General features: G+C 72.7%; 31 protein-coding genes. 18 read left to right on the top strand and 13 right to left on the bottom strand.

Going from position 1 to position 43,232, the window contains the following annotated elements; genetic code table 11:
• From ABZ570_RS22200 to ABZ570_RS22170, 7 genes are all read left to right on the top strand, one after another.
• On the top strand, positions 1-354 hold a 354-nt coding region (locus ABZ570_RS22200; protein ID WP_358066659.1), incomplete at its 5' end, for a DUF2397 family protein.
• Between the two features lie 76 nt (positions 355-430).
• Positions 431-1,789, top strand: a complete 1,359-nt coding sequence (locus ABZ570_RS22195) for a DUF2398 family protein (protein ID WP_358066656.1) — start codon at positions 431-433, stop codon at positions 1,787-1,789.
• A gap of 15 nt (positions 1,790-1,804) precedes the next feature.
• Complete coding sequence (locus ABZ570_RS22190; protein WP_358066653.1) at positions 1,805-5,947, top strand: TIGR02680 family protein; 4,143 nt, start codon at positions 1,805-1,807, stop codon at positions 5,945-5,947.
• The gene (locus tag ABZ570_RS22185) at positions 5,944-7,245 is read left to right on the top strand and encodes a TIGR02679 domain-containing protein (protein WP_358066650.1); all 1,302 of its coding nucleotides are present in this window, start codon (positions 5,944-5,946) and stop codon (positions 7,243-7,245) included. The genes ABZ570_RS22190 and ABZ570_RS22185 overlap by 4 nt, the downstream gene beginning before the upstream one ends.
• Positions 7,246-7,450: 205 nt before the next feature.
• Positions 7,451-8,566 (top strand): exo-alpha-sialidase, encoded by a 1,116-nt coding sequence (locus ABZ570_RS22180; protein ID WP_358066647.1) that lies wholly within the window; start codon positions 7,451-7,453, stop codon positions 8,564-8,566.
• Complete coding sequence (locus ABZ570_RS22175; protein WP_358066644.1) at positions 8,563-8,871, top strand: MoaD/ThiS family protein; 309 nt, start codon at positions 8,563-8,565, stop codon at positions 8,869-8,871. Before ABZ570_RS22180 ends, ABZ570_RS22175 begins: the two co-directional genes overlap by 4 nt.
• A 134-nt stretch (positions 8,872-9,005) precedes the next feature.
• Positions 9,006-9,401 carry a hypothetical protein gene (locus ABZ570_RS22170; RefSeq protein WP_358066641.1) on the top strand — a complete coding sequence of 132 codons (396 nt, stop codon included), beginning with the start codon at positions 9,006-9,008 and terminating at the stop codon, positions 9,399-9,401.
• 46 nt (positions 9,402-9,447) lie between these two features.
• Here the strand turns inward: ABZ570_RS22170 and ABZ570_RS22165 are convergent, their stop codons facing one another.
• Genes ABZ570_RS22165 through ABZ570_RS22155 form a run of 3 tightly spaced genes read right to left on the bottom strand, consistent with a single transcriptional unit; the run spans position 9,448 to position 12,832 of the window.
• Entirely contained in the window at positions 9,448-10,233 is a 786-nt protein-coding gene (locus ABZ570_RS22165; RefSeq protein WP_358066638.1) for a hypothetical protein, read from the bottom strand.
• A 23-nt stretch (positions 10,234-10,256) separates the two neighbouring features.
• Positions 10,257-11,573: an HEXXH motif domain-containing protein gene (locus ABZ570_RS22160; protein WP_358066635.1), complete on the bottom strand. Its 1,317-nt coding sequence runs from the start codon at positions 11,571-11,573 to the stop codon at positions 10,257-10,259.
• The gene (locus tag ABZ570_RS22155; protein ID WP_358066632.1) at positions 11,570-12,832 is read right to left on the bottom strand and encodes an FxsB family cyclophane-forming radical SAM/SPASM peptide maturase; all 1,263 of its coding nucleotides are present in this window, start codon (positions 12,830-12,832) and stop codon (positions 11,570-11,572) included. The genes ABZ570_RS22160 and ABZ570_RS22155 overlap by 4 nt, the downstream gene beginning before the upstream one ends.
• Before the next feature lie 231 nt (positions 12,833-13,063).
• On the opposite strand from ABZ570_RS22155, the gene fxsA reads away from it, so the two are divergent.
• The 4 genes from fxsA to ABZ570_RS22135 are packed head-to-tail and all read left to right on the top strand — an operon-like array spanning position 13,064 to position 19,323.
• Entirely contained in the window at positions 13,064-13,246 is a 183-nt protein-coding gene (fxsA, locus tag ABZ570_RS22150; protein ID WP_358066630.1) for an FxSxx-COOH cyclophane-containing RiPP peptide, read from the top strand.
• A gap of 31 nt (positions 13,247-13,277) precedes the next feature.
• Entirely contained in the window at positions 13,278-17,138 is a 3,861-nt protein-coding gene (fxsT, locus tag ABZ570_RS22145) for an FxSxx-COOH system tetratricopeptide repeat protein (protein WP_358066627.1), read from the top strand.
• Between the two features lie 11 nt (positions 17,139-17,149).
• Positions 17,150-18,157, top strand: a complete 1,008-nt coding sequence (locus tag ABZ570_RS22140; protein ID WP_358066624.1) for a hypothetical protein — start codon at positions 17,150-17,152, stop codon at positions 18,155-18,157.
• Positions 18,158-18,159: 2 nt separating this feature from the next.
• The gene (locus ABZ570_RS22135) at positions 18,160-19,323 is read left to right on the top strand and encodes a hypothetical protein (RefSeq protein ID WP_358066621.1); all 1,164 of its coding nucleotides are present in this window, start codon (positions 18,160-18,162) and stop codon (positions 19,321-19,323) included.
• A 43-nt stretch (positions 19,324-19,366) separates the two neighbouring features.
• Here ABZ570_RS22135 and ABZ570_RS22130 read toward each other — a convergent pair whose 3' ends face one another.
• Entirely contained in the window at positions 19,367-21,583 is a 2,217-nt protein-coding gene (locus tag ABZ570_RS22130; RefSeq protein WP_358066618.1) for an AAA family ATPase, read from the bottom strand.
• Between the two features lie 314 nt (positions 21,584-21,897).
• Here ABZ570_RS22130 and ABZ570_RS22125 point away from each other — a divergent pair, with 314 nt between their 5' ends.
• Positions 21,898-23,706, top strand: coding sequence for a RyR domain-containing protein (locus ABZ570_RS22125; RefSeq protein WP_358066615.1), 1,809 nt, complete (start codon positions 21,898-21,900; stop codon positions 23,704-23,706).
• Positions 23,696-24,208, top strand: coding sequence for a hypothetical protein (locus tag ABZ570_RS22120; RefSeq protein WP_358066612.1), 513 nt, complete (start codon positions 23,696-23,698; stop codon positions 24,206-24,208). Before ABZ570_RS22125 ends, ABZ570_RS22120 begins: the two co-directional genes overlap by 11 nt.
• 69 nt (positions 24,209-24,277) lie before the next feature.
• Here the strand turns inward: ABZ570_RS22120 and ABZ570_RS22115 are convergent, their stop codons facing one another.
• Both ABZ570_RS22115 and ABZ570_RS22110 read right to left on the bottom strand, forming a co-directional pair.
• A complete protein-coding gene (locus tag ABZ570_RS22115) occupies positions 24,278-25,111 on the bottom strand; it encodes an alpha/beta fold hydrolase (RefSeq protein WP_358066609.1) in 834 nt (277 codons plus the stop codon).
• Between the two features lie 229 nt (positions 25,112-25,340).
• On the bottom strand, positions 25,341-25,898 hold the full coding sequence (locus ABZ570_RS22110) for a winged helix-turn-helix domain-containing protein (RefSeq protein WP_358066606.1): 558 nt from the start codon (positions 25,896-25,898) through the stop codon (positions 25,341-25,343).
• Positions 25,899-26,234: 336 nt separating this feature from the next.
• On the opposite strand from ABZ570_RS22110, the gene ABZ570_RS22105 reads away from it, so the two are divergent.
• Positions 26,235-30,596, top strand: coding sequence for a S8 family serine peptidase (locus tag ABZ570_RS22105; protein ID WP_358066603.1), 4,362 nt, complete (start codon positions 26,235-26,237; stop codon positions 30,594-30,596).
• Between the two features lie 100 nt (positions 30,597-30,696).
• Here ABZ570_RS22105 and ABZ570_RS22100 read toward each other — a convergent pair whose 3' ends face one another.
• Positions 30,697-31,215: a winged helix-turn-helix domain-containing protein gene (locus ABZ570_RS22100; protein WP_358066600.1), complete on the bottom strand. Its 519-nt coding sequence runs from the start codon at positions 31,213-31,215 to the stop codon at positions 30,697-30,699.
• 373 nt (positions 31,216-31,588) lie between these two features.
• Here ABZ570_RS22100 and ABZ570_RS22095 point away from each other — a divergent pair, with 373 nt between their 5' ends.
• On the top strand, positions 31,589-32,335 hold the full coding sequence (locus ABZ570_RS22095) for a hypothetical protein (protein ID WP_358066597.1): 747 nt from the start codon (positions 31,589-31,591) through the stop codon (positions 32,333-32,335).
• A gap of 36 nt (positions 32,336-32,371) precedes the next feature.
• On the opposite strand, the gene ABZ570_RS22090 is transcribed toward ABZ570_RS22095, so the two are convergent.
• From ABZ570_RS22090 to ABZ570_RS22065, 6 genes are all read right to left on the bottom strand, one after another.
• Positions 32,372-34,126 carry a xylan 1,4-beta-xylosidase gene (locus ABZ570_RS22090; protein WP_358066594.1) on the bottom strand — a complete coding sequence of 585 codons (1,755 nt, stop codon included), beginning with the start codon at positions 34,124-34,126 and terminating at the stop codon, positions 32,372-32,374.
• 243 nt (positions 34,127-34,369) lie between these two features.
• Complete coding sequence (locus tag ABZ570_RS22085) at positions 34,370-35,923, bottom strand: glucoamylase family protein (RefSeq protein WP_358066591.1); 1,554 nt, start codon at positions 35,921-35,923, stop codon at positions 34,370-34,372.
• Between the two features lie 11 nt (positions 35,924-35,934).
• Positions 35,935-36,822, bottom strand: a complete 888-nt coding sequence (locus ABZ570_RS22080) for a carbohydrate ABC transporter permease (RefSeq protein WP_358066588.1) — start codon at positions 36,820-36,822, stop codon at positions 35,935-35,937.
• A gap of 10 nt (positions 36,823-36,832) precedes the next feature.
• The gene (locus ABZ570_RS22075; RefSeq protein WP_358066585.1) at positions 36,833-37,765 is read right to left on the bottom strand and encodes a sugar ABC transporter permease; all 933 of its coding nucleotides are present in this window, start codon (positions 37,763-37,765) and stop codon (positions 36,833-36,835) included.
• A 2-nt stretch (positions 37,766-37,767) separates the two neighbouring features.
• Complete coding sequence (locus ABZ570_RS22070; RefSeq protein ID WP_358066582.1) at positions 37,768-39,042, bottom strand: sugar ABC transporter substrate-binding protein; 1,275 nt, start codon at positions 39,040-39,042, stop codon at positions 37,768-37,770.
• Positions 39,043-39,054: 12 nt separating this feature from the next.
• Entirely contained in the window at positions 39,055-40,140 is a 1,086-nt protein-coding gene (locus tag ABZ570_RS22065; RefSeq protein WP_358066579.1) for a LacI family DNA-binding transcriptional regulator, read from the bottom strand.
• Between the two features lie 330 nt (positions 40,141-40,470).
• Here ABZ570_RS22065 and ABZ570_RS22060 point away from each other — a divergent pair, with 330 nt between their 5' ends.
• The 3 genes from ABZ570_RS22060 to ABZ570_RS22050 all read left to right on the top strand — a co-directional run bounded on the left by ABZ570_RS22060 (position 40,471) and on the right by ABZ570_RS22050 (position 43,095).
• Positions 40,471-41,469, top strand: a complete 999-nt coding sequence (locus tag ABZ570_RS22060; RefSeq protein ID WP_358066576.1) for an ABC transporter substrate-binding protein — start codon at positions 40,471-40,473, stop codon at positions 41,467-41,469.
• Positions 41,470-41,530: 61 nt separating this feature from the next.
• On the top strand, positions 41,531-42,298 hold the full coding sequence (locus ABZ570_RS22055; protein WP_358066573.1) for an ABC transporter ATP-binding protein: 768 nt from the start codon (positions 41,531-41,533) through the stop codon (positions 42,296-42,298).
• On the top strand, positions 42,295-43,095 hold the full coding sequence (locus ABZ570_RS22050) for an ABC transporter permease (RefSeq protein ID WP_358066570.1): 801 nt from the start codon (positions 42,295-42,297) through the stop codon (positions 43,093-43,095). The genes ABZ570_RS22055 and ABZ570_RS22050 overlap by 4 nt, the downstream gene beginning before the upstream one ends.
• Positions 43,096-43,232 lie beyond the last annotated feature (137 nt).

Here is a 43,232-nt window from a genome sequence, read left to right as displayed (position 1 = left end):
CCCTCGGAGGCGCCGAAGCCCGAAGAATCGGCTTCAGATGCGTCCGACGCGGACCCGCCACCATCTCCCGCGCCCAACTGCGCGGCGGCGAGAAGGGCCGCCCGGCTGGACGAGGCGCAGACCGGCGTGTTGCTGCGGCTGCTCGACATCGCCCTCGCCGCCCGGGTCGGCGGCGTCGCGCGGACGCCGCTGGCCGCGGCCGCGCACGGCGTCCGGCTCACCCTCACCCCGGCGCCGGGCCGGTTCACCACCGTGCTCACCGCCGCTGGCCGGCTCCACATCGACGGGTACGCGCTGACCGTGACCGCCGCGACCCACACCGCAATCCGCCGCCCGGAGCTGGTCCCGGCATGAGCGAGCGTCAGCGAGCGAATCATCAGCACAGGGCCGGTGAGTCTCATGGCGGCACGGAGCGAAGGGGAGTGCCGGCATGAGCGATCCCATCCGGCATCGCTTCGCCGCCGACGTCAACGACCTGGAACTGGCCGACTACCAACGGGCCGTCCGGCTGGTGCTGCGCCACCCGCTGATCACGACGACCTGGCCCGACGAGCGGGCGCTGCCGCGGGTACGGCGGTTCGCCGCGACCCTGCGGCGGGACCTGTCCGAAGCGTTCGGCTACCGGCTGGAGCTGCACGGCGGCACGGCCCGGCTGATCCGGGCGAAGGACGAGCTGGACCCGACCCAGCCGGCCGTGTCGCGCACCGGCCGCCCGTTCGACCGCCAGCGGTACGCGTACCTGTCCCTGTGCCTGGCCGCGCTGGGCCGCGCCGGCATCCAGACCACCCTTACCGAGTTGGCCGACTCGGTGGCCGCCGACGCGAACCGCATCACCGGCCTGGGGCTTGATCCGGATCAGGGCGCGGATCGGCGGGCGTTCGTGGACGCCGTCGGCTGGCTGGAGGAGCGGGGCGCGCTGCGGGTGGCCGATGGGTCCAGCGCCGCCTGGGCCAGCGATCCCGGCGCGGGTGAGGCGCTGTACGACGTCGCCCGCGATGTGGTGTTCGCGCTGTTCCGGCCGACGCGGGTGTTGCAGCACGTCGAGTCGGTGGTGGCGTTGCTGGACCGGTCTGCGGCCCGCAGCGGCAACGCCGAGCGGCGGCACGCCGCTCAGCTCGCCCGGCGGGCGGTGGTGGAGTCACCGGTGGTCTACCTCGCCGACGTCGACCCGGCGGTCGCCAACCACCTGCGCGGCGCGCCGCTCGCCGCCGACCTGGCCCGGCTGACCGGGCTGCGGCTGGAACGGCGCGCCGAGGGGGTGCTGCTGGTGGACACCGCCGGTTTCACCACCGAGCGGTTCCCGGGCACCGGCTCGGTGGCGCAGGCGGCGGTGCTGCTCGCCGTGGAGATGGCCGACCGGGCTCTCGACCCGGACGGCCGCCGGGTCCGCCGGCTCGCCTCGCCCGGCCCGCGGGTCGGGCACCGCGCGCTGGTCGACCAGCTCGATTCCGGCCTGCCCACCGCCACGCTGGTGCTGCTCGACGACCCCGGGTCACCGCCGCCCGGTGACGAGCCGGACGGTGCGGCCGGCGAGGGTCGGCTGCCGTTCATCACCGACAGCTTCCTGCGGGACGCGGTCGGGGAGATCCTGCGCCGGTACGGGTCCGCGTTCGGCGCCCAGTGGCACGCCGACCCGGAGCGGCTGCGCAGCGAGGCGGTGGCGTTGCTGGACCGGTTCGGCGCGGTCACCCGGGTGCCGGGCGGCGTCCTGGTCCGGCCGCTGGTGGGCCGCTACCGCCACACCGTCGCCACCGTGCGGCCGCGGCCCTCCGCCGACACCCTCTTCTGACCTGGGAAAGCTGCTGTGATCGAACAACGAGCCGTCCGCCGATTCGCGCCCACCCGGGCCGGGATCATCAACCTGTGGGACTACCGCGACGAGGAGTTCCTCTTCGTCGACGGGTGGCTGGTGCTGCGCGGGCCGAACGGTTCCGGCAAGACCAAGGCGCTGGAGGTCCTCTTCCCGTTCGTGCTCGACGGGCGGATCGAGCCGCGCCGGCTCAATCCGTTCGCCAGCGAGGACCGGACCATGAAGTCGAACCTGCTCTACCGCGGGCAGGAGGTGGCCCACGCGTACGTGTGGATGGAGTTCGGCGACGGCGACTCGTACGTGACGGTCGGCATCGGGCTGCGCGCGCACCGGCACGTCGATCGGGTGATCCGCTGGCACTTTGTCACCGACGGTCGGGTCGGCGTGGACTTCTCTTTGCTGGACGCCGACGACCGGCCGCTGACCCGGCGTGACCTGATCGACCGGCTCGGCGCCGACGCGGTACGCGACTCCCCGGAGGACTACCGCCAGCTCGTCGATGCCCGGCTGTTCGGCCTCGGCCCGGCCCGCTACGAGCAGCTGCTCGACCTGGTGCTGACGCTGCGCAAGCCGCAGCTGGCCAAGGACCTCAACCCGGTCGAGCTGTCCCGCACCCTGCAGCGCGGCCTGCGCCCGATCGAGGACCACCTGCTCGTGGAGGCGGCCCGCTCGTTCGACGACATGGAGGCCGTCGCCCGTACCCTCGAAGGACTGGCCGCCGCGGACGCCGCCACCGCCGCCTTCCTCACGGTCTACTCCACCTACCTGCGCACCCACGCCCGCGCGGCGGCTGACCTGCTGACCGAGCGCCGTACGGCCGTCGCCGACCGGTCCGCGGCGCTCGCCGAGGCGCGCCGGGAGGCCGCGGCGGCGGCCGAGGCGGAGAGCCAATCCACCGGGCGGTTGCAGGCGGTGGAGGGCGAGCCGGGCCGGTTGCGCGCACACCTGGACAGCCTGAAGAGCTCGGCCGCGTATCAGTCCCACGAGCAGCTCGCCGACCTGGAACGGCACGTGCACGACCTGGCCGAGGCGGCCGAGCGGGCCCACCGGTCCGTCACCGTCGAGCAGGACGCCGCCGGGCGGCGGCGCGGCGAGTGGGAACGGGCCGTCCTGGCGACCCGGGACGCACGGGCCGGCGCGGAGCGTCTCGCCACCGAGCTGCTGCTCGACGCCGAGACCGCCGGGATCGTCTGGGCCGCCGCCGACGGTGCCCCGGAGGGACTGTCCGCGCGGCTCGCCGCCCGGGCCGGAGCCCGCCGCGACGACGTGCGCGCCGTGCGCGAGCAGGCGGCCCGGCACGCCCAGGCCGAACGCGACCACGCCCGGGCGGCCGCCGACGCGGCCGGCGCGGCCGACGCCCTGACCGAGGCCGAGCAGGCCGCGCAACGCGCCGAGCGTGCCCTGGCGGACGCTCGCGGGCAGGTGCGCACCGCCGTCGACCGGTGGGCGCAGGACTACGCCGGACTGCTGCCCGACCTCGACCGCCCGGACCTGCCGGCCCTGCTGGCCGCCGCCGTGGACGTGGCCGGCGAGCCCGGCGCGCCGACCCCGCGCGAGGTGTACGCGGACGCCACCGCCCCAGCCGTCGCACGGCACCGCGACCGCCTCGCGGAGCTGACGGCGCACCGCGCGGCACTGGCCGACCGCGTTGCCGAGCTGGCGGCGGAACGGGACCGGATCGCCGCCGAGCACGACGACGCGCCGCCGGCCCCGGTGACCCGTCCCGCCCCGCGCGCCGGCCGGCCCGGCGCACCCCTGTGGCGGCTGGTCCGCTTCGCCGACGCGGTGCCCGAGGCGACCGCCGCGGCCATCGAGGCGGCCCTGCACGCGGCCGGCCTGCTGGACGCCTGGCTGCACCCCGACCCCGACCTCGCGGCAGACGCGGTGGCCGGCGAGGACCTGGACGGCTACCTGCTGCCCCTGCCGCCGCAGCGGCGCCCCGCCGGCGCGACCCTCGCCGACGTGCTGGTCGCCGAGGAACAGGACGAGGTGCCCGCCGAGCGGATCCGCGACCTGCTGTCCTCGGTGGCGTTGGCGGAGGTGGTTGACCCACAGGACACAGCGGCGGTCACCGTCGGCGCCGACGGCCGATACGCCCAGGCCGTCGGCGTCGGCCGGTTCACCAAGGCCCGCTGCGAGTACATCGGCGCGACCGCCCGAGCGGCGCGGCGTGCCGCCCGGCTCGCCGACTGCGACCGGCAACGCGCCGTGCTCGACGCCGAGCTGCGCACCGTCGACGAACAGCGGTCGGCGATCGAGCGGCGGCTGGCTGCCGTGGCGGCGGCCGCCGGGCAGCTGCCGCCGCTCACCGCGATCCACACCGCGCTGCGCGAGGTGGAGCGGGCGGCGGTCACGCTGCGCAACCGGCAGGAGTCCGCAGCCGCGGCGAACGCGCGCCTGGACCAAGCCCTGGCCGAACGGGCCGCGGTCACCACCGCGCTGCAGCGGGTCATCGCGGAGCGGTCCCTCCCGCTGGACCGCCTGGACGCCACCGCCGACGCCGTCGACCGGTTCGAGAAGCGGGGGGTGCGCCTGGAAGGCGCGCAGCCGGCCGCCACCCGCGCCGCCGAGCAGGAGGCGCAGGCGCAGCAGCGCCACGAGGAGGCCATCGACCGGCTCGCCGTCGCCGAGGACGCGGCACGCGTGGCAGCCGAGCGACACCGGGAGAAGGCCGAGGCGTATCGGACGCTGCGGGCCACCGTCGGCGCCGAGGCGGAACGGGTGCTGGCCGACGTGGCGCGCACCGCCGACGAGATCATCGAAGCGGAGGCGGCCGTCGAGCGGGCCCGCGCCGACCTGAGCGCCGCCCAGCAGCGGCGGGCCGCTGCCGTCACGCGGGTGGAGTTGAGCGAGCAGGCCGTCGCTGCCGCGGTGGCCGAGGCGCACCACGACGCGCTGCGGCTGCGCCCGTACGCTCGACCGGACCTGCTGGGGCTGCTGCGCTGCCCGGCGGACCTGCGCTGGCCGGCCCGGGCGACGGACGACGGCCCCGGCGCCGACCTTGATCCGCAGGTGGCTGCCCTGCACGAGGCGATCCTCGCCGCCACCAGGGAGCTCAGCCCGACCGAGACCTCGCTCAAGCAGAGCGCCACCCGGCTCACCACCGCGCTGACCGAACTGCAGGCGCAGCTGCCGGCGGCCGGGCTGGACCAGCGGCCCGAGTGGGACACCGACGATGGAGTCATCATCGTCCGGGTCGCCGACGAGCAGGGACTCACGCCGGTGGCGCACTTCGCCGACCGGATCGCCCGTGAGCGACGCGACCAGGAACAGCTGCTCACCGACGCCGAGCAGCGGGTGCTGGAGGACGCACTGCTCGGCCAGCTCGCCCGGCAGATCCATCACCGCACCATCGAGGCCCGCGACCTGGTCGAGGCGATGGACACCCAGATGCGGGCCCGCCGGATGTCCTCCGGACTGACCGTCGGCGTCGGCTGGCGGCTCGCCGACGACCTCGACCCCGAGCAGCGGGAGGTGTGCAAGCTGCTGGAACGCGACCCGGCCCGGCTGGGGCCGGCGCAGCTCACCACCATGCGGCGGCACTTCGCCGCGCGGATCAAGGCGGCTCGCGCGATGCACCCCGAGCGGCCGTACCGGGAACTGCTGGGTGAGGTGCTCGACTACCGGCAGTGGCGGACGTTCGCCTTCACCCTGCACCGACCCGGTGGCGGCACCGAGGCTCTGACCCGTGCCCGGCACAGCCAGCTCTCCGGTGGCGAGCAGTCCGTGTCGCTGCACCTGCCGCTGTTCGCCGCCGCGAACGCCCTGTTCGGCTCGGCCCGGCCGGACGCGCCCCGGCTTCTTGGCTTGGACGAGGCGTTCGCGGGGGTGGACGACACCGGCCGGGGCGAGCTGATGGCGCTGGCGAAACAGTTCGACCTGGACCTGTTCATGACCGGATACGACCTGTGGGCCACCCATCCGGCGGTCCGCGGCGCGGCCCACTACGACCTGTCACACTCCACTGTCGAGCACACGGTCTCCACCCTGCTGCTGGTGTGGGACGGCTCGGTCAACGTCGCCGACTTCGACGGGACGCTGGCCCGTGCGCTCGGCTCGCCAGAGACCCGCCGCGCGCCGGGCACCGCTGATCCGATCGACCCGTCCGAACTCGTCCTCGACCTCGCCGACGAATGAGCGCGCGCCCACGGCCGCCGGCCGGCCACGCCGATCCGGCTGGCCAGCCGGCCACCCAGGCCGGCCTCGCTTCCGGCCCACCCGGGCAGACCGACTCCGGCTGGCGGCGGCTACCCGACGACCCGGGTTGGCGGCGGCTGCTGACCGCCGCCCGGCGCAGCCTCGAGCGGACCGGCGGACGGCTCGATGTCGCCGTGACCCTGACATCCCCCACCGACGACGAACGACTGGTGATCATCGGGATCAGCGGTGCCCACCGGTCCGCCGGGTCGGCGAGGCTCAGCGTGCGCCTCAGCGACGTGGACGACCACCTCCGCGCGGTCCACGGGGTAGGCCTGCGCGACTTGCTCTCCGCGGCCGACCCCCTGCGCAACCGGCCCGCCGAGGCGGAGCACGAGGCCAGGGCTCGGGCTGCCCTGCTCACCGTCGCCCGGGCCAGCCGGCACGCCACCGCCGGCTGGTACGGCGACTGGCTCGACGCCCTGCGCCGCGACGGCACTCTCACCCGCGCCGTCCGAGCCGGCCTGCCGTTCGGTGACGTGCTGCGCGTGCTCGACGCCTTGCCCGCACCGGACGAGCCCATTCCGGTCTTTGCCGACCGGGTGCTCGACGACACGAAGGCCCTGGCCGACGGCCCGCTACGGGGGCTCGTGCTGCGGGCCCTCGCCGCCTGGCAGCAGATGCCGGTGCCCACCGGCGGGGAGCCGGAGCGGGCCCTGTGGGAATCCGTCGGGCTGGTCCCCGACGACCTCGCCAGCCAGGTGCTGGTGCTCAACGTACCTGCCACCGGCGGCCTGCTCGGACGGTGGCTGACCGAGGCCGCAGATGCGGGCGTGCCGGTGCGGGTCACCCTGCACCAGCTTCGCCTCGCCCCGCTCACGCTGACCTGCGACGAGATCTTCGTCTGCGAGAACCCGGCGGTGCTCCGGGCCGCCACCGCCGCGCTCGCTGCGCAGGCGCCGCCGCTGGTCTGCACCGAGGGCGTGCCCGCGGTGGCGGTGCACACCCTGCTGCAGGCAGCGCGGGGCGCCGTGATCCGGTGGCGCAACGACCTGGACTGGACCGGCGTACGACTGACCGCCGGGGCCCTCGCGCGTTACCCGATGGCGGTTCCCTGGCGGATGAGCACGACCGAGTACGAGACCGCCGCCGTGTCAGGGCCAGCCCTGATCGGCGCCCCCGCCCCGACGCCCTGGGAGCCGACGCTGGCCGAGGCGATGCGCCGTGCCGGGCGCGCGGTGATGGAGGAGCGGCTGATCGACCTCCTGCTGAACGATCTGCGCGAAGCAGGGTGTTGACTGCTTCGCGCCGGCCACGCCCCTGCGCTCGCCGTCCGCGCCGGTGGCTGATCCGTGCGCGAGCGAGACTGTCGGCGTGTCGCCCGTTCCGAAGTGGCCGTTTCGTCGTACCCGCAGAGTACGACTGACTCCAGACCGATGAGTTTCGGCGCGGCGGCGGGTCCTCACTCGAGAGCACTGCCGGACGGAGCGGAAGGACGAGGGTATGAGTGGCGTACGGGTGCTGGCGGGCACGCGCAAGGGCGCGTTCGTGCTGACCTCAGACGGCAGGCGGAGCGACTGGACCGTCCAGGGGCCGCTCTTCGGCGGCTGGGAGATCTACCATTTCACCGGGTCGCCGGCCGACCCGGACCGGCTCTACGCCTCGCAGTCCGGCGGCTGGTTCGGGCAGCTGATCCAGCGCTCGGACGACGGCGGCAAGACCTGGAACACGGTCGGCAACGACTTCGCGTACGCGGGCGAGGTCGGTGAGCACCTCTGGTACGACGGCACCCCGCGGCCGTGGGAGTTCAAGCGCATCTGGCACCTCGAGCCGTCCCGCGACGACCCCGACACCGTGTACGCGGGCGCCGAGGACGCCGCCCTCTACCTCACCACCGACGGCGGGCAGAAGTGGACCGAGCTCACCGCCCTGCGTACGCACCCGACCGGGCCGTCGTGGCAGCCCGGGGCCGGCGGCCTGTGCCTGCACACGATCATCCTGGACCCGGCGCACCAGGGCCGGATCTACGCGGCCATCTCGGCGGCGGGCGCGTTCCGCAGCGACGACGGCGGCGCCAGCTGGCTGCCGATCAACAAGGGCCTCCGCTCGGGGGAGATCCCCGATCAGGACGCCGAGGTCGGCCACTGCGTGCACCACATCACCCAGCACCCGTCCCGGCCGGACACCCTGTTCATGCAGAAGCACTGGGACGTCATGCGCAGCGACGACGCGGGTGCGAACTGGCGCGAGGTCAGCGGCAATCTGCCGTCCGACTTCGGCTTTCCGATCGCGGTGCACGCGCACGAGCCGGAGACCATCTACGTCGTGCCGATCAAGAGCGACTCGGAGCACTACCCGCCGGAGGGCAGGCTGCGCGTCTACCGCAGCCGCACCGGGGGTGATGAGTGGGAGCCCCTGACCAAGGGGCTGCCGCAGTCCGACTGCTACGTCAACGTGCTGCGCGACGCGATGGCGGTCGACACCCTCGACCCGTGCGGGATCTACTTCGGCACCACCGGTGGCCAGGTGTACCACTCGGCCGACGGCGGCGACAGCTGGGCGCCGATCGTCCGGGACCTGCCGCCCGTGCTCTCCGTGGAAGTCCAGGTGCTGCCGTGATCCGGGTCGTCCTCCCGGCCCACCTGAAGAACCTGGCTCACGTCACCGGCGAGGTCCGCCTCGAGGTGACCGGCCCGCACGCCGGGCCGGTCACCCCGCGCCAGGTGCTGGACACCCTCGAGGCGCGCTACCCGATGCTGCTCGGCACCATCCGCGACCGCCACAGCGGCAAGCGCCGCGCCTTCGTCCGCTTCTACGCCTGCGAGGAGGACCTGTCCAACGAGTCGCCCGACACCCCCCTGCCCGAGCGGGTCGTCACCGGCGAGGAGCCGTTCATCATCCTCGGAGCCATGGCCGGCGGGTAACTCACCGTAGTCCAGCAGGCATATTCAGCCGCCGATGCGGGTAGAAGGACGTCACTGCATCGCAGCGGATCCGGGGCGGCACCGTCCGGCGTCGCGGTGCCCCCGGTCACCGCGCCCGAAGGAGGGTGATCGACATGTCCCCCGCGCCCGCGCCACGGCCGGCACTCGCCGTCCCGTCGGTGCCTCGCAGCTACGTGCGGTACCTGCAGGCCAAGCTGCTGGAGGCCGAGGCCGGCCTGACCGCGATGAACGAGAAGTACGACCGGACCAAGGCCCGCTTCGACCGCTGCTACGCCCGCCGGGGCATCAGCCCGGAGACCGACATCGTCAACTACATCAACGCGAAGTCGATCAACCCGGAGCTCAAGTTCTGGTACGGCAAGGTCGAGCACTTCCAGCGGGAGGTGGCCGCCTACGGGGCGGCGCTGACCGGGCTCGACGCCGCGCGCCGGCTGCTCGGCGACGACGGCTACCGGGTCCAGGAGCACGGACGGCCGCGCAACCGGCGCGCCCTGAACCGTGCAGGGTGACGCCGTGGCCCGACGACCCGCGCCCGTCCCGATAGGAGTTCTACGGTCACGCCGCCCGGTGGTTGTTGGAGCGCCCCACCCGCTGGATGAGGTGCTCCACCCACCGCTGGAACTTGTTGCTGGTCCCGCCGAGCAGCCCGGCCAGGTCGTCCTCGGTCAGGCCGCCCCGGGCGGCCAGCGACTCGACCAGCGTCCGCAGCTTCCGGTGGTCGTCGTCGTCCGAGCCGGCGTCCGGGGCGCTGGTGCCCAGATGGCGTTGCAGGTCCTGGAGGATGTCCATCATCTGCGGCAGCGTCTCGATGACCTGTGACAGGCCGGCCTCGTGCGGGCTGGACGACCCGCGCAGGTCCTGCAGGGTGAGCGCGACCGACATCGGGGTGACGATGTCGGCGTCCCCGCTGATCGCGTCGATGGCCCGGCCGAGTTGCTCCTTGGCGGCGTGCACACTGTCGAGGTCGGTGTGATCGACCATGATCGTCCGCATCCCCTGCACGTCGAAGGGGAGCTGCTGCCCCTTCGCCATCAACTGCACGAAGGGCTTCCGGAGCGCGTGCCGGACCGCCAGCTCGTAGAAGACGTTGGCGTTCTGGTCGGTCAGGTCGGCGATGACGAGGTCGTTGCGGATGATGCGGTCGAGCACGTGCGAGGTGATGAGGCCGCCGCGTTCGATTTCGTCACCGCGTACGGCGACGAAGCCCCGCTCCTCCACCACCGGCCGGATGACGTGCTTGAGGACCTGGTCGCTGCGTTTGCGGATCTCCGACCCCTCCGGGCCGATCGGTGCGATGACGAAACACTCACGACGGGTGGTCTGGTCGTTACCGTCCCCCATGGACCCAGCGTAGTGGAGAGCCGTCACCTCACGCGTGCCGGTGCGCGCTCCCAGCGGGCCCGGTGCGCGTCCAGCAGCCGGGTGGCCTCGGCCGCGGCCTCCGGCGTGACCGGCTCCCCGGCCCAGCCGTCGAGGACGCCGACCATGCCGTCGACCAGGCGCCGCCCCACCGGGGTCAGCCGCCGCCGCTCGGCCAGCACCCGCGCGGTGTCCCCGGCCGCCCTGGTCCACCGGACGAACTCGACCTCGGCGCGGTGCCGCTCCGCCCGGCTCCGCGTCACCTGTCGCTGCCGCCGCCAGAACCCCGCCACCCCGAGGTGGGCGTACACGCCGTGCAGCAGGCCCTCCAGCGGGCGCGGGTCCGGGCGCCACGGCGCGTAGCGGAATTCCGGTGGCCCCGGCTCCACCAGGGCGAACAGGTCCGCCAGCGCGGCCAGCTTGAGGTGCTGGATCTCGTGCGCGAGGGTGACGGCGGCGGACCGGCCGTCCGGCGGCAGCGACATGGCCACCGACCCGAAGGCGTGGTGGAAGGTGCCGCTGCGGGTGCCGGCCGGGGGAGGGGCGATCGGCAGCAGTGCGCGCAGCGCCCCGGAGACCTCCTCGGCGACCGGCCGGTGATCGTCGACCAGGATCCGCCACGCCGCGTCGAGGCGGTGCCGCCAGCGCCGCGGGTCGGTCACGCCGCCGGCCCGGTGGCCGTCGCCGACGCCGGGGACGTGCCGCCAGGTCCGGGTGTCCAGCAGCAGGGACAGCGGCAGCCCGTCGCGCGCGAGCCGCAGCCGGGGTACGGGCAGCCACCGCCGGTCACCCGGCGGGCCGTCGCCGATCTCGATCCGCTCGCCGGCGCACCGCACCTGCGCGCGCCCGCCGGCGCACCGCACCCGGGCCCGGGTCGCCCGCGCCGGGATCAGCACCGTGCCCAGGCCGGGCAGGTCGAGGTGGCCGGGCGCGCCGGGCGCGAGCGGGACGTCGAGGTCGGCGTCGATGCCGGACCGGACGGCCGCGGCCACCGCCACGGCCGCCAGCAACCCGGGGTACGCCGAGCGGTCCCCCCGGTGCAGCAGCGACGCGGTGCCGAACGCCCACGCGGCGACCGGCGGATGCCCGAGCGCCGCCGCCCGCTCGTCGGGGCGCAGGCTCGCCAGGACGTCGTACGCCGCCTCGACCGCCGCCCGGTCCGGATGCCCGCTCTCGCGTGCCAGCAGCACCAGGGCCCGTACCAGCAGCAGGGTCTTGCTGCGCTGCGCGGACCGCAACCGGTCGACGGCGTCCGGCCCGCCGCGGCCGGCGGCGAGTTCGTCGAGGACCGCCCGCGGCAGCCGGTGCACGGGCGGGTTCACCGCACCGCCGCCCGCAGCGCCGCCACGTCCCGGCGCACGGTGTGCCGGATGTGGCCGATGAGCGGGTACAGGTCGGGGCAGTAGACCGACGGGTTGTCGAAGCCGCTGCCGGTGCGGTAGCGGTGGGTGCGCAGCCCGCCGCCGCACACCCGGGCCACGTCGCAGGCGCGGCAGGTCGCGCAGAGCGCGTCCAGGCCGGCCTGCTGCGCCCGCACCGCCGGCAGGTCGAGGGCGGCGTCGAACGGGTCCCGGGCCACGTGCAGGCCGGTACGGGCCGCGTCGGGGTGCGCGGCGCCGAGCGTGTCGTCCAGCTCGACGGCGCCGTCGGTCTGCACCACCGCCACCGCCACCGGGCTGGTGCCCACCCCGGCCAGCCGGGAGGCGCCGCCGAGCAGCACCTGGATGATCTCGTCGAAGAGGCGCACCCGGATCTGCTGGCCGGGTGTGTGGTACCACTCGTCGAAGACCGCGGTCAGCCACGCCGCGTACGGCGCCTGCCGGGAATCGGGTGCCCGTCCGGGCGGGGGAGCGCTCCAGCTGCCGTGCGGCAGCAGGAAGTCGACCGCCGGTGGCCGGTGTGCCAGGAGGCTGCGGTAGGTGGTGACCGGGTCGTTGCGCAGGTCGACCGTGCACAGCAGACCATTGAACAGGTGCGGGTACCCGTCGGTCAGCCGGCGCAGCCTGGCCGTGACCCGGTCGTGGCTGCCCCGCCCGTCGGGTCCGCGCCGGTGCCGGTCGTGGGCGGCCCGGTCGCCGTCGAGGCTGACGCTGACCCCGACGTCGAGCCGGTCGAACAGGCGCAGGAACGCCTCGTCCAGCCGGGTGCCGTTGGTCTGCACCGTCATCCGTACCGGCACCGGCGCGGCGAACTGTCGGATTTCCGTCACCGCCCGTTCGATCCGGGCGGACCCGGCGAGTAGCGGCTCGCCGCCATGCAGGATGACGGCCACCCGGTCGAGCCGGTGCGCCCGAGCGTGCTCGCCGATCCGCCGGGCCGTCCAGTCGAGCACCCGATCCGGCATGGACCGGGGCCGGGACCGCCAGCGCTGGTCGGCCATCGTGTAGACGTAGCAGTGATCGCAGGCCAGGTCGCACCGGCTGTGCAGCTTGACCACGAACTGTCGGAACGCGACGGCCGGCGCGCGGCGGGCCGCCGTGCCGCCGGCCGGCCGGTGGCCGTCGTCGGATCCGGGCATCGGCCGCTCCGCGGTCAGGTCGGCGGCCGGGGTCGAGCCGCCGGGGAAACGCCCACAGTACATCGACGAGCACCGCTCGGCTGGCCGTCGTCGGCCCGGGTGACCCGCCCACGCCGGCGTCCGGTGTCGACGGTGCCGGCCGGCTCGCCCCGGCGGCGCGTTCGTCGGCGCAGGCCACCGCGGATGCCGCACGCCGTTATCATGAGCACACGCAGCGGATCTGGCCACCGGTCGATGTCCGGCTTCGTGGCAGGGCGACCGTGGTGTGGGACGCAGACAGGCGGTGATCGGGGGATGGACACCGGGGAGGACGTGTTGCGCTCCGATCTGATCGATCTCACCGATCTGGATCCCGCCGCGCTCGACGCGTTGCCGAGCGCGGTCCTCGTGGCGGCCCTGCGCCGGCTGGAACGCCGCAGCGCCGCCCCCGGCGGCCAGTACGCGGGCTTCGAGAGCGCCCTCGATGGCGAGGACTGAACCGGTGGGCGGCCCGTCGACCCTGGCCGGCGTGCCACACCGGCGAACCGCCCCCGCCGCCCGGGCCAGCACCGACGACACCCCCGGCACCGGCACCATCGTCTCCTTCGTGTCGCCGACCAACGGCACCGGGCGCAGCAGCGCGGTCGCCAACGTCGCCTGGATCCTCGCCGGCAACGGCAGACGGGTCCTCGCCGTCGACTGGTGTGCCCGCACCCCGAGGGTCTACGACTACCTCCGCTCCTTCCAGGTCGACGCCGAACCGGCAGCCAATGTGCTCGGCCTCGAGCTCGCCAACCTGATCTGCCCGCACCCGGACGGGCCGTCGCACCGGGCGCCCGCGGTGATCGCCCCGGCCGCGCCGGACCAGGGCACCCTCTACCGGTACGCGGTGCCGGGATCGAGCTTCGTGTTCGACATGGTCGGGGTCGGCGCCGACGCCGAGGCCCGGCCCGACGGGGACGCGGCGCGGATCCGGCAGCTGCTGCAGCACGCGCCCTACGACTACATCCTGATCGACACCCCGGTCGACCTCACCCTGCCGGGCATCACCCACACCGCGGTGCTCAGCGACGTCGCGGTGGTCTGCATGCCGCCCCGCCGGCAGGCGATGCAGCAGGCGGCCGAGCTGACCGGGCAGCTCCGGCGACAGGCCACCGGCGGCATCCGGGTGCTGGCCGCGCCGACGCTCCGGGACGTCAGCCAACCCTGGTACGGCGAGGACCGCGACTCCGCCCGGCGGGCCTTCGCCAAGCTGCTCGACGGGTCCGCCCGCGACGCGGCGTCCGACGTGGAGATCGTCGAGGTGCCCGAGCAGTCGTACGACACGTACGACGACGTGCTGGCCGCGCTGGCCGACCCGCCCGGCGACCCGAGCAGCCTGCTGGCGGCGTACGAGCGGATGGCGTCGTGGATCAGCGGCGGCGCGGTCGACCGTGCGGTCGTCGTGCCCGAGCGGATCCGCCGCCGCTACCGGCGCGGCGTGCTGCTGGAGCGGGCGGAGAGCATCGACGACATCGTCGTGCTCTACGACCCCGTCGACCGGCCGTGGGCCGACTGGATCGGCGGGCAGCTGCAACGGGCCGACGTCCACGTGCAGCGGCGCGCCGTGCGACCCGGCGTCCCGGTGGTGACCGAGGCGGACACCACCGTCCTGGCCGTGCTCTCCCCGAGCGTGCTCAGCGCGGTCGGCGCCCGCCTCGCCGCCCCGCCGACCGGCGCCGACGCCGACGACGCCGAGGTGCTCGGCGTGCTGACGGCCGGCCGCGAGGCACCGCGGGCCGACCCGAGCCGGGTCGTGGACCTGCGGACCGCCGACGGGGCCCGGGCGCAGTCGCTGCTACTGAGCCGGCTCGGTCTCATCGCCCCGGCCCAGCCCGGCGGCGACCCGCGCGTGGCCTCGCGCTATCCCGGCGAGGCGGACCGTCGGCTGCGGACCAACCTGCCGCCCCGCAACGAGTCCTTCGTCGGCCGTGGCGAATACCTGGAACGGCTGCGCGACCGGCTGACCGGCAACGGCGGCCCGGTGACCCTGACCGGCGGCGCCGGCGTCGGCAAGAGCGAGCTCGCCCGCGAGTTCGCCCACCGCTTCGCCTACGACTACGACCTGGTCTGGTGGATCCCCGCACAGGACCGGGAGACCGTGCAGACGAGCCTCGGCGAGCTGGCCGACGAGATCAACGCCGTGGACGGCGCCGGAGCCGCCGAGTCGGCGCTGGCGGCGCTGTCGACCCCCCGCGGCACCGTCACCCGATGGCTGCTGGTCTACGACAACGCCGACGACGGCACCGTGCTCTCCGCCGACCTGATGCCCCGCCCCGGCACCGGCCACGTGCTGATCACCTCGCGCGACGACGGCTCCTCCAACCTGCCCGCGCCACTGGAGGTCGCGGCGTTCACCAGCGACGAGAGCGTCGCCATGCTGCGGCGCGTGCTGGGCATCAGCACCGACGACGCCCGGGCCATCGCCGCCGCGCTGGAGCACCTGCCGCTGGCCCTGCGCCTCGCCACCGCCTGGATCCGGCAGAGCGCCCGAGCCCTGGAGCGCGACGGCGTACCCGGCCTCGAAGCGGTGGGCCGGTGCGTCGCCGAGTTGCTGGCCCGGCTGCGCCTGCGCCCCGACGCGGACCCGGCCGAGCGGATCCCCGGATCGCACACCTCCACCGTCGCCCGCGTCCTGGACATCACGCTCGCCACGCTCCGGCATGCCGAGTTCGGCCCCCTGGCGATCCACCTGGCCGAACTCGGCGCGTTCCTCTCGCCCGAGGGCATCGGGCTGCCGCTGCTGCGGTCGACGTCGATGCTGACCCAGCTCGCCGCCGCCGCCGACGTCGACGCGCAGGACCTGCTGCTCCGCGCCGGAGAGATCGACCTCGTGCTGACCGTCGGGGCGCGCTTCGCGCTGTACGACGTCGACTGGGGGCACGGCGCGGCGCTGCGGATGCACCGGGCCGTGCAGGTCCTGCTGCGCGAGGCGATCCCCGAGCCGCGCCGGCGCGAACGGCACCGCCAGGTCCTGCACGGCCTCGCCGGGTACGCGCCGACCGACCCGGAGGCCGACGACCCCCGCTACGGCGACATCTTCGAGGAACTGCAACGGCACCTCGTGCCCTCCGGCGCGCTGGAGTCCGACGACCCGCAGGTCCGGCACTGGGTCGTCAAGCAACTGCGCTACCTCTACCTGCTCAACGACAGCGACGCCTGGCAGTCGGCGTTGCAGCTGGCCGGCCCGGCGTGTGAGCGATGGCGGGCCGCCGGCGAGGTCGACCAGCTGACCATGCGGCTGTTCGTGCAGGCCGCCAACCTGCACCGGGCACTGGGCCACTACCAGGAGGCGTTGCGCCTCGACGAGGAGGTGCTCAGCGAGCAGCGCCGCCGCCACGGGCTGCGGCACTTCCGTACCCTGATCGCCGGCCGGGGTCGCGGCGGTGATCTGCGCGGCCTGGGCCGCTTCGAGGACGCCCTGGTCGAGGACCAGGCCACCTTCGCCGGCTTCCAGGCGGTGGTCGGCGACGACCACCCCAACACCCGGATGGCGGTCAACAATCTCGCCATCTCCTTCCTGCTCACCGGCGACGCGCGGGAGGCGCTGCGGCTCGCCCGCCAGGAACGCGACCGTCGGATGGCACTGTTCGGGCCGGAGGACCCGCGCACCTGGCGGGCGTCGTGTCAGGTGGGCACCTTCGAGCGGGAGGTCGGCGAGTACGACCAGTCGCTGGCCACCCTGCGCGAGGCGCTGGAACGCGTCCACGAGCTGCAGGCCGCCGGCCACCTCGACGAGCTGCGGGTCAACCGCAGCCTCGCGGTCACCGAGCGCCGCCTCGGCCTCACCATCGCGGCCAAGAAGCGCAGCGCCGAGACGTTCCGCGGCTACCGGGACCACCTCGGCGAGGACCATCCGCTCACCCGGGCCAGCCTGCTCAGCCTGGCCGTCGACTACCACCGGACCGGCGACGCCGCCATCGCCGTCCAGCACGCCATCCGCTGCCTGCGCGGCTACGAGCGGCAGCTGGAGGCCGGCCACCCGTTCACCGCGGTCTGCTCGGTCAACCTCGGGGTGTTCCAGCGCGGCGCCGGCGAGTACGACCAGGCCGTCCGCGACGGCGAACGAGGGCTGCGAGCGCTGCGGGCCCGACTCGGTGACGCCCACCCGTGGGCTCTGACGGCGGCGACCGCCCAGGCGGGCCACCTGGCCGCCCGCGGTGACCTGGACGAAGCCCTTCGGGTGCAGGAGGAGGCACACCTGACCGGCGTGCACTACCTCGGCCGGCGCCACCCGTGCAGCCTCGACGCCGCGGCCAACCTCGACGCCATCCGGGCGCTGCGCGACGGCACCGACGACGGGGTTCCCACCGCGCTGACCGACCCCGACATCGACGTGCCGCAGAGCTGAGGAGTGACGAGGTGACCGATCCGCAGCTGCTCGACGCCCTGGTGGAGGAGTCGGCCGAGCAGGACGTCCCGGGCTTCCGCAAGAAGCGGGACCTGTGCCGCGGGCTGCTGCTGCGCGACTGCGGCGTCTACCACGTCGCGCACTACACGGCCGGCGTACTCGACTTCGCGCTGGACCTGCTCGAGCACGACTCGGCCCCACCGGCGGTGGACGACGCCGACCTGCGGCAGCGCCGCGACGTCCACCGGCGGGTCGGCGCCCAACTGGTGTACCGGGCGACCGAACTCGACCGGCGGCTGTGGGAACTGCAGAGCGGCGCGTTGATCCGCACGGTCGCCCAGACCCGGGCCGGTCTGGTCTTCTGCAACTCGGTGGTCGGCAGCGAGCACGTGGTGGGCTTCGGCTCGGCCCCGCAGACCGCCAGCCCGGTGGCCGACCCGGCCCGGGTCGGCGAGATCGACCGGGCCGCCGCCGAACTCGCCACCGACCTGCGCCGGCTGGTCCGGCAACGGTCGCAGAATCCGGGCGGCTGGCTGACCGCCCGCGACGGGCAGCCGCTGCCGGACCCGCGCGTACCGTCCGCCGACACCGTCCCGCCGCACGTGAGCGGCTCGACCGGTCCCGACGGGATCCTCGCCGGGGCGCTGCGGCCCGCCGGGCTGCACTACCTCAGCCACCACCGGGCGGGGGAGCAGGTGGCGGCGGTCGACATCCTGGAGCACCCGGAGCTGGAGCCGTTCTTCAACCGGGGCGTCACCGTGCCCGACCGCCGCACCCGCTACCGGCGCCTCGCCGGTGATCTCTCGCTGCTGGCGCTGCAGGTCGGCCGGGACCTGCGCCGGGCCGTGGTCGGCGACGTCAGGCGGCTGGTGCTCGACGTGGAGATGGGTGCCGTCTACTACTACCGGCTCGCCCCGGACGACTACCTCTTCGGGGTGACCCTCGACCAGGAGGCGGTCAGCCAGGCGGACAACGCCATGTGGACGGTGGCCCGGCAGCTCACGAACGTCGCCGGCTGAGGATGGCCCTGACCCCCCTGGCCCGATCGGCGGCCGTGGTCGGCGCCGGGCTGGCCGGCCTGCTGCTGGCCTGGGCCGGTGACGTCCACGGGCTGGAGCGCTCTCCGGCCTACCTCCTGCTCGCCTCGACCCTGCTGGCGGTGGGGTTGGTCGGCAGCACCCGGGACATCAGCCTCGCCGACGTCCGGGCCCACCTGCCCACGGTGCTGCTCGCCGTGACGGTCGGGGTGATCGCCAAGGCGGCGCTCGTCGCCGGGATCATGTTCCTGGCCTTCCGCGACCCGGCGGTGCTGGTCCTCGGCGTCGCCGTCGCGCAGATCGACCCGCTGGCGGTGGCCGCGATGAGCCGCCCGGACCGGATGTCGCCGCGGGCCCGTTCGATCCTGTCGATCTGGGCCTCGTTCGACGACCCGGTTACCGTGCTGGTGACCGTCTACCTGGCCGCGGTCGCGCTGGACCTGCGCGGCGACGCCGGCACCCCGCCCGGCGTGCTCGGCGACCGCCCGGTCGACCTCCTGCTCGGCTTCGGCGCCAACCTCGCCTTCGCCGCGGTCGCCGGGTTGCTGTGGTGGCTGCTGCGGGCCGCCGGGCTCCGGGACGCCGGCCGGGCCGGGCACCGCACCCGGGCCACCCTGCGCTGGGTGGCCGTCGCCCTGCTGATCGGGCTCGTCCTCTTCGCCGCCTGGCAGTTCCTCATGCTCGGCCTGGCGATCGCCGGGCTCTTCTTCCGACCCCGCCTCGGCCCCGTCGTCGGCCGCGCCACCCAGGCCGCCTACCTCGTCGCCACGTTCCTGCTCGGCCTGCTGCTCGTGCAGGGCGTCACGGTGGTCGAAGGGCTAGTGCTCGGCCTGGCCGCCGTGGCCGCCCAGCTGCTGGTGTCCCTGCCCATCTCGCGGGGACTGCCGGCGACCGACCGACGCTACCTCGCCTGGGGGCAGCAGAACGGGCTGACCGCGGTGATCCTCGCCCTCGTGCTGGAGCGCACCTTCCCCGGCACGGTCGGCGTGGTCGCCCCCGCGATCATCGTGATCAACTCCATTCACGCGCTGGCCGCTGTGCTGCTCGACCGGCGCCGACGCGCCGAGACGGCACCGCCGGACAGCGACGCGGGGCTGCCCCGCATGCGCGAGACCCCGCCGACCAGGGCGCTCGAACCGGACCGGTGATCCCGGCCGCCGGTGCGGCCGCCGCGGCCAGCGGCCGGCCGGATCAGCCCGCCACCATCAGCTGGCGCACGTGACCGCTCAACCCGTCGAAGACCGACCGCGCACCCGACCAGCTGCGGGACCGGTCCGGCGGCTCGACCACGTCGTCGCCGCCCGCACCGGGCGCGGCCAGGTCACCCAACGCGTCCAGCTGGAACAACGGCAGGTACTCGGCGATCCCGTCGTAGGTCTCGCACAGCCGGTCCAGCTGCTCCAGGTCCGCCGGTTGCGGGTCGCGGGTGTGGCGCTCGTACCACTGCTCGACGCCGTACCGGAACGCCTCGATCAGCCGGCGCAGCACCATCGACGTCCCCAACGCCCGCTGCACGTCCCGCGAGCGCAGCCGGGACCGCAGCGGCGCCCCGCCCTCCTCGGCCGGCCGCCCGGCCCCGGGCCGGGGCGGCGTGAACGCGTCGTGCAGGTGCCGGTCGAAGCCGCTGAGCTGGTCGAGCGCCTGTATGGCGTCGACGAAGACGCGGGCCACCCGGCCCGGCAGCGGCGACGCGACGGCCGGTGCCGGCCCCCGCCCGGCCGCCGGGCTGCCGTCGAGTCGCGGGCCGTTGAGGTCCTGGTGCAGCTCGCCCCGCATCTCGTCGAGCTGGTACGACAACCGTTCGATCGACCGCTGCGTGTTGGTCTGCTGGCGCTGGATGCGCTCGACCCGCTGCCGCACCGAGGTCAACGCGTCCGCGCCGACGACCTGCTCCAGCCGGCGCATCGACGCCTTGACGCTGCCCGACAGGTCCTCGGCGAACGTCTGCGGGTCGTAGACGATCGGCTCCACACTGAACGTCGTGGCGAGGTCCGCGGCGAAGTCCGCCGGCAGGTGCCCGACGACGACCAGGATCACCTCGCTGTCCGGCACCGCCGCCCGGATCGCCACCACCCGGCGGTTGAGCTCGTCGACCTCCTCGGACTTGAGCACCGACTCGGACAGCAGCACGCAGCAGCCGGCGTCGTGCTCGTCCAGTGGCACCCAGAAGTCGACCGGCAGGTCCCGCATCGACCCGATCAGATGATCCCGCTGGTACGACCAGCCGTCCTGGGTGAGCACCCGCCGCACGTCCGCGCCCACGTCCTGCCGGCTGGCCAGGTCGAACTGGACCCGGACCGCCTCCCGCACCAGGACGTGGGTGACCGGCGTGCCGGCCGCCACCGCCCGCTGGTAGAGGTGGTAGCAGAGCCGGATCACCCGGCGCGGCACCCCGTCGGTCAGGTTCGTCAGGTATTCGGTGGTCTCCTCGGTGAACGGCGCCAGCCGGGCCTGACCGGACGCCCGCAACTGGCTCCGCCGGATGAAGTCCCGCACGTCCGCCACGCTCAGCGCCGACATCCGCACGATCGGCGCGATCCGCTGCCGCACGTCAGGGCTGAGCAGGTGAAGCAGGTCGGGCAGCCCGGCGATCACCAGGAAGGCCCCGGCCGAGGCGAAGACCCCGATCATCCGCGCGAACCGGGCCATCGTCTCGTCCCCGGGCCGGCCCGCCGCGGACAGGATCTTGTCAAGCTCGTCGAGCACCAGGACGAAGCGTTCGTGCCGGCGCCCGTGCAGCAGGGCGAGCACGCCCATCGTCTCCACCGCGCCGGCCTCCACGTCCGCCCGGGCGGTGACACCGGCGGCCGTCAGCGCCGGCCCGGGCGGATAGCCCATCAACCAGTCCCAGGCCATCGCCTCCGTGCCGGGATCGAGCAGCATCGCGAGGACGGTGCCGTACGACGGGTCGGGTGTGACCTCGGCCAGCTCCTCGCGTAACCGCCCGGCGAGCAGCCGGACCGCCTCCGCCGGGTCACCGCCACCGGGCGCCGCCTCCGCCGGGTCACCGTCGCGGCCGGCCGGCGGCACGGGCCCCGCCGCCCCCCACTGCGCGACGAGGGCGCGTACCGCCTCGCGGGACAGCCGGCCGAGGAACCGCCGATTCAGCGACAGGAACGTGTCGGCCGGCGCGTCGAGGTAGATCGCCTTCCCGGCCGGCCCGACGGCCCGGCGAGCGTGGGCCAGCAACTCGACCGCGAGATGGGTCTTCCCGGTGCCGTAGTCGCCTACCACGGCGACGGTCCCACCGTCGCCCGTACGCAGGTAGTTGTCCAGGTGGGCGAGCGCGTCGCGGATGGCCACCGTGACCACCGTGGTGGTGTCCGTGCCGTCCTCACTCACGCGGGCGACGGCCGTCGCGGAGAACGGGTTGACCGGACCGACCGCCGGTGGTCCGAGTGCGTCCATCTTCCTGATCCTTCGGTAGCTCCGGTCTGGGCACCAGGCGTTCCCGTACCGAGGCCGGCTCCGCCCGTACGCCGGCTCCGGGCCGTCTTCAAATCGTAGCGGTCCGTAGCCAACCCGGCGGACCCTCGCCAGCCACCAGCTCGGGCTCACCTGCGAAAAGAGCCGATCGGTCAGGTGCGCCCAACCCCATCGCGATCGACTACGTCCAATACCATAAGGCTCATGGTCGCAACCTGGTGGCCGCGACGCCGATGCCGGCGCCCCGGGGTGGTCCGCGCGTGCCGCCACGGGCCGGTCGAGGCGAGAGCCGTTCGATGACGGATCCCGTCGCCGGCTTCTCCCGGCCGGCCGCCCGATGGCTGCGGGTGGTGTTCGGAGTCATCGGCCTGGTCTCCCTGGTGTTGGGCTACCTCGGCTTCGAGCGCCTCCACCAGGACCAGCCGGACGCCATCCACGACCTGTACGACGTGCTCTACTACGACATCCAGCTGTTCGTCCTCGGCGCCGAGCCCTTCCAGGAACCGGGCCCCTACCCGTGGCAGCTGCAGGTGGCCCGGTTCACCGCCCCGCTGTTCACCCTGCTCGCCGTGTTCGAGGCCAGCCGGCTGCTGCTGGCCGCCGAGATCCGCCGCCTGCGCGCCCGGCGTGCCCGCGGCCACGCCCTGGTCTGCGGCGACTCCCAGTTCGCCCACATGCTCGCCGACCGGCTCTTCGCCGACGGGGAACGCGTGGTCGTGGTCCGCTCCGAACCGTTCGGGCCGCTGGAGTACCGCCGGCGCCGCTACCTCGGCGTCATCGGCGACCCGACCAGCGCCGAGGTGCTGCGCGGCGCCGGCCTGCCCCGGGCCCGGACCATCTACGCCTGCACCGGCAACGACGACCGCAACCACGCCATCGCCAACACCGCCAGCCGACTGATCCAGGACCGACGGCAGCCACCCCGGGTCTACGTGCAGGTCCACGACCCCGAGATGTGCCTGTCCCTGCAGGCCCGGCGGCTCGGTGCGGCCGGATCCAGCCGACTCCGGCTGGACTACTTCCACGTCGACGACATCGCCGCCCGCGCGCTGCACCGGCACCACCCGCTGCGTCCCGCACCCGGCCGGCCGGCGAAGGTCCTCATCGCCGGCAACGGGACCTTCCGCAGGGCCCTGCTGGTGGAGACCGCCCGACACTGGCGAGCGTGCCGCGCCGACCCGCGTACCGGCGTGCCCGTGCCGCCCCTGCAGGTGGACCTGGTGGCCCCCGACGCGGCCACCGAACTCGCCCTGGCGACCTCCCGTTACCCGTTCCTGAGCACCGTCTGCCAGCTGACCGCGTACGACCGGGACCTCGACGGCCTCACCGAGCTGCCGCAACTGTCCACCGGCGGCTACGACCGCATCTACCTGTGTGCGCCGGACGAGCGCACGGGGCTGCAGTTCGTGCTGGACACACCGGCGCTCTGGCGGGGAGCGGAGAGCTCCGTCTTCGTACCGGTCTACCGGCAGGCGGCGCTCGCCGCCGCCTTCCACGGCGACTCCCGCCACGACCTGCTCGACGAGGTGCACGGCAAGCTGCGCCTCTATCCGGTGCTGACCCACGCCTGCGAGGCCCCGCTGATCGCCGAGGATCTCACGGAACGGCTCGCCCAGCAGATCCACGACCGTTACCTGCACGCCCAGCGGCGGGCCGGGGTACGCCCCGGCGACGCGCCCGCGATGGTCAACTGGCCGCAGCTGCCCGAGTCGCTGCGGCGGGCCAACCGCGCCCACGTCCAGGACATCGCCGCCAAACTGCTGAACCTCGGCTGCGTCGTGGCACCCCGGCACGGCAGCACCGGTGACGCCTCGGCCGCCGGGCAGGCCATCGACGACCGGATCGACGAGCTGGCCCGGCTCGAGCACGAGCGCTGGTGCCGGGAACGGCAGGCGGAGGGCTGGACGTACGGCGCGCCGCGCGACGACACCCGGCGGCGGCATCCCGCACTGCGTCCCTGGGACGAGCTGACCCCCGAGGTCCAGGAGCAGAACCGTGAGGAGATCCGGGCGTTGCCCGACGTGCTGTCCGACAGCGGCTTCGAACTGATCCGGCTGAGCGCCGCCGTGCCGGCGCAGCGGGGAGGATCGACCGATGCCGCCTGACCCCGCAGCGCTGCGCGTCGGTATCACCGGGCACATCAACCTGACGCCCGCCACCGAGCGGCTCGTCGCCGAGGCGCTCCGCGTCGAGCTGCACCGCATCAGCGACCGGCCGGTGCACGGCGTCACCTGCCTGGCTGCCGGCGCCGACCAGATCTTCGCCCGCGCGGTCCTGGCCGCCGGCGGCACGTACGAGGTGATCCTGCCGGCCCGCGACTACCGGTCCGCGGCGATCGGACCGGACCACCGGGCCGCCTTCGACGAACTGCTGGAGAACGCGACCGAGGTCGTCCACACCGGCCACGACCGCTCCAGCACCGCCGCCTACGTGGCTGCCAACCGGGAACTGCTCCGGCGGGTGCAGCGACTCGTGGCGGTGTGGGACGGGGAACCGGGCTGCCACGCCGCGTCGACCGACCGTACCGTCGAGTGGGCGCGGCAGCGGGGCATCCCGACCACGGTGCTGTGGCCCACCGGCGCCCAGCGAACGCCCAGCGTTGACTGACCGCCGGTCGGGGGCCGGTCGGCGCCACCCCTGCTGGACGCCGGCCCGGTCCACCCTCCGGGTTGCTCGTCAGTTCGCCGGATCGTCCAAGAAGGCGAGGGCGGTGGTGGCGAAGAGCGGCGAGCTGAAGATGCTGTAATGGGTCAGGCCGGGCAGGATCGCGAGCGCGTGACCGCCCTTCGGCCGGCCCTCGTTCATCCAGCCACCGTCGCGCAGACCTCCGTCGAGCAGCTTGAAGACCTCGACGTAGTGGCTGGGCGGCGCCATGTCGGCGTCGGCGGCGACGATCATCGTCGGCACCTGCAGACCACGCATCTCCTCGGTGAGGTCGAAGTCCTGCGCCATGAGCGCACCGATCTTGTCCAGCAGCCGCGGGAAGTCCTCGGGGCGCGGCGCCACCCGCTGGTAGAGCTGGTACATCGGCGTGTCCTTCATGAACTCGGCGGCGGCCGCGCCCACCTGACCCTGCTGTGCGCGCATCTCCGCGTAGATCGCGTCGGACCGGATGTGCGCCGAGGCCGCGACGACCCGCCCGATCCTGGTGGGGTGGCTGACCGCCGCGCGCAGCGCCACCCCGCCGCCGAGCGAGTAGCCCACCAGATGCGGCCGGTCCAACGCGAGGTGGTCGATGAGCGCCGTGACGTCGTCGGCCATGAACTGCAGGTCGAGCGGTCGGTCGATGTCGGCGGTGCGGCCGTGCCCCTGCAGGTCCACGGCGATGACCTGGTGGCGCGCGGCCAGCGCGGGCAGCACCGGCCCGAACATCTCGCCCGAGCCGAGTCCGCCGTGCAGCAGGATCAGCGGCTGCCCGCTCCCGTGCGTCTCGTAGTAGAGGTTGATGCCGTTGACCTCGGCATACCGGCCGGCGCCTTCGACGTCGGTGGTCCAATCGGTGGCCGTCACGGTGGTGCTCCTTCCGTCCATGTCTGTCCGATGTGCGCTGCTGACGTGCCGAATCCGCGGTCGCCGGAGACGACCCACCGTGCAAACTACGTCGTCCGGCCGTGGGCGTCTGCCCGTTCGCGAGCGTGTCGGGCAAGGCCGCCGCGGCCGGCCGCCGACCCGGGCGTCCGCCGATCCGGCCGGCCGCCGGCCCGCCGGTGGTGGCACGGCGGAACCCGCCGGCCGGGCGTCAGGCGCCGCTGACCCTGGGCGGCTGACGCTCGGTCAGCCGGAACCCGACCCCGCGTACGGCGTCGATGGTGACGCCGGTCCCGAGGTCGGCGAGCTTGCGCCGCAGCCGCTTGACCAGGGACTGCACGTCCGCCTTGCGGTCCAGTCGCTCGTCCCGCCAGACCGACCGGTGCAGTTCGGCGTAGCTCCAGACCCGGACCGGCTCGCTGGTCAGGCAGCTCAGCAGGTCGTGCTCGAGCCGGGTGAGATCGACCTGCCGGTCGCCGCAGCGGGCGGTGGAGCGGGTCGAATCGATCTGCAGGGTGTCGTCGGCGACCGCGGGTGCGGCGACGGCAGCCCGCGCGGGCGGCGCCACCGAGGACTGCTGCGGGACCGCGATCAGCTTGCGCAGCTCATCGAGGTCGGCCACCAGCAGCAGCGGCGCGACACCGTCGAGGAGTTCCGCGAGCCGGATCCGTTCGGCCGGGGACGGTGTCACCGCGATCAACAGTGGAAACAGGTGCTCCGCCGGAGCGGCACCACCGCCCGGCACAGTGCTCTCGTCGCTCTCGGCCACAGCCCCCACCCCGAAACGACGGGCAATTTCCGCCCAACTTCGTCTTGGCCGTGACGATAATTGTCAAGGCTGCCAGCAACCAGGCAAACCGTTAGTGACAAGTTGCTCACGTCGCGTGCTTGATCGTCCTTTTGCCTCGATCATAGTGTCCAACCGGGCAGCCGGCGTGACCCGCACGGCGGCCCCGGGGTACGGGGGTCTGCTCGTTCCGGCGCGTTCCTCACTGGAGAGGATCTCCTGCACCCTTCGCATTGGCTCGATCAACCGCGGGTCGTACCGGAGGAGGCAGCAGCGATGCTGAAACGTCCACACCCGAGGCGCATAGCCAGATCCCTGGTGAGCGCAGGCGCGGCCCTGGCCCTCGCCACGACAGCCCTGGTCGCGGTCAGCACGGGCGCACAGGCCGCAACGGGGACCGGAGCTGGGTCCCCGTCGGACAAGATCCGCCCGGATCTCGCGAAGCAGTTGGAGGGCAAGAGCGAGGGCGACTTCTGGATCCACTTCAAGGACAAGGCGGACCTGAGCAAGGCCAGCCAGATCAAGGACTGGGCCGAGCGGGGCACCGCGGTCGCCGAGGCGCTGCAGAAGACCGCCGCCGACAGCCAGGCCAAGATCCGGGCTGAGCTCAACAGCTCGGGCGTGAAGTACGAGACGTTCTGGGCGACCAACGCCATCAAGGTCACCGGCGGCTCGTCGACGATGGCCCAGAACTTCGCCGCCCACGCCGAGGTCGACGGCCTGTACGCCCCGATCGAGTACAAGGTGCCCGAGGTCACCGAGGGCACCAACGAGAAGACGGTGAACGCCCTCGAGTGGGGCATCGCGAACATCAAGGCCGACAGGGTCTGGTCCCAGTACGGCGTCAAGGGCGCCGGCATCACGGTGGCGAACATCGACACCGGGGTCCAGTTCGACCACCCGGCGCTGGTGAACACCTACCGCGGCAACAACGGCGACGGCACGTTCAACCACAACTACAACTGGTACAACGCCGCCGGGAACTGCGCCGCCGCCCCCTGTGACAACAACGGCCACGGCACCCACACCATGGGCACGATGGCCGGCTCCGACGGGGCCAACCAGATCGGCGTCGCCCCCGAGGTCAAGTGGATCGCGGCGAACGGCTGCTGCCCCAGCGACGCCGCGCTGATCAACTCCGGCCAGTGGATGCTCCAGCCCCGGGACCTCAACGGTCAGAACCCGGACGCGAGCAAGCGGCCGAACATCATCAACAACTCGTGGGGTACCACGCTGCCCTCCAACGACCCGTTCATGGAGGACGTGACCGACGCGTGGACCGCCTCGGGCATCTTCGGGGCCTGGTCCAACGGCAACAACGGTCCGGGCTGCCAGACCAGCGGCTCCCCGGGCAGCCGGATCAACAACTACTCCGCCGGCGCGTACGACATCAACAACAACATCGCCAGCTTCTCCTCGCGTGGCGCCGGGCAGAGCGGCACGATCAAGCCGAACATCTCGGCGCCGGGGGTGAACGTCCGGTCGAGCGTGCCGGGCAACAGCTACGCCAGCTTCAACGGCACCTCGATGGCCGCCCCGCACCTCGCGGGCGCGGTCGCGCTGCTGTGGTCGGCGGCGCCGGCGCTGGTCGGTGACGTCACCGCGACCCGCGCGTTGCTGAACACCACGGCCATCGACAAGGCCGACAGCCAGTGCGGCGGCACCGCGGCGAACAACAACGTCTACGGCGAGGGTCGGCTCGACACCCTCGCGCTGCTCGACGCCGCCCCGATCGGTGACACCGGCACCCTGACCGGCACGGTCACCGACGCGGGCACCGGCACCCCGATCGCGGGTGCTGCCGTGGCCCTGACCGGCCCGGCCAGCCGCCAGCTGACCACTGGCAGCGACGGCAAGTACTCGTCCCTCCTGCCGGCCGGTGACTACCAGGTCGCGGTGTCGGCATTCGGCTACGAGACCAAGACGGTGTCGGCCACGATCACCAAGGACACGACCACGACGACCAACATCGCCCTGGCGGCGATGCCGAACGTCACGGTCAGCGGTACGGTCACCGACGGCTCCGGCCACGGCTGGCCGCTCTACGCGAAGGTGAGCGTCGAGGGCCCGTCCGGGGTGTCCGACTACACCACGCCCACCAACGGCCAGTACAGCTTCAAGCTCCCGGCCGGGGCGACCTACAGCATCAAGGTCGAGCCGCAGTACCCGGGCTACCAGACGGTGACCAAGGACGTCGTCGTCGGCTCGAGCAACGTCACCCACGACGTCGCCGTGCCAGTGGCCGCCAACTCCTGCACCAGCGCGCCCGGATACCGCAACGGCTCCGACGGGGTGTACGAGACCTTCGACGGCACCACCGCGCCGTCCGGCTGGTCCCTGGTGGACAACCAGGGCAACGGCCAGGTCTGGCAGTTCAACGACCCCGGCAACCGCGGCAACCTGACCGGCGGCACCGGCAACCACGCGGTCCTCGACAGTGACAAGTACGGCAGCGGCAACCGGCAGGACGCCGCGCTCGTCAGCCCGGTCGTCGACCTCACCGACGTCGCCGCTCCGGTGATCCGGTTCAACCAGGACTTCCGGCAGCTGGGCACCAACAAGGCGGATGTCGACCTCAGCCTCGACGGCGGCACCACCTGGACCAACGTGCTCCGGCAGTCGACCAGCGCCCGTGGGCCCCTGGTGACCGAGGTCAAGATTCCGCAGGCTGCCGGCAACGCGCAGACCCGGGTCCGGTTCCGCTACTACGACGCCTCCTGGGCGTGGTGGTGGCAGGTCGACAACGTGCTGATCGGCAGCCGGGTCGTCTGCCAGCCGATCGACGGCGGCCTGGTGCTCGGCCACGTGCAGGACAAGAACGACAACAGCTACCTCAACGGCGCCACCGTCACCAGCGACGACCGGCCGGCGGAGAAGGCCACCACCGCGGCCACGCCGGACGACACCAAGCTGGCCGACGGCTTCTTCTGGATGTTCTCGTCGCTGACCGGCTCGCACAAGTTCACCGCGAAGGCCGGCAAGTACGTCAGCCAGACCAAGCAGGTCGACGTGCACGCCCACCGGGTGAACGACGCGACCTTCCAGCTCGGGGCTGGCCGGCTGTCGATCGAGCCGGCCGAGGTCACCGGCACGGCCCAGATGCCCACCGGCAAGGTCAACAAGACCTTCACGGTGACCAACACCGGCGCCGCGCCCGTTGACGTCGAGTTCAGTGAGCGGGACGGCGACTTCGTGCTCCTGGGAGCCGACGGATCCAAGATGAGCAAGCAGGAGGTGCTCGCCGCCAGCGGCGCACCCGAGCAGCGGCTCAACGTCCCGACGTCGTTCGCCGCGCAGGCCTCCGGCAAGGCGGCCACGGCGAGTGCCACCGCGGACGGCCCGTCCGCCGCGCCGTGGACGAACATCGCCAACTACCCGGCGAACGTGATGGACAACCGGGTGGTGAACCTTGACGGCAAGGTCTACTCGATCGCCGGCGGCAACGGGACGGCCTCCAGCGCGAAGAACTACGTGTACGACCCGATCGCGCAGAACTGGGCGCCGATCGCCGACCTTCCCGGCGCGCGTAACGCCGTGACGGCTGGTGTCGTGGACGGGAAGATCATCGTGACCGGCGGCTGGGCGGCGGCCGGGCCCGACGGCACCACCTGGTCGTACGACCCGGCGGCCAACACCTGGACGAAGAAGGCCAACAACCCCGCGCCGCGCGCCGCGGCAGGGCAGGCGGTCGTCGACGGCAAGCTGTACGCCATCGGCGGTTGCACGACCGCGTCCTGTACGCCGATGTCCAACTCGGCCGTCCGGTACGACCCGGGCAGCGACAGCTGGGAGACGCTGCCCAACTACCCGAAGTCGGTGGCGTTCGCCTCCTGCGGCGGGATCGACGGCATCGTCTACTGCACCGGTGGCAACGACGGATCCGTGGCGCAGAAGGCCAGCTACGCCTTCGACGCGGCCGCCAACGACTGGACCGCCATTCCTGACGCGCCGGTCGACAGCTGGGCCAGCTCGTTCGCCGTCGCGAACGGCAAGCTCCTGGTCGTCGGCGGTGTGCAGGGCGGCGTCATCACCAACGCCGGCTTCGCCTACGACCCGGCCGGCAACTCGTGGTCCGACCTGCCGAACGCCAACACCGCGCGGTACCGCGGTGGCGCGGCGTGCGGCTTCTACAAGGTCGGCGGTTCGTCGGGCAGCTTCAACGCCGCGGCGGAGAGCGAGGCACTGCCCGGGTTCGAGGAGTGCGCCGAGCGTCCGGCGGACGTCAGCTGGATGACGATCGACAAGACGGCGGTCACGCTGGCGCCGGGTCAGAAGGTCACGGTCACCGTCGGGATGACGGCGAACGTCGACCAGCCCGGTAGCTACACCGCCTCGGTCGGGATCAAGCAGAACACGCCGTACACGGTGCAGCCGGTGCCGGTGACGATGAACGTGACGCCGCCGGGCACCTGGGGCAAGCTGATGGGCACGGTCACCGGGACCAGCTGCCAGGGCGCCAGCTCCCCGCTGGCCGGGGTGACCGTCCAGGTCGACGGGAAGGCCGCGTCGTGGACCTTCACCACCGATGCCCAGGGCAAGTACGCCTACTGGCTGGACCGCAAGCACAACCCGCTGAAGATGGTCGTTGCCAAGGACGGCTGGAAGCCCCAGACCCGTCAGACGACGATCAACAGCACCCCGCGGGTGGAGGACTTCGCACTGTCCCCGACCCGTTGCTGACAACTGAACGGTGACTGACCCGGCCCGCCTGGTTGCGACCAGGCGGGCCGGATCAGGTCTGGAGGTTGCCAGCCGTGACGCCCTCAGGGGCACGCGACGGTCAGGCCAGGGCGAGGCGGAAGCCGACCCCGCGGACCGCGTGGATCGCGGCCCTCGCGCCCAGCCGGGCGAGCTTGCGCCGTACCCGCCGCACCACAGAGTGCATGTCGGACCCGCGGCCGAGGTGCTTGTTGCCCCAGACCTCCAGGTGGAGCCGCTCGTAGGTCCACACCTGCTCGGGCGTGCCGACCAGGCACAGCAGGAGATCGTGCTCCAACGGGGTCAGCTCGATCTCGCGGTCCAGCCAGCGCAGCACCCGCCGGTCGGAGTCGACGCACAGATCGGGCGGTGGTGGCGTGCCGAAGTCTCCCACGGCCTCGGTCATCGCGGCCTGGCCGGGCGGCGGCGCTGTCGCCGCCGCGGCGCGAGGCGCCCCGGCCGTGAGAAACGCCCGCGCCTGATCGACGCTGGAGACGATCAGGAAGGCATCGGTCCCGCCGAGCAATTGGGCGAGCCGGCTGCGTTCGGCCGGTGAGGACGCGATGCCGATTACCAAGGACGCGGTCGGGAACCCCCTCATCCTCCGCCCCTTCCGATTCCACCCGATCCAGGATCATTCCTCCGTGACGCCAAGCAATTGGCCGTATGGCCCCGGTCGTGGCGAACCTGTGAGAAATAGCTGCAGATGGTCAGGGAGCAGCCGATCCGGTCGGAACCGGACCGCGAATGGGCTCTCCATCTCTATCGATTGTTCGAATCTGCGTTATTTGGTCGAGTCGCCGGGTGAGGTGGTTTGTGAGGCATTTCTTCCGGCGACCTGCGGCTGCTTCCTGATTGATATAGTATTGTACGTCAATGTAACGAGCAAGTATCAGTTCGCCCGTTACCGTCCGGTAGGAAATACCAGGTCGTGCCCCACGTTGCGCACCAGTCGTATCGGGTACGCGGGGCGAATGGCCGAACTGCTCGAGGACGGCGACATCTACTTCTTCTACCGGCCCCGGGTCGAGGAGGAGCACGTCGACTCCCTGGCGGAGGTCCAGCGCCTGCTGGTGGTGCTGCACCCGTGGCACGGGCGGCACCTGCGCCTGCTGATCGTCGGGCGGAAGCGCCTGCCCGACATCGACGTGCACGACCGCTTCTGGGCGTTCGTCGACGAGGTGGTGGACCGACCCCAGCAGCTGCACGAGGCCCTGCGGGCGCGCAGCTACCGCACGCGGACCCGCGACAGCCGGCAGCAGCCGCCGGCCCGGCCCGCCGCCGAGGGGGCGTACGTGATCGCGCGGCACGACGACCACACCCATCTCGCGTACGAACTCGAGCTGCCGCCGCGTCTCGGCGAGGCGCAGCACGAACTCAGCATCGAGTCGGAGGCGAGCTACATCGTCACGGTGAAGAACCCGCAGGCACCCTCCCCACCCGGCGTCGGCCTCCGCGGATCCCGGAAGGTCCGGCTACCAGCCGCGCTGCAGGCTGCGTTCCACGGTCGCCGCTTCGCCCCGCTCGACCCACCCGCGTTCCTCGATCACCCCGGCACCGAGATCGTCCTCATCGGCGCGGCCCACGACGCCTCCGAGGAGCTGCGGATCGACCTGGACACGGAGGTAGAGCGAGCGGAGCGGAGCACCGTCTTCGGCGACCTGCGGATCGGGCGCCGGGAACGCCCGGTCGCCCCGCTCTTCACCGGCGAGTGGGCCTGACGTTGACGCCGGGCTCCAGTTGCCGGCGGGGCGCGGTCACCGCTCCGGTCCCACCTCCACCAGCACCGCGCCCGGCTGCGGCAGCTCCAGCTCCACCAGCGTGCCCCCGTCCCGGTCGACGGCGTCCACCGGCTCGGCGGGCAGGATGTCGGCCGTGCGCAGCGCCGCCCACTGCTCCTCGTCGGGCCACTCGCCGACCCCGAGCCGGGCGGCGACGGTGGTGACGTCCCCGTGCTCGCGGTCGAGCCGGGTGATCCGCACCGGCCGCCCGGCCACGCCGTCGAGGGTCAGCACGACCCGCCGCGCCAGCGCCGGGTCGCCGTCCCGCTTCGACTGGTCCAGCGTGGACGCCCACACCAGCACCGCGAGGGAGCCGTCGTCGCGCCGGCTGGCCCAGGTCTGCACCAGCCCGTCGGCACCGTCGCCGCTGGCCCGCACCGGCAGCTCCGTGTCGCCGAGGCGGGAGAGCAGCCACAGCGCGTGGTAGCGGGGCTTCGCGATGCCCCCGACGGTGATCAGCCCGAACCCTCCGTGCAGCAGCCGCGGCGGACGGCCGAGCTCCTCGAAGTGGTCGCTGGCCACCCAGTACGACAGGGCATCCACCCGGCCCGCCGCCGAGCGCATCCCGGTGAGCAGGAACGTTGCGGCGAAGGTGCCGTCGTTGACCGGATGGAAGTGGGTGGGGGTGACGCCCCACTCGGTCCACAGGATGCGCGCGTCCGGGCGGCCGAACCGCCGCAGTGTGGGGCGCAGGTCCAGCGGCGGGCTGCCGTACGTGTGGGTGGAGACGAAGTCGACCGGCGCGCCGCTGACGGCGGCGTGCTCGAGCAGGGCGTCCACCCAGCCGGCGGCGGCCGACGAGGGACCGCCCACCGGGATACGCGGGTCGACGTCCTTGACCGCCTGGGCGGTGACGTCGTACAGCCGCATCCATTCCGCGCGGGTGCCGGACCAGAACACCTCCAGGTTGGCCTCGTTCCACACCTCGAAGTCCCAGCCCAGCACCTCGTCGCCGTACCGGTCGAGCAGGTGGCGCACCAGCGCGCGGACCAGGTCGCCCCACCGCTCCCAGTCCTTGGGCGGGGAGATGATGCCGCGGTACTCGAAGACCGTCCGCTCGGGGTCGCGGGCCAGGTCGCGCGGCATGAAGCCGATCTCCACCACCGGCCGCAGCCCGGTGGAGAGCAGCAGGTCGTACGTCTCGTCGACCCGGCTGAAGTCGTGCACCGGTTCCCCGTCGACCTCGCGGTAGACGCCGAGGTCGTCGTGCAGGATCGAGTGCGCCCGTACCGTCGCCACGCCGATCTCGTCGCGGACCCGGCGCAGCGCCGCGAGCAGTTCCGTGCCGATCTCCCGGCCGCCGGAGCGGTCCCGGCAGAGCAGCTGGGACAGCCGCTCGCTGCCGATCATCGGCTGCCACGGGCGGTGCAGCGGTACGCCCGCGGCGGCCGCGTCCACCCGAAGGTGCACCGTCGGTGGCTCGCCGGCCGCGGGGAGCGCGGTGGCGGTGACCGGCGCGGAGAGCGGACCGGTGACCGTCACCTCCGGCACGGCGGCGACCGCGTAGGCGTAGGCGCGCCCCGGGTCGCCGGTGGTGTCCACGTACCACGGATCGGGCACGGCGAGCACGTCACCGCCCAGGTGGTCCACGGGCGCGAACCCGGAACCGCCCGCGGCCGGCGCGCGGTGGACCAGGTAGCCGACCGCGCCGTCGACCGGCGACCAGGACAGCCGCACGTGGCCGACCCCGGGTTCGGCGCGCAGGCCGGCGGGCGGTGGAAGGTCCGGCACCCCGGGGCGCCTGCTCTCGTCGCTACGCCGGGAGATGCGAGTTTCCCAGTCGGAGCGGGCGTCGTTCCCAGGGGACGTGCCGGTTGCGCGGGTCAACGAGGTTACCTCCGGATGTCTCTGCGGATCCGTGTCGCGACTGTAACCGGTTACCTGATCCGTTCGCCGGACCAGGACCGGGTGGGGGAGTGCGTGGGCCCGATCCTGCGGCGCAGGCCGGTGGCCTGCGCCGCAGGATGGCCGGGATCAGCCGTTCCTGGCGCCGGGCAGGGAGAACCGCTCCATCCGCATCAGCGGGGCGAGGCGCTGCTTCATGGCGCCCTCGCTGAACGGCTGGCGGAGCATGTCGTGCGCGAGCGCGTTGCCCAGCGCCGCCATGACCATGCCCTGGTCCAGCGCCAGGTAGCGCTTCGACACCTGCCCACTGGTCACGTTGACGGCGTCGTAGAAGCCGCCCGGGCCGTACGCGTCGAAGTCCCGCCGCAGGTTGGTCAGGTTCCGCAGCGCCTCGTCGGGCGCGTAGCGCAGCGCGAGGAACGACGCGTGCGGGGTCACCACGCCCTGCCCGTACGCCGTCGGCGGCGGCTGCGCCGGCCGGCACTCGCCGTATCCGTCGTCGACGGTGGTGCGCTCCTGGTCGGAGGTGTAGCCGGCGGCGTCCATGCCGATCGGGTCCACGCCGTACTCCCGGTACCCGCCGGCCGGGTTGTTCGACGGCGAGAAGCCCCAGTAGCCGTAGCCGGCCTCGCGTAGCCCGTGCTCGATCTGCGCCCGGACGTACGTCGGGTGGTTGATCGCCCAGCTGTCCCTGCCCCACTGCTCCTCGGGCACGAACAGCGGCACCATCAGCGCCTCGAACATCGAGCCGCCCCAGGTGGGCACCAGTTGCATCCCCCGGTAGCGGTAGGCGCCCTCGAACACCCGCACCCCGAGGTAGGTGCGCCACTCGCCGACCGCCCGCTGCTCCGACCACGACCAGTCGCAGCCCTCGGCCGGGAAGGTGCGGAACATGCCGAAGTAGTGCTCGGGCGGGATCTGGCCGGCGGCGATGCCCAGGTAGCTCGCGATGCGCGGCTCGGTGTTGAACGCGCCGTAGTGGTGGCAGGTGTACCAGACGTCGGGGCCGCCGCGGTAGTTGCCGGGCACCGAGCAGCCCGGCGGTGACTCCACCCAGAACCCGCCGCGGATCTGCCGCTCGGCCGGGTTGTAGTAGTAGCCGAAGTCCATCCGGCGCAGCAGCGCGTCGGCCGGCGCCGCCAGCTCGGGCACCTGGTCCTTGACGATCGTCAGCGCGGTGGCGAGCCAGCCGTTGTCGACGCTGGACAGGAACGGGTGCACGGTGCTGCCGTCGGCCGGCCAGGTGGTGAGCTTCGCCCCGGTCGACGGGTCGTACCAGTTGTAGTACATGCCCGACGGCTCGTGGATCTCCAGCTTCGCGAGCGCGGCCAGGGTCTGGGCGATGCGGGCCCGGGCCTCGCCGGCCTGGATCAGCCGGGTGTCCCGGGCGACGACCGTGCTCCACAGGTAGGCGCCGATGTTGGTCGGCGAGGTGTACGCCGACCGGTCGCCCGGGTCGAGGTCGCCGCCGATGTTGTCGGCGACCAGCCCGGTGGCCGGATCGACCATCGCGGCGAACGAGCGCCAGGTGTCGGCGACGTACTGCTGCAGCACGCCGTTGCGGGCCGCGGTGGAGGACGGGGCGGGGGAGGGGGCGGCCGTGGCCGCCGGGGCGGCGGCGACGACCAGTCCGACGGACATGATCACCCCCGCGGCGACGGTGAGACGGGATCTGGATCGCACGAGAAGACTCCTCACTTGAGGCCGGTCATGGCGATGCCTTGCACGAAGTAGCGCTGCAGCAGGACGAAGATGAGCAGGATCGGCAGGACGGTCACCACCGCACCCGCCATCAGCAGGCCGTAGCGGGCGTTGTTCTCCCCGATGGCGTACAGCGCCAGGGCCACGGGGAGGGTGTACTTGTCCTCGGACTGGGCGACGACCAGCGGCCAGAGGAAGTTGTTCCAGGTGGCCAGGAACTGCAGGATCCCGAGCGTGGCCAAGGCCGGCCCGCACAGCGGCAGGATGACCCGGACGAAGATCCGGAACTCCCCGGCACCGTCCACCCGCGCCGCCTGGATCAGGTCGTCGGGCAGGCCCAGGATGAACTGCCGCATCAGGAACACCCCGAGCGGCTGGGCCAGCCACGGCAGGATGAGCCCGGCATAGCTGTTCACCATGCCGAGCTGGCTGACCAGCATGAACAGCGGAACGAAGGTGACCATGCCCGGCACCATCAGCATCCCGAGCACGAGCGCGAAGACCACCCGCCGGCCGGGAAACCGCAGCTTCGCCAGGGCGTAGCCGAGCATCGAGCAGAAGACGAGATTGCCCGCGGTGATGGCGACGGCCACCAGGGTGCTGTTGAAGAAGAACTGCGGGAAGTCCAACTGCGTGAACAGGTGGCGGTAGTTCTCCAGCGTGGGGGACTCGGGCAGCCAGGTGGGCGGCACCCGGCGGACCTCGGCGTTGGTCTTGAACGAGCCGAGCAGCATCCACACGAACGGACCGACCAGGAGTACGAGCCCACCGGCGAGGACGGCGTACACCCACAGGTGGCCCCGGGCCTCCGGCGCGCCGCCCGCGGCCCGGCGCCGTCGGCCGGTACGGGGCGGGGCCGGGGTGTGCACGGATGTGGTCATGATGGCTCCCTCACGTCTTCGAGCGGAGCAGCCGGAACTGCACCAGGGTGAGGACGAGAATGGCGACGAACAGGACATAGCTGATGGCCGCGGCGTAGCTGTAGTTGCCGAAGCCGAACTGGTTGTAGATGTAGAAGGCCACGGACAGCGTCCGGTCCAGCGGCCCGCCCTGCGTCATCACGAACGGCTCCTCGAAGAACTGCAGGTAGCCGATGCCGGTGATGACGCCGCCGAAGAGCAGCGTGGGCCGCATCAGCGGCAGGGTGACGTGGCGGAACCGCGACCACGCGCCGCTGCCGTCCATGGCCGCCGCCTCGTACAGCTCCCGAGGGATCGCCTGCAGCCCGGCCAGGAAGATCACCATCAGGTACCCGAGGTTCCGCCAGGCCGCCATCAGGATGAGCGCGGGCATCGCCGTCGTCGGGTCGGTCAGCCAGCTCGGGCCGTCGATGCCGACGTAACCCAGCAGCGTGTTGACCAGGCCGCTGTCCGGCTCGAGCACGAAGCGCCAGACGACGGCGATGGCCACGATGCTCGTCACCACGGGCAGGTAGTAGCCGACCCGGAAGAACGTCCGGAACCTGGTGATCCCGGCGTCCAGGCCGACCGCGGCCGCGAGCCCGAGGATCATCGTCAGCGGGATCCCGACCAGCACGAAGTACGCCGTGTTGAGGGCGGCCTGCCGGAAGGTGTCGTCACCGAACAGCTTGACGTAGTTGTCCAGGCCGACCGGGTTGACCCCGAGGGGGTCGCGCAGATCGGCGCTGCGCAGGTCGGTGAAGCTCATGGCGAGCGAGGCCAGCACCGGGCCCGCCATGAACACCGCGAACACGAGCAGGAACGGAAGGGCGAAGCCCCAACCTGCGACGCCCTCCCGGCGCCTGCCCATGGCCCCCCGCCGGCCGCCCGTGCGCGCGGGTCGCTGCGCGGTGGCGGAAGCCATCGTCAGCTCCCGGTGCCGATCGAGGACGCCTTGGCCTGCATCTCCTTCGTGGCGGTGGCGGGGTCGGCGACGCCCCGGACCACCCGCTCGATGCCGTCGTCGATGACGTCGGCGACCTGCTCCCAGGTGGCGATCGCCGGCGCCGACTTGGCGTCCTTGAGCTGCTCGCCGAACGCCTTCAGGAGCGGGTCGTCGGCCAGCTTGCCGGACTGCCAGCTCTCCTGCACCGCCGGGAGGCTGCCGACCAGGTCGTACAGCTTCTGCTGGGCCGCCGGGGTGCTGAGGAACTGGACGAACTTCCAGGCCGTGTCGCGGTTCTTGGAATCCTTGTAGACCACGAGGTCGGAGCCGCCGATGAAGGAGGTGGCGGCCTTCTCACGCGGCATCTGCGCGACGTCCCACTTGCCCTCGAGCGCCGCGCCGCCGTCCTCGCGCAGGATGCCCATGTGCCACGGGCCCGACACGAAGGCACCGACCTCACCCTTGATGAAGCCGGGCCCCACGGACTCGGGGGCGAGCTGCGTCGGCGCCAGTCCCTGCTTGAAGAACGAGGCGTAGTACTCCAGCGCCTTCTGCATCTCCGGGGTGTCGAGGGTGAACTTGCCGTCCCGCATGATGTCGGCGCCGGCCTGCCAGGCGAAGGGCATGAACGTCTGCCACGAGCCGGTCCCGCCCGGCTGCAGGTAGATGCCCCACTTGGCGCCGCCCTTGTCCTTCATCCCCTTGGCGAAGTCGGTGAGCCCCTGCCAGCTGGTCGGCTTCTGCACCCCCGCCTTCGCGGCCAGGTCACTGCGGTGGAAGATCAGCCGGGTCTCGACGTACCACGGGACGCCGTAGGAGGTGCCGCCGACGACGGTGGTGTTCCACGCGCCCTCGAAGAACTTGCTCTGGTCGAACAGGCCGGTGGGGGTGGGGTCGAAGGCGCCGGTCTTGGCGAACTCGCCCATCCAGGTCGTACCCATCATGCTGACGTCCGGCGTCTGCCGGCCCGCGATGGCGGTGGCGATCTTGTCGTGCGCCGCGTCGAACGGGAACGACGTGACGTTGACCTTGGCCTCCGGGTTCTCCTTGGTGAAGTCGGCGGCGAGGGCGCTCAGCTTCTCGCCCTCGGCGCCCATGGCCCAGACCGTGATCTCGCCCTTGGCCTTGCCGGCCGCGATCTCCTTGCCGGCCGGCTGGTCGCCGGAGCCCGAGCCGCCCTCGTCCCGGCCGCAGCCGGTCACGGTCAGCGCGAGGGCGGCCACCAGGGCTGTCGCATACCTCCAGTGCTTCTTCATGGCCCTTCCTTCCTAGGGGGTGGTCGTCGACGCCGCTTGGTTCGTGCCGCTGTGGCGCGATCTGGGGGTGTGGCGCCGACCGGTGGGTGTGGGTTCGGGGCTTCTCGGGCAGCCGCAGCTGCCCCGGACGACGAGTTCGGTGGCATGCAGCAGGCCAGTTTGCTCGGCGCTCCCGGCGGCGACCTGCAGCAGCAGCCGCGCGGTCTGCGCGGCCAACTCGCGCACCGGTTGCCGGACGGTGGTCAGCGGCGGGGTGACCAGCGCGGCCATCGGGATGTCGTCGAAGCCGGTGATCACGAGGTCCTCCGGCACCCGTAGGCCGCGCCCCGTCACGCCGACGAGCACTCCCAACGCGCTCTCGTCGTTGGCGCAGACCACGCCCTGCGGCCGGATCGCCCGCCGCAGCACCTGCTCGGCGGCGTGGACGCCGTCGGGCTGCTGCAGGCCGACCCGGATCGGGGCCCGCGGCGGCGGCAGTTCCAGGTCGTGGTGCGCCTGGCGGAATCCCGCCCAGCGCTCGGTCACGTCAGGGGAGCCGTTGGGGTCGCCGACGAACTCCAGCCGGCGCAACCCGTGGTCGGCCAGCAGGTGCCGGGTCAGTGCGGCCGCCGCGGCGGCGTTGTCCACCCGCACGGCCGGCACCCCGGCGGGCCCGTCGCCGGCCAGGACGACGACCGGGAGCATGGCGGCCAGCTCCTCGATGGTGTCGGGGGAGACCGTGCCGCCGAGCACGGCCAGTCCGTCGACTCGCTGGGCCATCTCGATGACCTCGGCGTCGGAGTCGGCGCGCAGGTGGGTGCAGAGGATGTGGACGCTGGTCCGGGTCTTCACCGCCTCCGACTCGAAGCCCTGGATCAGCTCCGAGAAGTACGGCCCGGACAGCCCCGGGAAGACCAGGCCGACCGCGCCGTGCCGGCGCGCCGCCAGGGCGCGGCCGAGGTGGTGCGGCCGGTAGCCGTGCTCCTCGATGGCCCGCAGCACCCGCCGCCGGGTCTCCTCGGACACCTGCCCGGTGCCGTTGGAGACCCGGGACACCGTCGCGACCGACACCCCGGCCAGGCGAGCGATCTCCCGGACGGTCAGCCGACTGCTGCTCATTCCACCTCCGACCCGTTTCGACCCCGGTCACTGAAACCGGTTACAGCAGCACCATAGGCAGGTGTGCCGTGGTCCACAACCACCCGGCCCGAAATTCCGACGTCGCGAACGCGTTCCTGGTCGTCGGGCACGACGACCAGCCGCTGACGTCGATGGAGTTCGAGGCCGGCAGCGGCGCCGTCGGCCGTCTCGAGGTCCGGGTCGGGTACGCGCGGCTGCTGGACCCGGGGCGGGGGCGCGGGCCGGCGGTCCGGGCAGTGTCGTCGGATCGAGGTCTTGACGTGTCCGCAGGTTTGACATTTGATAAAACCCGCTTACGTAGGAGGTTTCATGTCAGGTCGTAACCGGCTCGTCGCGGCTGTCGCCGCAGCGGCCCTCGCTCTCACCGTCGCCGGCTGTGGTGGTTCGGAGAAGACCGATTCCCCCGATGCCGCCTCCGTCACCTACCTGACCTCCTTCGGGACGTTCGGTCGGGACTCGTACGCCTACGTCGCCTTGGAGAAGGGCTACTTCGAGGAGGCCGGACTCAAGGTCACCATCAAGCCCGGCACCGGCACCGTGGACGTGATGAAGCTGATCGGGTCGGGGCAGGCCGACTACGGCACCGGCGACCTGTCCGGGTTCATCACCACCATGGCCAACGACGAGTTCCCGGTCCGCGCGGTCGCCGCCATCCACCAGAAGTCGATGGCCGGGATCGCCTCGCTGGGCAAGGCGATCGACTCGCCGGAGAAGCTGCCCGGCGCCAGCATCGCGGACAGCTCCGGCTCCACCAACATGATCATTTTCCCGGCGTACGCCAAGGCGGCCGGCATCGACCCGAGCTCGGTGAAGTTCGTCCCGTCCTCGCCGCAGGCCCTGCCGCAGTTGCTCGCCGCCGGTTCGGTCGACGCGATCGGCCAGTTCGCCGCCGGCAAGCCGTTGCTGGAGAAGGCAGCCGGCGGCAAGACCGTCACCATGCTGCCCTACGCGGACAAGCTGCCCGACCTGTACGGCAACGGCCTGCTGGTCTCCGAGTCGAAGCTGTCGAGCAACCGCGAAGAGGTCGAGAAGTTCACCGCCGCGCTGCTCAAGGGCCTGCTCTACGCGGTGGAGCACCCCGAGGAAGCCGCCCAGTTGCTCAAGAAGCACGACCGGACGGCCGACGAGAAGGTGGCCGCCGCCGAACTCACCGAGATGCGCCCGTACGTCCTGGGCGACGGCGGGACCGCCGGGACGCTGGACCGGGCGCGGGTCGAGCGCATGATCACGATGCTCGCCGAAACGGGCACCCTCAAGTCCACGCCGGCCGCCGACGACCTCGGCGTCTACGACATCACAAAGCCGTAACTTCCTCTTCGACGGCGGTGCCGGCGGCCAGTGGTCGCGCGGCACCGCGAGGGGCGACACCATGATCGGAATTCGTAACGTTTCGCAGATCTACCGCACCCGGGCCGGTGACGTGGAGGCCCTGCGCGATCTGTCGCTGGAGGTCGCCGACGGCGAGTTCGTGGCGATCGTCGGGCGGTCCGGCTGCGGGAAGTCCAGCCTGCTGCGGTTGGTGGCGGGTCTCCAGGACGCCACCTCGGGCGAGATAACCGTCGCCGGCACCCCGGTCCAGGGGCCACGGCGCGACATCGGCTTCATGTTCCAGCGCCCGGCGCTGCTGCCCTGGCGATCGGTCATCGACAACGTGCTGCTGCCGACCGAGGTGTTCAAGCTGAACAAGGCCGCCGCCCGGACCCGCGCCCACGAACTCCTCGACCTGGTCGGGCTGAACGGCTTCGAGAAGCGCCTGCCGCACGAACTCTCCGGCGGCATGCAGCAGCGGGTCTCGCTGTGCCGGGCGCTCATCCAGCAGCCCCGGGTGCTGCTGATGGACGAGCCGTTCTCCGCGCTCGACGCGCTCACCCGCGCCGATCTCACGGTCGAACTCCAGCGCCTCCACATGAAAGAGGCCTCCACAGTGCTCTTCGTGACGCACTCGGTCGACGAGGCCGTGCTGCTCGCCGACCGGGTGGTCGTGCTCAGCCCGCGCCCCGGCCGGTTGCGCGAGATCGTGAAGATCGACATCGCCCGTCCGCGTTCGCTCGGGCACGACGGCCACTCGGCCGAACTCGGCGAGCTGCGCGCTCAACTGCACGACCTGCTGATGACCCCCGAGGAGGTGGCACGGTGACAGTCATCGAGCCGCGCCGTACCCGGCCGGCCAAGCCGCGGACGGACAGTCGCCTGAGCCGGTACGCCCTGCCAGTCCTCGGCCTGGTCGCCGCCACCGCCCTGTGGTGGGCGATCAGCGCCGTCTTCGAGGTGGAGAGCTTCCTGCTGCCGTCGCCGACGCAGGTGGCGCAGGCCATGGTCGAGCAGTCCGACTACCTGTGGGACAACAGCCTGGTCACCCTGTGGGAGACGCTGCTGGGCTTCCTGCTGGCCATCGCGGTCGGGGTGCCACTGGCGCTGACCGTCACCGCGTCCCGGGTGCTGGAGCGGACCGTCTACCCGCTGCTGCTGATGCTCAACGCCGTCCCGAAGGTCGCCGTCGCTCCGCTGCTGGTCGTGTGGCTGGGCTTCGGCCAGTTCCCCAAGGTCTTCCTGGTCTTCCTGGTCTGCTTCTTCCCGATCGTCATCTCCACCGCCGCCGGCCTCAGTTCCACCCCGGCCGACCTGGTGGAGCTGGGCCGGTCGCTGAAGACCAACTGGTGGCAGACGTTCCGCATGATCCGGATGCCGGCCGCGGTCCCCCAGCTCTTCGTCGGTCTCAAGCTCGCCATCACCCTCGCCGTCATCGGCGCGGTGATCGCCGAGTTCGTCGGCGCCACCGAGGGGCTGGGCTATGCCATCGTCGCCTCCGGTTCCAGCGCCGACACCGCGCTGGCCTTCGCCGCGATGATCCTGCTCGGGGTGATGAGTGTCGTGCTGTTCTACCTGCTGGCGGCGATCGAGCGGCTCTGCGTCCCGTGGGCGGACCGGGCATGAGCGCGCCAGAGTTCCCGCCGGCCGTCCCGGTGCGGTGGCTCACCGACGCGGTCGCCGCGGTCTTCCAGGCCCTGGGCTTCTCCGCGGACGCGGCGGGCCTGGTCGCCGGCTCCCTGGTGGACGCCGACAGGCGTGGG

This window comes from Micromonospora sp. NPDC007271, assembly GCF_040634005.1.
Classification (GTDB): Bacteria; Actinomycetota; Actinomycetes; order Mycobacteriales; family Micromonosporaceae; genus Micromonospora.
Note: the sequence above shows the minus strand (reverse complement) of the source record. Positions and strands in the feature narration are given on the sequence as shown.

What these genes read in the sequence shown, in the direction of transcription:
- ABZ570_RS22195 (WP_358066656.1), top strand. Translation starts at nt 431, where the DNA reads ATGAGCGATCCCATCCGGCATCGCTTCGCCGCCGACGTCAACGACCTG.
- ABZ570_RS22185 (WP_358066650.1), top strand. Translation starts at nt 5,944, where the DNA reads ATGAGCGCGCGCCCACGGCCGCCGGCCGGCCACGCCGATCCGGCTGGC.
- ABZ570_RS22180 (WP_358066647.1), top strand. Translation starts at nt 7,451, where the DNA reads ATGAGTGGCGTACGGGTGCTGGCGGGCACGCGCAAGGGCGCGTTCGTG.
- ABZ570_RS22170 (WP_358066641.1), top strand. Translation starts at nt 9,006, where the DNA reads ATGTCCCCCGCGCCCGCGCCACGGCCGGCACTCGCCGTCCCGTCGGTG.
- ABZ570_RS22165 (WP_358066638.1), bottom strand. Translation starts at nt 10,233, where the DNA reads ATGGGGGACGGTAACGACCAGACCACCCGTCGTGAGTGTTTCGTCATC.
- ABZ570_RS22155 (WP_358066632.1), bottom strand. Translation starts at nt 12,832, where the DNA reads ATGTACTGTGGGCGTTTCCCCGGCGGCTCGACCCCGGCCGCCGACCTG.
- fxsA (WP_358066630.1), top strand. Translation starts at nt 13,064, where the DNA reads ATGGACACCGGGGAGGACGTGTTGCGCTCCGATCTGATCGATCTCACC.
- ABZ570_RS22135 (WP_358066621.1), top strand. Translation starts at nt 18,160, where the DNA reads ATGGCCCTGACCCCCCTGGCCCGATCGGCGGCCGTGGTCGGCGCCGGG.
- ABZ570_RS22130 (WP_358066618.1), bottom strand. Translation starts at nt 21,583, where the DNA reads ATGGACGCACTCGGACCACCGGCGGTCGGTCCGGTCAACCCGTTCTCC.
- ABZ570_RS22125 (WP_358066615.1), top strand. Translation starts at nt 21,898, where the DNA reads ATGACGGATCCCGTCGCCGGCTTCTCCCGGCCGGCCGCCCGATGGCTG.
- ABZ570_RS22120 (WP_358066612.1), top strand. Translation starts at nt 23,696, where the DNA reads ATGCCGCCTGACCCCGCAGCGCTGCGCGTCGGTATCACCGGGCACATC.
- ABZ570_RS22100 (WP_358066600.1), bottom strand. Translation starts at nt 31,215, where the DNA reads ATGAGGGGGTTCCCGACCGCGTCCTTGGTAATCGGCATCGCGTCCTCA.
- ABZ570_RS22095 (WP_358066597.1), top strand. Translation starts at nt 31,589, where the DNA reads ATGGCCGAACTGCTCGAGGACGGCGACATCTACTTCTTCTACCGGCCC.
- ABZ570_RS22080 (WP_358066588.1), bottom strand. Translation starts at nt 36,822, where the DNA reads ATGACCACATCCGTGCACACCCCGGCCCCGCCCCGTACCGGCCGACGG.
- ABZ570_RS22075 (WP_358066585.1), bottom strand. Translation starts at nt 37,765, where the DNA reads ATGGCTTCCGCCACCGCGCAGCGACCCGCGCGCACGGGCGGCCGGCGG.
- ABZ570_RS22070 (WP_358066582.1), bottom strand. Translation starts at nt 39,042, where the DNA reads ATGAAGAAGCACTGGAGGTATGCGACAGCCCTGGTGGCCGCCCTCGCG.
- ABZ570_RS22065 (WP_358066579.1), bottom strand. Translation starts at nt 40,140, where the DNA reads ATGAGCAGCAGTCGGCTGACCGTCCGGGAGATCGCTCGCCTGGCCGGG.
- ABZ570_RS22060 (WP_358066576.1), top strand. Translation starts at nt 40,471, where the DNA reads ATGTCAGGTCGTAACCGGCTCGTCGCGGCTGTCGCCGCAGCGGCCCTC.
- ABZ570_RS22055 (WP_358066573.1), top strand. Translation starts at nt 41,531, where the DNA reads ATGATCGGAATTCGTAACGTTTCGCAGATCTACCGCACCCGGGCCGGT.